General features: G+C 53.2%; 66 protein-coding genes and 1 tRNA gene (1 of these 67 running past the window's edge). 28 read left to right on the top strand and 39 right to left on the bottom strand.

Going from position 1 to position 55559, the window contains the following annotated elements; genetic code table 11:
- The 6 genes from N6P30_RS00330 to N6P30_RS00305 all read right to left on the bottom strand — a co-directional run.
- Positions 1-513: the 5' portion of a hypothetical protein gene (locus tag N6P30_RS00330; RefSeq protein WP_099721601.1), read on the bottom strand. 69 nt of this gene lie to the left of the window's left edge; the window shows 513 of its 582 coding nt (coding positions 1-513); its start codon is at positions 511-513; the stop codon falls past the left edge of the window.
- 253 nt (positions 514-766) lie between these two features.
- Positions 767-1405 carry a hypothetical protein gene (locus N6P30_RS00325; RefSeq protein ID WP_025713576.1) on the bottom strand — a complete coding sequence of 213 codons (639 nt, stop codon included), beginning with the start codon at positions 1403-1405 and terminating at the stop codon, positions 767-769.
- A 52-nt stretch (positions 1406-1457) separates the two neighbouring features.
- Entirely contained in the window at positions 1458-1976 is a 519-nt protein-coding gene (locus N6P30_RS00320) for a Rha family transcriptional regulator (protein ID WP_001064347.1), read from the bottom strand.
- Between the two features lie 191 nt (positions 1977-2167).
- On the bottom strand, positions 2168-2632 hold the full coding sequence (locus N6P30_RS00315) for a lysis protein (protein ID WP_260629922.1): 465 nt from the start codon (positions 2630-2632) through the stop codon (positions 2168-2170).
- Entirely contained in the window at positions 2629-3126 is a 498-nt protein-coding gene (locus N6P30_RS00310) for a lysozyme (protein ID WP_099501475.1), read from the bottom strand. The genes N6P30_RS00315 and N6P30_RS00310 overlap by 4 nt, the downstream gene beginning before the upstream one ends.
- On the bottom strand, positions 3104-3373 hold the full coding sequence (locus tag N6P30_RS00305; protein WP_012542609.1) for an HP1 family phage holin: 270 nt from the start codon (positions 3371-3373) through the stop codon (positions 3104-3106). Before N6P30_RS00305 ends, N6P30_RS00310 begins: the two co-directional genes overlap by 23 nt.
- A 710-nt stretch (positions 3374-4083) precedes the next feature.
- Here N6P30_RS00305 and N6P30_RS24605 point away from each other — a divergent pair.
- On the top strand, positions 4084-4203 hold the full coding sequence (locus tag N6P30_RS24605; protein WP_048334541.1) for a small membrane protein: 120 nt from the start codon (positions 4084-4086) through the stop codon (positions 4201-4203).
- A 37-nt stretch (positions 4204-4240) separates the two neighbouring features.
- Here N6P30_RS24605 and N6P30_RS00300 read toward each other — a convergent pair whose 3' ends face one another.
- The 3 genes from N6P30_RS00300 to N6P30_RS00290 all read right to left on the bottom strand — a co-directional run bounded on the left by N6P30_RS00300 (position 4241) and on the right by N6P30_RS00290 (position 6444).
- Positions 4241-4390, bottom strand: coding sequence for a hypothetical protein (locus N6P30_RS00300; RefSeq protein ID WP_032692691.1), 150 nt, complete (start codon positions 4388-4390; stop codon positions 4241-4243).
- Between the two features lie 2 nt (positions 4391-4392).
- Positions 4393-5238 carry a TAXI family TRAP transporter solute-binding subunit gene (locus tag N6P30_RS00295; RefSeq protein ID WP_170826749.1) on the bottom strand — a complete coding sequence of 282 codons (846 nt, stop codon included), beginning with the start codon at positions 5236-5238 and terminating at the stop codon, positions 4393-4395.
- 399 nt (positions 5239-5637) lie between these two features.
- A complete protein-coding gene (locus N6P30_RS00290; protein WP_309473501.1) occupies positions 5638-6444 on the bottom strand; it encodes a hypothetical protein in 807 nt (268 codons plus the stop codon).
- Between N6P30_RS00290 and N6P30_RS00285 the strand changes: the two genes are divergently transcribed.
- Positions 6385-7416, top strand: a complete 1032-nt coding sequence (locus tag N6P30_RS00285; protein ID WP_101999452.1) for an IS630-like element ISEc33 family transposase — start codon at positions 6385-6387, stop codon at positions 7414-7416. The two genes, N6P30_RS00290 and N6P30_RS00285, sit on opposite strands and share 60 nt — an antisense overlap.
- A 34-nt stretch (positions 7417-7450) precedes the next feature.
- Here N6P30_RS00285 and N6P30_RS00280 read toward each other — a convergent pair.
- The 7 genes from N6P30_RS00280 to N6P30_RS00250 form a co-directional block, all read right to left on the bottom strand.
- A tRNA-Ser gene (locus N6P30_RS00280) sits at positions 7451-7536 on the bottom strand.
- A 144-nt stretch (positions 7537-7680) separates the two neighbouring features.
- Complete coding sequence (locus tag N6P30_RS00275; RefSeq protein ID WP_064160176.1) at positions 7681-8463, bottom strand: antitermination protein; 783 nt, start codon at positions 8461-8463, stop codon at positions 7681-7683.
- Positions 8460-9422, bottom strand: a complete 963-nt coding sequence (locus tag N6P30_RS00270) for a toprim domain-containing protein (RefSeq protein ID WP_023317657.1) — start codon at positions 9420-9422, stop codon at positions 8460-8462. Before N6P30_RS00270 ends, N6P30_RS00275 begins: the two co-directional genes overlap by 4 nt.
- Position 9423: 1 nt before the next feature.
- On the bottom strand, positions 9424-11070 hold the full coding sequence (locus N6P30_RS00265; RefSeq protein WP_060656260.1) for a DEAD/DEAH box helicase: 1647 nt from the start codon (positions 11068-11070) through the stop codon (positions 9424-9426).
- Positions 11071-11111: 41 nt separating this feature from the next.
- A complete protein-coding gene (locus N6P30_RS00260) occupies positions 11112-11480 on the bottom strand; it encodes a hypothetical protein (protein ID WP_040182571.1) in 369 nt (122 codons plus the stop codon).
- A 261-nt stretch (positions 11481-11741) separates the two neighbouring features.
- The gene (locus tag N6P30_RS00255) at positions 11742-12035 is read right to left on the bottom strand and encodes a hypothetical protein (protein ID WP_060656259.1); all 294 of its coding nucleotides are present in this window, start codon (positions 12033-12035) and stop codon (positions 11742-11744) included.
- Positions 12010-12231: a helix-turn-helix transcriptional regulator gene (locus N6P30_RS00250; RefSeq protein WP_004152162.1), complete on the bottom strand. Its 222-nt coding sequence runs from the start codon at positions 12229-12231 to the stop codon at positions 12010-12012. The genes N6P30_RS00255 and N6P30_RS00250 overlap by 26 nt, the downstream gene beginning before the upstream one ends.
- A gap of 97 nt (positions 12232-12328) precedes the next feature.
- Here N6P30_RS00250 and N6P30_RS00245 point away from each other — a divergent pair, with 97 nt between their 5' ends.
- From N6P30_RS00245 to N6P30_RS00190, 12 genes are all read left to right on the top strand, one after another.
- The gene (locus N6P30_RS00245; RefSeq protein ID WP_060656258.1) at positions 12329-12997 is read left to right on the top strand and encodes a LexA family protein; all 669 of its coding nucleotides are present in this window, start codon (positions 12329-12331) and stop codon (positions 12995-12997) included.
- A 169-nt stretch (positions 12998-13166) separates the two neighbouring features.
- The gene (locus tag N6P30_RS00240; protein WP_099501354.1) at positions 13167-13481 is read left to right on the top strand and encodes a hypothetical protein; all 315 of its coding nucleotides are present in this window, start codon (positions 13167-13169) and stop codon (positions 13479-13481) included.
- On the top strand, positions 13474-13662 hold the full coding sequence (locus tag N6P30_RS00235) for a hypothetical protein (protein WP_099721539.1): 189 nt from the start codon (positions 13474-13476) through the stop codon (positions 13660-13662). Before N6P30_RS00240 ends, N6P30_RS00235 begins: the two co-directional genes overlap by 8 nt.
- A 169-nt stretch (positions 13663-13831) precedes the next feature.
- Positions 13832-14197 (top strand): hypothetical protein, encoded by a 366-nt coding sequence (locus tag N6P30_RS00230; RefSeq protein WP_004152158.1) that lies wholly within the window; start codon positions 13832-13834, stop codon positions 14195-14197.
- Entirely contained in the window at positions 14190-14444 is a 255-nt protein-coding gene (locus tag N6P30_RS00225; RefSeq protein ID WP_004177206.1) for a hypothetical protein, read from the top strand. Before N6P30_RS00230 ends, N6P30_RS00225 begins: the two co-directional genes overlap by 8 nt.
- Entirely contained in the window at positions 14416-14634 is a 219-nt protein-coding gene (locus tag N6P30_RS00220) for a hypothetical protein (protein WP_004177208.1), read from the top strand. Before N6P30_RS00225 ends, N6P30_RS00220 begins: the two co-directional genes overlap by 29 nt.
- Positions 14631-15071: a hypothetical protein gene (locus N6P30_RS00215; protein ID WP_023317661.1), complete on the top strand. Its 441-nt coding sequence runs from the start codon at positions 14631-14633 to the stop codon at positions 15069-15071. Before N6P30_RS00220 ends, N6P30_RS00215 begins: the two co-directional genes overlap by 4 nt.
- Positions 15072-15111: 40 nt before the next feature.
- Positions 15112-15630, top strand: coding sequence for a hypothetical protein (locus tag N6P30_RS00210; RefSeq protein ID WP_099721537.1), 519 nt, complete (start codon positions 15112-15114; stop codon positions 15628-15630).
- Between the two features lie 5 nt (positions 15631-15635).
- Positions 15636-16346 (top strand): Rha family transcriptional regulator, encoded by a 711-nt coding sequence (locus N6P30_RS00205; RefSeq protein WP_099721535.1) that lies wholly within the window; start codon positions 15636-15638, stop codon positions 16344-16346.
- On the top strand, positions 16336-16560 hold the full coding sequence (locus N6P30_RS00200; RefSeq protein ID WP_060656254.1) for a hypothetical protein: 225 nt from the start codon (positions 16336-16338) through the stop codon (positions 16558-16560). Before N6P30_RS00205 ends, N6P30_RS00200 begins: the two co-directional genes overlap by 11 nt.
- On the top strand, positions 16557-16958 hold the full coding sequence (locus N6P30_RS00195) for a hypothetical protein (protein WP_060656253.1): 402 nt from the start codon (positions 16557-16559) through the stop codon (positions 16956-16958). Before N6P30_RS00200 ends, N6P30_RS00195 begins: the two co-directional genes overlap by 4 nt.
- 136 nt (positions 16959-17094) lie before the next feature.
- Positions 17095-17286 (top strand): hypothetical protein, encoded by a 192-nt coding sequence (locus N6P30_RS00190; RefSeq protein ID WP_004198241.1) that lies wholly within the window; start codon positions 17095-17097, stop codon positions 17284-17286.
- Here the strand turns inward: N6P30_RS00190 and N6P30_RS00185 are convergent.
- Positions 17267-18448, bottom strand: a complete 1182-nt coding sequence (locus tag N6P30_RS00185; RefSeq protein WP_060656252.1) for a tyrosine-type recombinase/integrase — start codon at positions 18446-18448, stop codon at positions 17267-17269. The two genes, N6P30_RS00190 and N6P30_RS00185, sit on opposite strands and share 20 nt — an antisense overlap.
- A gap of 187 nt (positions 18449-18635) precedes the next feature.
- On the opposite strand from N6P30_RS00185, the gene N6P30_RS00180 reads away from it, so the two are divergent.
- Positions 18636-19190 carry a DJ-1/PfpI family protein gene (locus N6P30_RS00180; RefSeq protein ID WP_260629925.1) on the top strand — a complete coding sequence of 185 codons (555 nt, stop codon included), beginning with the start codon at positions 18636-18638 and terminating at the stop codon, positions 19188-19190.
- Positions 19191-19279: 89 nt separating this feature from the next.
- On the opposite strand, the gene N6P30_RS00175 is transcribed toward N6P30_RS00180, so the two are convergent.
- Positions 19280-20896 carry an ABC transporter substrate-binding protein gene (locus N6P30_RS00175; protein WP_023292271.1) on the bottom strand — a complete coding sequence of 539 codons (1617 nt, stop codon included), beginning with the start codon at positions 20894-20896 and terminating at the stop codon, positions 19280-19282.
- A gap of 185 nt (positions 20897-21081) precedes the next feature.
- Here N6P30_RS00175 and mpaA point away from each other — a divergent pair, with 185 nt between their 5' ends.
- Positions 21082-21795 (top strand): murein tripeptide amidase MpaA, encoded by a 714-nt coding sequence (gene mpaA / locus N6P30_RS00170; protein WP_023292270.1) that lies wholly within the window; start codon positions 21082-21084, stop codon positions 21793-21795.
- Here the strand turns inward: mpaA and ycjG are convergent.
- On the bottom strand, positions 21786-22751 hold the full coding sequence (gene ycjG / locus N6P30_RS00165) for an L-Ala-D/L-Glu epimerase (RefSeq protein WP_023292269.1): 966 nt from the start codon (positions 22749-22751) through the stop codon (positions 21786-21788). The genes mpaA and ycjG overlap by 10 nt on opposite strands.
- A gap of 107 nt (positions 22752-22858) precedes the next feature.
- On the opposite strand from ycjG, the gene tpx reads away from it, so the two are divergent.
- Both tpx and N6P30_RS00155 read left to right on the top strand, forming a co-directional pair.
- Positions 22859-23365 (top strand): thiol peroxidase, encoded by a 507-nt coding sequence (tpx, locus tag N6P30_RS00160; RefSeq protein ID WP_008501256.1) that lies wholly within the window; start codon positions 22859-22861, stop codon positions 23363-23365.
- 275 nt (positions 23366-23640) lie between these two features.
- On the top strand, positions 23641-24849 hold the full coding sequence (locus N6P30_RS00155) for an aldose 1-epimerase family protein (RefSeq protein WP_023292268.1): 1209 nt from the start codon (positions 23641-23643) through the stop codon (positions 24847-24849).
- Positions 24850-24893: 44 nt separating this feature from the next.
- Here N6P30_RS00155 and tyrR read toward each other — a convergent pair whose 3' ends face one another.
- The 3 genes from tyrR to N6P30_RS00140 all read right to left on the bottom strand — a co-directional run bounded on the left by tyrR (position 24894) and on the right by N6P30_RS00140 (position 28994).
- On the bottom strand, positions 24894-26435 hold the full coding sequence (gene tyrR, locus N6P30_RS00150) for a transcriptional regulator TyrR (RefSeq protein WP_008501254.1): 1542 nt from the start codon (positions 26433-26435) through the stop codon (positions 24894-24896).
- A 112-nt stretch (positions 26436-26547) separates the two neighbouring features.
- The gene (locus N6P30_RS00145; RefSeq protein ID WP_021240274.1) at positions 26548-27600 is read right to left on the bottom strand and encodes a YcjF family protein; all 1053 of its coding nucleotides are present in this window, start codon (positions 27598-27600) and stop codon (positions 26548-26550) included.
- Positions 27597-28994, bottom strand: coding sequence for a YcjX family protein (locus N6P30_RS00140; RefSeq protein ID WP_023292267.1), 1398 nt, complete (start codon positions 28992-28994; stop codon positions 27597-27599). The genes N6P30_RS00145 and N6P30_RS00140 overlap by 4 nt, the downstream gene beginning before the upstream one ends.
- Before the next feature lie 155 nt (positions 28995-29149).
- Between N6P30_RS00140 and N6P30_RS00135 the strand changes: the two genes are divergently transcribed.
- Positions 29150-30160, top strand: a complete 1011-nt coding sequence (locus N6P30_RS00135) for a LacI family DNA-binding transcriptional regulator (RefSeq protein ID WP_023292266.1) — start codon at positions 29150-29152, stop codon at positions 30158-30160.
- Positions 30161-30195: 35 nt separating this feature from the next.
- Here N6P30_RS00135 and N6P30_RS00130 read toward each other — a convergent pair whose 3' ends face one another.
- The 15 genes from N6P30_RS00130 to pspA form a co-directional block, all read right to left on the bottom strand.
- Positions 30196-31110, bottom strand: coding sequence for an OmpG family monomeric porin (locus N6P30_RS00130; RefSeq protein WP_008501250.1), 915 nt, complete (start codon positions 31108-31110; stop codon positions 30196-30198).
- 65 nt (positions 31111-31175) lie between these two features.
- Positions 31176-32258: an ABC transporter ATP-binding protein gene (locus N6P30_RS00125; RefSeq protein ID WP_021240476.1), complete on the bottom strand. Its 1083-nt coding sequence runs from the start codon at positions 32256-32258 to the stop codon at positions 31176-31178.
- A 13-nt stretch (positions 32259-32271) separates the two neighbouring features.
- Positions 32272-32937 carry a beta-phosphoglucomutase gene (gene pgmB / locus N6P30_RS00120; protein WP_023292265.1) on the bottom strand — a complete coding sequence of 222 codons (666 nt, stop codon included), beginning with the start codon at positions 32935-32937 and terminating at the stop codon, positions 32272-32274.
- Positions 32927-35206: a glycoside hydrolase family 65 protein gene (locus tag N6P30_RS00115; protein ID WP_023292264.1), complete on the bottom strand. Its 2280-nt coding sequence runs from the start codon at positions 35204-35206 to the stop codon at positions 32927-32929. The genes pgmB and N6P30_RS00115 overlap by 11 nt, the downstream gene beginning before the upstream one ends.
- Entirely contained in the window at positions 35200-36258 is a 1059-nt protein-coding gene (locus N6P30_RS00110) for a Gfo/Idh/MocA family protein (protein ID WP_031274909.1), read from the bottom strand. The genes N6P30_RS00115 and N6P30_RS00110 overlap by 7 nt, the downstream gene beginning before the upstream one ends.
- A gap of 11 nt (positions 36259-36269) precedes the next feature.
- Positions 36270-37058: a sugar phosphate isomerase/epimerase family protein gene (locus tag N6P30_RS00105; RefSeq protein WP_021240278.1), complete on the bottom strand. Its 789-nt coding sequence runs from the start codon at positions 37056-37058 to the stop codon at positions 36270-36272.
- Between the two features lie 17 nt (positions 37059-37075).
- Positions 37076-38128 carry a zinc-dependent alcohol dehydrogenase gene (locus N6P30_RS00100; RefSeq protein ID WP_023292263.1) on the bottom strand — a complete coding sequence of 351 codons (1053 nt, stop codon included), beginning with the start codon at positions 38126-38128 and terminating at the stop codon, positions 37076-37078.
- A 28-nt stretch (positions 38129-38156) separates the two neighbouring features.
- A complete protein-coding gene (locus N6P30_RS00095) occupies positions 38157-38999 on the bottom strand; it encodes a carbohydrate ABC transporter permease (protein ID WP_008501243.1) in 843 nt (280 codons plus the stop codon).
- On the bottom strand, positions 38986-39867 hold the full coding sequence (locus tag N6P30_RS00090) for a carbohydrate ABC transporter permease (RefSeq protein ID WP_008501242.1): 882 nt from the start codon (positions 39865-39867) through the stop codon (positions 38986-38988). Before N6P30_RS00090 ends, N6P30_RS00095 begins: the two co-directional genes overlap by 14 nt.
- Positions 39868-39889: 22 nt before the next feature.
- Complete coding sequence (locus N6P30_RS00085; protein ID WP_023292262.1) at positions 39890-41182, bottom strand: ABC transporter substrate-binding protein; 1293 nt, start codon at positions 41180-41182, stop codon at positions 39890-39892.
- 14 nt (positions 41183-41196) lie between these two features.
- Entirely contained in the window at positions 41197-42894 is a 1698-nt protein-coding gene (locus tag N6P30_RS00080) for a sugar phosphorylase (protein ID WP_023292261.1), read from the bottom strand.
- 196 nt (positions 42895-43090) lie between these two features.
- Positions 43091-43315: a phage shock protein PspD gene (gene pspD, locus N6P30_RS00075; protein ID WP_023292260.1), complete on the bottom strand. Its 225-nt coding sequence runs from the start codon at positions 43313-43315 to the stop codon at positions 43091-43093.
- Between the two features lie 12 nt (positions 43316-43327).
- Positions 43328-43687 carry an envelope stress response membrane protein PspC gene (gene pspC / locus N6P30_RS00070; RefSeq protein WP_008501237.1) on the bottom strand — a complete coding sequence of 120 codons (360 nt, stop codon included), beginning with the start codon at positions 43685-43687 and terminating at the stop codon, positions 43328-43330.
- Positions 43687-43911: an envelope stress response membrane protein PspB gene (gene pspB / locus N6P30_RS00065; protein WP_008501236.1), complete on the bottom strand. Its 225-nt coding sequence runs from the start codon at positions 43909-43911 to the stop codon at positions 43687-43689. Before pspB ends, pspC begins: the two co-directional genes overlap by 1 nt.
- A gap of 49 nt (positions 43912-43960) precedes the next feature.
- Positions 43961-44629, bottom strand: a complete 669-nt coding sequence (pspA, locus tag N6P30_RS00060) for a phage shock protein PspA (RefSeq protein WP_023292259.1) — start codon at positions 44627-44629, stop codon at positions 43961-43963.
- A gap of 166 nt (positions 44630-44795) precedes the next feature.
- Here pspA and pspF point away from each other — a divergent pair, with 166 nt between their 5' ends.
- From pspF to N6P30_RS00020, 8 genes are all read left to right on the top strand, one after another.
- Positions 44796-45773: a phage shock protein operon transcriptional activator gene (gene pspF, locus N6P30_RS00055; RefSeq protein WP_023292258.1), complete on the top strand. Its 978-nt coding sequence runs from the start codon at positions 44796-44798 to the stop codon at positions 45771-45773.
- Between the two features lie 339 nt (positions 45774-46112).
- On the top strand, positions 46113-46250 hold the full coding sequence (locus tag N6P30_RS00050) for a hypothetical protein (RefSeq protein WP_225828787.1): 138 nt from the start codon (positions 46113-46115) through the stop codon (positions 46248-46250).
- Between the two features lie 459 nt (positions 46251-46709).
- Positions 46710-48350: an ABC transporter substrate-binding protein SapA gene (gene sapA, locus N6P30_RS00045; protein ID WP_023292256.1), complete on the top strand. Its 1641-nt coding sequence runs from the start codon at positions 46710-46712 to the stop codon at positions 48348-48350.
- Entirely contained in the window at positions 48347-49312 is a 966-nt protein-coding gene (sapB, locus tag N6P30_RS00040) for a putrescine export ABC transporter permease SapB (protein ID WP_008501230.1), read from the top strand. Before sapA ends, sapB begins: the two co-directional genes overlap by 4 nt.
- On the top strand, positions 49299-50189 hold the full coding sequence (gene sapC / locus N6P30_RS00035) for a putrescine export ABC transporter permease SapC (protein WP_008501229.1): 891 nt from the start codon (positions 49299-49301) through the stop codon (positions 50187-50189). The genes sapB and sapC overlap by 14 nt, the downstream gene beginning before the upstream one ends.
- Positions 50189-51181: a putrescine export ABC transporter ATP-binding protein SapD gene (sapD, locus tag N6P30_RS00030; protein WP_008501228.1), complete on the top strand. Its 993-nt coding sequence runs from the start codon at positions 50189-50191 to the stop codon at positions 51179-51181. Before sapC ends, sapD begins: the two co-directional genes overlap by 1 nt.
- Position 51182: 1 nt before the next feature.
- The gene (sapF, locus tag N6P30_RS00025; protein WP_008501227.1) at positions 51183-51989 is read left to right on the top strand and encodes a putrescine export ABC transporter ATP-binding protein SapF; all 807 of its coding nucleotides are present in this window, start codon (positions 51183-51185) and stop codon (positions 51987-51989) included.
- A gap of 148 nt (positions 51990-52137) precedes the next feature.
- Entirely contained in the window at positions 52138-53079 is a 942-nt protein-coding gene (locus N6P30_RS00020) for an ATP-grasp fold amidoligase family protein (RefSeq protein ID WP_023292254.1), read from the top strand.
- On the opposite strand, the gene N6P30_RS00015 is transcribed toward N6P30_RS00020, so the two are convergent.
- Both N6P30_RS00015 and N6P30_RS00010 read right to left on the bottom strand, forming a co-directional pair.
- Entirely contained in the window at positions 53060-54124 is a 1065-nt protein-coding gene (locus N6P30_RS00015) for an ATP-binding protein (protein ID WP_023292253.1), read from the bottom strand. The two genes, N6P30_RS00020 and N6P30_RS00015, sit on opposite strands and share 20 nt — an antisense overlap.
- Positions 54121-54825: a response regulator gene (locus tag N6P30_RS00010; RefSeq protein ID WP_008501224.1), complete on the bottom strand. Its 705-nt coding sequence runs from the start codon at positions 54823-54825 to the stop codon at positions 54121-54123. Before N6P30_RS00010 ends, N6P30_RS00015 begins: the two co-directional genes overlap by 4 nt.
- A gap of 247 nt (positions 54826-55072) precedes the next feature.
- On the opposite strand from N6P30_RS00010, the gene N6P30_RS00005 reads away from it, so the two are divergent.
- The gene (locus tag N6P30_RS00005; RefSeq protein ID WP_084832557.1) at positions 55073-55483 is read left to right on the top strand and encodes a transporter; all 411 of its coding nucleotides are present in this window, start codon (positions 55073-55075) and stop codon (positions 55481-55483) included.
- The last annotated feature ends 76 nt before the right edge of the window (positions 55484-55559 follow it).

Raw genomic sequence — 55559 nt, 5'->3', positions numbered from 1 at the left:
CACCTCTGTCATCCTGTCCGCCGGCACGCCCAGATCAGCAGCCATTAATGGTGCCACTCTTGACGGCCAGTTAAGCCAGGCGTCACGCTGTTGGCGAAAGGCGTTGAAAAGAACCTCCTCGGCGGCAGCCATCTCAATGAGTTGGCCATCTTTTTGCTGAAACTCTAATTTTGTCAGTAACGCCAGGTAGTTTTCCTTTACCCGGCGCGCTTCATCCAGCGATAACTCAGCGCCGTTTTCAAGGAGGAAATCCCGCGCAAGCCCCTCCAGTGACGGGTCACTTTCTTCCGGCGGCTCGCGCGCAGGCAACACCTGGCCAGCTCTCTTTTTTTCTGGCACAGACGTTTTCTGTTTATCGGGCCGGTTAACGCTTTTCCTGTACTTTTCAAGCTGTGCATTTGAAGCGGCAACATCGATATCATCGCCGGACATGATCAGCCATCCCCGGCTTTTCCACATCGTAACGGTCTTGCGGCTAACACCATGTAACCGTGCAAAATCTGACTGGTTCATTGTTACCTCACCTGCAGCCGGATCTGTTACCTGACACTGTTACTCAACCAGACGAGGTAACATCAAGGGTAACAACCAGATGATGGAAATATTTTTGTAATCAAGAACAAAGCTTAACACGTAACAAAACGTAACTGTTACCTGTTACCTAAATTTGAAAACTTGTAGCTAGGAAAACACTGCGGCGCGCAATGCCCGTGACTTACAAAAGCCTCAGGAAGGACCCATTTTGATAATGGTTATCATTTGAGGGTTATTTTGCCGTTTTGATAGCATCTGCGATAGCACGACTCAATGCAGCAGGCATCAACGCCTCTGCCATAGCCTTCGAGCGGTCCATATACCCCAACACAGGGGTCACAGGAAGTGCATCGCCAAACCTCACCAGCAGCTTAGGGGCGCGCTGTTTCCGCTTTGGTCGGCGAGTACCATTCGCTGAGCGCCGGGCTCGTTTCTTTTTCGCCTTCTTCGGTTTACGCCGTTGCCAGACAGCATCAACACCGTTGACCTCACCAACAAACACATTCGGCTTCGCTTTCAACTGCGACAGCTTGTTGCGCGGCATGTTGCCGTATTTGTTCAGTTTGATGTTCTTTGGATTGAGCAGAGCCTGGCTGTTCAGCTTATGTTCACCGCCGAATTCAAAGGGTTCGAGATATTCAGCGGCGACATCACGCACAAAGACTTTTGCGCGGAGGTTGTTCTTTCTGGCACCAGCAGAGCCCACTGAGTTGACGGTGAACGGCGTCGGCGATTCCAGTTTTCGTCCCAGCGCCACTTTTTGCGCTGCGGCGATATCCCTTACTACCGATGTCATGGCTTGCGCCGTGGCGAAAGGGATTTGCTTCTGCAGCTGCTTTAGCTGCCGGGATAAATCCTTAAGCGTTGACATGGTTTCCTCCAACATTATCGAGCCACCTCTGGAAGTGGCTCTGTAATGTCGATCAGCCAATCAGCAGTTCTGGCTGCGTCACCTGCATGATGTGCTCATGCTCGAGCTCCAGAACGCGCTTCTCTTTCTTCCGCTCGTTCATCAACCGGCTGCCGATTGTGCCTTTCAGCTTTGAGCGCGTTTCTTTGATGGCGTAGCGATGCTGCAATTCTTCACCCATCGCCATGCGCCGGTTTAGCTGCTCGGCCATCCAGTTGAAGGCATTGATGTAACACTCCTTCACTGCGGCAGCTGTTTTGCCAGTGAATCCCATCACTAGCATCATGCATCCGTCGCGGGTGATGTTATACATAGGCTGAACATCGCCATTTTTATCAATGAAATCAATGGGCGCAAAATTGCGCTGGGTGAAGTCATCGGAGCATTTCAGGTTACGTATGGCACGCAAAACGTCTTTGTGTCGCTTGCCAAAGTAATCCGCCACCTTGAGTGATGTGGTGATTATCTTGTTGTCGAGGGTCGTGACCATTTCGCGGAAGTCGAAGGCCGGAATAACTGACGGATTATTCATAGCGTCTTTACCTTTTAGAAAGATGAGCCTGTTCGCACAGAAAAGCCGCCCCGAGATGGTCGCCACCATATACGGCAGTTCTCAGGCTCAGCTTTCTGAAAGACTCGGGATTGTTATGCGCTGCGATGCGCGGTTTACTGCGGGCATAAAAAAGCCCGACCGAAGTCAGGCTCTGTTATTTGGGTAACGAATCATTTAAGACACTGCTCTTTGATGTAGTCCTGCATGCCGCGAATCATCTTGTCAGCGGTTGCGATTCCGTCCCGGTGATCGAAATAATTCCGTCGAGCGTCTGGAGTAAGTTCGGGGGCTCCTGCATCATCCACGCCGGTGGAGGAGGTGGCTTTTGGCACTCCAGGGCAGGTTGCGGCGATGCGCAGCCGTTTAGCGCCAGAATCGACATCCCGACGCAAATCGTTAATGGTTTTTTTCGCATCGGACAATTCCTTCGTGTATTTGACATCGAGCGCAGCGACGTCTCTCTGGCGGGTCTGCATGTCAGCGATAGTGTCATTTGCCAGGCTGAGTTGCTCAGTCACTTTGTCCCGCTGCCTTTTGAACTCGGTGGCGTTGTCGTGGTAGTGGCTGGCCAGCCAGCCGAGGCTGACTATCAGGCAGATCACAATGGCGCTGATAATGGCTGCTAATCGGCTCATTTTTGACTCCAGAGACAAACTTCGTGCTCAATCTCGCGGCGAGTTACCAGGCCTTTCCACTGTTTGCCCTTGGCGTAGGTCCAGCGGCGAAGCTGATCACATGCACCTTTCTGGTCGCCCTGGTTGATTTTGCGCAGCATTGTGGAGGTCTGGAAGTTGCCAGCGCCGACGTTATACGCGAATGAGTAAAGCGCCCCGCGCATTGTCTCGGGGATCGGCTTTTGGATGTATGGGTCAATCTGGCGAGCAACGGTGTTCAGGTCTTTGCTGAGCAGCGCACGGCATTCAGCCTCGGTGTACTTCTTGCCGAGCATGATGTCTTTGCCAGTATGGCCATAGCAGACAGTCCAGACGCCTACCACATCCTGATAGGGAACATATCGCACACCTTCAAGACCATCGTTACCAGTCGGGCCTGTGATGAGCGCAGAAGCAATGGCTATGGCGCCACCGCCGATGGCAGCGATAACGCTATTCCTCAGTTTTGGTGTCATAGCCATTGAGCCGATCCTCGCGTTCTTTCCGCCTGTAGTACCAGTTCACCCCACAGGTGGTAATGGTGCAGGCGATACCGACAATAATTGCCCAGTCACTCAGGGTCATCCCCGCTATTTTGTCGGCCAAAATCCATACCTCTGCCTTAACTGCCCCGGCATACGCCTTTGCTGAGACACCGCAGCCCGTCAGTGCGGTCCCGGTGCCGTATGAAAGTCTGCTGTAAATGGTGCTCATTTTTGTCATAACCTCACCTCCGTTGATGACGGATGGCGCTGTGTGAAGTGGGGAATGGCCACCAGATGAATTTACGACAAAGCACAAAGTGAGTGACGTTCTGGCGACCAAAACAGAAAGAGCCGCCTGTTGGCAGCCCTGTGATTCGGATTTACTTCTTTAAAAGCAGTGATATTATCGCGCTACCTGAGCTGAACCATCAGGTGTCCAACTTTTGCATGTCACCTTAATGCGCCCGCTGATTTAACCATCTCTAAGCGGGCTTTTTTTCGCCCAAAGAAAAGGCCCACCGAGTGGGCCTTCCGGCTATCATCATTTTTATATTGGCTGTGGTGCCGGGTGCCTCCCGGTGAGTCTTTGGTTAAACACCTTAACTCGCATTAACCATGCTAATCAGAAAAGGGTGGAAGCTTATCTCCGGTAGCTGAGGTTACGCCCCTCCGCATAGGGGGATTCACCACGCGCATACATTAGCTATGCAACATTCACTTAGTCAACATGCTGCGATACCAGTGCGCTAACTTCTTCCTTAAGATTCAATAATCAGTCGGATTATGCATAATCAATGCATGAAATATAATTTCAATAACAACAATAAAAAATCATCTAAAATTATAAATTTACCAAAACTATTGATTAGGATTTTTCTTACCCTCACCATAGAATCCTCCCCACAAAAAACAAAAATGTCCACATACATTTCACGGGATTAAACCTGCATGGCAAATTTACTCATTTTAGCACTGGCGGTAGTTCTTTTTATAGTCGCTGTACTTTCTTTCGTTTCTTACACCAAGGACAGGAAAAAGCTTAAAAATACTTTTAAGAAGCGGTATTGATCATGCGCTGATCTTTATCTTAAAGAGGCTGAGCCCGTCAGCCTCTTTTTATTCTGATTGGCCAGCACACCGCCAGCGCCCCGACGATAACCACCAGCAGAACCAGATCCATCAGCATGCCAGCCACCCGCCAGGCTACGAACAGTAGAACGACAAACAGCGCCCAGAAACACAGCCTGCGCAGCATGATTACTTACCGTTGGTGCCGAGTACCCGGCTCAGGTTTTTCAGCAGGACAGTCGAGGCCGTTTCCAGCATGTCATCACCGGCATCGGTATTGGCGACCACCAGCGTCTTAGTGCAGGGAACCTTCACCTTCGAATCACTCAGCCAGCCGGATTCGGTAACCGCCTTTTTCATCTCGTACACCGGCTTCCCGTTCGGCAATTTATCGTCAACGTGCCAGCCGTTCATATCGATCATCGTCAGGCCGCTGCCTTCCTGATTAACCGCCTCCAGAAACTTATTCGACCGGTCCGGCGCAGATACCCAAAGGAAGGCGTCATACTCGCCAGTGGTGACTTTCGCCAGCGAGCGCACACCGCCTTTGGCATAGGTCTCTACTTTGGCGTAATCCTTTTCCAGCCCCTGCAGATATTGCCAGGATGCATACGATCCGCTGGAGGGCTCACCGACCGCGATTTTCACACCTGCCTTTAAATCACCTTCATCGCTGACCTTGCCGCCCTTCTTCACCGCGACAAAAACGCATTCATCAGCCAGCTCGCCGATGATGTCCACCTTCTGCGCTTCGTTGCTGTGGCGGCTGCGCCAGAACTGGAAAGCATCAGCCTGAGTGAAACCGATCTGGGCGGTACCGCTGGCGACCTTGTCGAGATTGTCCAGAGAGCCTTTACTGGGGATCACCGTCGAGCTGTAACCATACTCGCTGAGTGCGCTGGCGAGATTAACGCCGTACACCGCGTTATAGGTCAGGCCCTGTTGACCCGTAGTGATAACGACATCCGCAGCCGAAGCGGCGTTACTCAGGCACAGCGAAGCGACCGCAATAGCGGCCATGATGACTTTTTTCATGTGACTATCCTTTTGAGGTGAGCCTTCGCCCGGAGTGGTCGCCCTGCAGAACAGTCACACGACCATTCCAAAGGCTCACCCCGAAAAGCTCTGCAGGTTTTATGCGCCGGGCGTGGCGCGGATAAAAAAAGGCCACGCAAGTTCGCAGCCTGTGAATGGTTGCAGCCCTATAGCAGCATATCTCTACATTTGGTATGGTCAGATCGCCAGAAGTAACCACATCAAACATGGAGAATTACATGAGTGAGTCTAATAAACCAATCAGTGAAAATAAGCCTCAGCCAACAACCCAAAATAAGTCGGATACCAAAGCGCCTCCACCTCCACCAAGGGATTTTTCGATGGGACGGACAATAACTGGTGATTCTGCCCCGACAATTGGTGATTCTCTCCAGAATCTCACAAGAAAAAATACACCAGTGCCGAAACGGTAATGGATAAAGCCGGAGTAAGGATTGATGCCAGCCTTACTCTGGTTAGTCTGGTTCTGAGTTGTATATTTGCTTCCTGAAGTTCGCTTGCCGTCTGACAAAGATTTTTCAATCTATAGCGTCTCATCACCGATAAAGCACTATCTCCACCGATATAGCCATTGGCTCGCAGAGTCTCATAGTCACTCCCGGTTATGGTCTTGTACACCCTGGTATAGAGTACGTCAGGAGAGGTTGAAATTAATGCCCGCGTCTGAACGGATAACACCCTTAAAACCAAATAAACGGCGCATAACGTCCAGTACAGAGTAAAAATAGCCACGCCAGCATTTAAAAAATCAGGATGATCTTTTTGCGTCAGAAGGAGAAACGAGGAGCCAATGCCAACAATGAGGATGCTAAGCAGTTTATAGCCATTTTCTTTGTTCAGGGAATTCGACTGCGTGATCTCACGAATACAATCCTCTCCCTGCTTTTCCAGAAAATCCACGAGCTCATCATCAGCATCCAGAAAATAGTCATCGGGCAAATCTGACATTTCGACCTCACTCGCATCCTGAGATTTTTTTTTGATTTTACCTGAAGGCCCGCTAATGAGATACATCAGGCCCCTAAATAGCTGCGCGGAATAGTAGATCACTGAAAGGGAACTCAGCCCGGATTGTGCGATCTGATCAATCGCCAAACCAACCAAAACCACCAACCGGACTGAGCGATGCCGATCATAGCACCAATACCCCGTGGCGAACGACGCCTGATGCAGAAAGCTATTCATAAAACGCGCGATAAAAATCATGCCCGCAGACTCACGGCCATGCTGATGCTTCATCGGGGTGAACGGGTCAGCGATGTTGCCAGAACTCTCTGTTGTGCCCGTTCATCCGTTGGTCGCTGGATTAACTGGTTTACGCACTCAGGTATTGAAGGCCTGAAATCCTTACCCGCAGGGCGCTCCCGACGCTGGCCTTTTGAACATATCTGCCCCCTGTTACGTGAGCTGATAAAGCATTCTCCCGGCGATTTTGGTTATCAACGTTCACGCTGGAGCACCGAATTACTGGCAATAAAAATCAATGAGATAACCGGTTGCCAGTTACATGCAGGAACCGTTCGCCGCTGGTTGCCATCTGCGGGGCTTGTATGGCGCAGGGCCGCGCCAACTCTGCGTATCCGTGACCCACATAAAGATGAAAAGATGGCGGTAATCCACAAAGCGCTGGATGAATGCAGCGCAGAGCATCCGGTATTTTATGAAGATGAAGTGGATATCCACCTTAATCCTAAAATCGGTGCGGACTGGCAGTTACGCGGACAGCAGAAACGGGTAGTGACGCCGGGGCAGAACGAAAAATACTATCTGGCCGGCGCACTGCACAGTGGCACGGGTAAAGTCAGCTACGTGGGCGGCAACAGCAAAAGTTCAGCGCTGTTTATCGCTCTGCTGAAGCACCTGAAAGCCACTTACCGGCGGGCGAAAACAATCACGCTGATCGTTGATAACTACATTATCCATAAAAGCCGCGAAACACAGCGCTGGTTGAAAGCAAATCCCAAGTTCAGGGTAATTTACCAGCCGGTTTACTCGCCGTGGGTGAATCATGTGGAACGGCTATGGCAGGCACTTCATGACACGATAACCCGTAATCATCAGTGCCGCTCAATGTGGCAGTTACTGAAAAAGGTCCGCCATTTTATGGAAACCGCCAGCCCATTCCCCGGAGGAAAACATAGTCAGGCAAAAGTGTAGCGGTATTAGGCGCAGCTATTTAGATGGAGGGATATGGCGGAAGATGGAGGAGTCGAACCCCTACCGTTACCAGCACCACCGGGTTCAAACCGGTTCGCCCACCACTGAGCGGCATCTTCCAGAAACGAAAAAACCCCGCCGAAGCAGGGTTTTGATGATTGGTTTCGTTCAGGCGCTATATGCCACGATTGAAAGCATACAGGACAACTTTATGCAAAGTCAACACTAACGTTCAAAAAATTGCAGCCATCTGTTTCGATCACATTAATAACTGGTAGCCTTCTCAAATTCTGCTGCGGCTTGTCTCTCTCCTTTGTGAAGCATATCCACCAGCCCCTCATAGAACGGTTTCCAGTTGCGTGACCACGAAGACTGATGGAGATCCGGGAGACGCTTCAGAATGGCGCGGTGTACCGTCGCAGAGGGTACTACAGAGAAGCCATTACCAGAGCAGCGTTCACATGTTTTGAAAACCGGTGCGCCAAGTTCTTTGGTCGCTTTGCGATCTAACACCTCCCCTTTACCACCACACCTGCATCGCGCATGGATCACTTTCTTTCCTCCGCACACTCCACAGACCCTTTTCACCAGTTCATTTCTAATCTTTGGGGCCTTCACTTCGACACCGTCAGCATCGAAAATACCGGGGTGCTTAATTACATCTTCATGGCGGGAAATAAAGCCGGTACCGCTGCAGCTTTGACACGTTGCTCTGGTGGCCGCCGAACGTGAGTATTCCGCAAAGGCAAATTGCGCCAGCGTCAACATGCAGGCGCCGAGCTTGTCACCAGCGGCTTTGCGGACATTTTTAGGAGCGTTTTTGATGGCAAACTGCGCCAGCGCCTGAATTGCAAGCTGTTCGTCCGTTTTGCTGATACCAGCCTTTCCGAGGAAAGCGGCAAGGCCGAAGCGCGCACGACTGCTGGTGGTACCGATGGCCGCCATAACATCTGTTCCGGTCAGTCGATTTGGCGATGTGCTTTTCACGTCGTCGCTGATATGCATGCCCTGAGGGCTAAAATGCTTTAACGATGCTTCAAGTTTCATGCAGCCACCTTTTTGTAAAATACCTGCTCACGAACCTGATCACCATTCATGAGCATGTCGTTAAAATCACCGTTATCGGGCCAGCGGATGCTGACTTTTACCAGGTCGTTTTTCGCCAGCAGGTTTGCGTGGGCGCACTCGAACGCCGCGGCATGTCCAGTTGCAGAGTGCTTGTCCATGTCGGCAAAAATAATCAGATGCTTCACACCTGCCGGTACCCGGAATTTCTTCATAAACCCGCTGTTGATTACCGCCCAGGTATTGACGCCATAAACCTGATAACAGGAGAGTGCTGTTTCGATACCTTCGGCGATGCCGATCGTCGTTGATACCGGAAACATGCGAATGGCCACAGAGCGGGCGTGATCCAGATAGCTGTCCTCTTGAAGCGACTTAAGACGTTTGGCGCTATCAATATCTGCCTTCCTGTCGCCGTCCAGCAGCGTCTGGTGCAGGTAACAAAGCTCAGCTTTGTCATCGGTAGCCAGGGCATACAGCGCTTGATAAACGCGCCCCGCATGGCGTTGGCGGTCACAAAAACGGATGCCTTCTGCCGGCAGGCGGCTTATCCCACGTTGCAGAAGGTAACCAGCCGCGCTAGTACCCCGTAAATCGAGCAACTTTGAAAACTTACTAATGACTCGCTGGCGCTGCCGCGCCGCCGAACTGTTAGCAGGCACGTTGATGCGCTGATAGTTATTCCCGATGAGCTGGTCCACTTCTGCGCAGATGGCGGAAAAGCTTTTTGACTGGGTCAGGGTCAGCAGCTTCATGCCGTCGCCGCTACCACATACACAAATCCATGTACCCTGACCATCACGGTCATCTACGCGGTACTTCCCCCTCGCCTTACATACCGGACACTCGCCCTTGTAATGGTGCTTCCCGGTGATCGGCGGCAAGCCGTAATATTCAAAAATTTCAGACCATCGACCTTTTGCTGCTTCTGCCGTTTTCATATCACTGACTCGCGCTATTTATGTTTTTCTGGAATTTTCGTTTTGCTTCGATAATTAATTGCCCGTCGCTGCCCTCAGGAGGCTCATAGTTGATATTGGCGCTCGGAGGTGGAAATAGATCCTGGTCAGGTTTCTTCCCCATCTGCTGCAGACGTTCGCGGCGTTTAGCAAATTTGATAAGTTTGTGTTTGATGTGATTGCTGACCTCCGGTGTGATCTCCATTGGAAAGTCGCTTAAGCCGTTGGGCCATTCGCCGAATTTCTCCTGAAAGGTATGAGCACACCAGCCATCGCTGACAGGTTTCCCCTGCGCCGCACGATGACGCTGGTAAAACTTGATCTGACTCCACCAGGACTGTTTGTCGCTTTTGGTGTAAACCTTCTCGCCTTTACTCATTTTTTTGAGGTTGCGGGTGCTGTCGGTTTCTACGTCCTCACCGGCCAGCGGCTTAAAACCGCATTTCGGACAGATGTAGACGCCGGCGGGTTTCATGAAGTGGCATTCAGGGCATTCTTTCGGGAGTTTCTCTTCGCGTTCTTTGGCTGCCCGCGCTGCAGCCCCTTTCATGCCATCGTTTTTAGACGGTAGTTCGTCGTATTCAATGGCGTCAGGGAAGCCGAGGCGATGCACGGTACCACTGTGATCAAAAATCAGGCAGGCATCTTTCCCGGGGGCAGTTCGCAGTCCGCGGCCAATCGCCTGCAGCCAGCGGATTTCACTCTTTGTCGGCCGGGCGTAGATAATGCAGCGAACATCGCTATCAAAACCGGCTACCAAAACACCAACACTGACGATTATTTTTGTGGCGCCAGTCTCGAAGCGGTGAATCATCACCTGCCGTTCTTCGTGGGGGGTTTCTGCGACCATGACCTCAGCGTTAATACCCGCCTTGTTAAACTGCATGGTGACGAAATTGGCGTGATCCTTATCAACACAGAACGCTACCGTAGGAAGGTCTCGGCCATGTTTAAGCCAGTTTTCGACGATGTCGCCCACCAGGTCAGATCCGCACATAATCTCGGATAACTGCTTTTCGTTATAGTCGCTGCCATATTCTTCGGAGGTGGCTGACTTAACCCCTTTCAGGTCGGGCTTTGTCGGCGCATAGAACTCATACGGGCTGAGATCCCCGCGGAGGATCAGTTCACCGATGGTGGTGGGTTTTACAAGATTTTCGTAATACCTGCCGAGCCATGGGGAAAACGGTGTTCCCGAAAGACCTACCACTTTGATGCCGGAGTCCCGGATAACCTCCAGCAACGCGCGCTTCTTCATGTGGGCCTCATCGACAATAATCAGGTCGACGTTGTCCGGGAAGTCACGGCGGACCAGCGTATCGGCGCTGGCAATCTGAATAAGGCGCTGCGGATCGTAGTCGGGATGGTTGCGCCAGATAATGCCGATCTCATCTTCGGGTAATCCGTACTCCACAAAGCGGGCGGCGGTCTGACGCACGAGAATAGTGTATGGCGCGATGAATATTACCCGCTTTCCGCGGCTGATGTGTCCGGCAGTGATAAACGCCGCCAGTCCGGTCTTTCCGCTTCCGGTTGGCGCGTAGACCATGAATGTGCGGTTTTGCTTCCACCCACGGCGCAGTGAGTTAAGCGCACGCTCCTGAGCAAAATTCGGTTCGATATTCAGCATCACCATCACCTTTCGTATCACCTATCTAGTACAATACGGAATTACTTAAACCTGGTCGCCCTTACGACTTCGATACCGTCGTCGGCATAGCGAAGCGGATGCGCACCATCCCTGAGCAAGACAAACCCAGACATCCCCTCGGGTAGTTGGTGGAGCTTAATCAGGGAGCGTTTGCGGGGAGATTTATTGTCAACCTCAATAGCGCAGCGCTGCCCGTCAGGTGAGGTCACCAGGCAGTCAACGAACCCTCTGCGACCACCACTCAGGCTGATCGCGAAATTACGCTGCAGGTGGTAACCCATCGACTTGATTTTCTTTTGCATGACATAGTCGAAAGTGACCTTGTCATTCGACTGATGGAATTGCTCTTCCAGAAGGGCAATTAATTTTTGCTTCAGTTCTGCGCTCATAATTTCTCCATTATTTTTTTGTACTCATTGCCTAGTACGTCGGATTTTCTGGTTTCGTCCTATAGATCGAGATCTACCTAACCCTTGTACCCGTCTGTTGGAAGAGCCTGTTCCAGTGCTTCGCACTAACACACAGGCACTCCTCCCCCTCCCCTCCTCTCGTTTATTTTTGAAATCCGTACCAGTTATCTAGTACACAAATACAAACGAGAATCAGATTTCAACCGCTAGGCACCTTTAAGCCAGGCGGCCTTCAGATTGCTATCGTGATCCTGCCAAGGGTGGCTGGGTCGTATACCCCTGCAGCGCGCGTCCGTGTGCATCCACGAATCTGCGAAGCCTCACATTGGCTTCATGCCTTGCCCGGTTCTCCTTGCGGTATGGAACGGGCTCGGCTTCGAACGATTCCCGATACACAGCTGCATAACGCTGAATAGCTTTTTGTCGTGCTGCTGGCGCCAGGCTCAGTAACTGCTGCTTGATCCATTCTTCATCTGCAGATGCGTACACAGAAGGGAGCAAACCGTGGTCAGGCCTCATCCCGTGCAACATCATCTGAAAATACCTCGTCCAAACTTGTATTCAGGCCAAGCTGTTTAAACGCGCTGACGATCCGCTTTCCGACTGCAACATCAGGAATCCTTCTTCCTGTTTCGTAGTGGCTAACGGCCCCCTGGGAGCTATCAATCAGCGCGGCCAGCTCTCCCTGAGTTACCTTTGCTTTGCGTCTAAGGCTCTTGATTCCACTCATTCGATTAGTCTCGCATAAATAATACAAAACGTACTATACACGCTCACAAGAATAATACAAAATGGAAGTTGATCAGTAAATACGGAATGTAATAATCATGGCTATGAAACAGAGATGGCAGGACCTGGCCAAAACCAGGATGAAAGAAGTCGGCATGACTCAAGAACAGCTGGCAGAGGCGCTCGGCATAACGCAGGGCGGGCTGGGCCATTGGTTAAACGCCAGACGTGAACCGAACTTAGAGGTTATAGCTAAGATTTTTAACATATTGAAAATGCCCGGCTTCGTAGTAAATGCTGACGGCACTATCAGCGACTCAAGAGCCGATCACAATGTAAGATTTAATAGCATTAACGAATCCAAGGGAAGCTACCCTGTTATAAGCTGGGTTAGCGCTGGAGATTGGATGGAAGCTGTAGAACCGTATCACCGTAGAGCGATAGATCGATGGTATGACACCACCGTTGAATGCTCTGAGGATTCGTTCTGGTTAGACGTCAGAGGCGATTCCATGACATCACCAGCAGGGCTGAGCATACCGGAAGGGATGGCGATACTTGTCGATCCCCAAGTGGAAGCAATCAACGGAAAATTGGTTGTAGCGAAACTCGACGGTGACAATGAAGCCACATTCAAAAAGCTTGTTATCGATGCCGGTCAAAGATTTCTCAAACCCCTCAACCCCCAATACCCAATAATCCCTATCAATGGCAACTGCCGTATTATCGGGGTTGTAGTCGACGCAAAAATCACCAACCTCCCATAAATTGGCCGCGAAAGCGGCTTTTTTTTGCCTCCAATACCCCGCCAGAAACTAAAAAACCTTGAAAAACAAAACGATGTGAAATAATACACCAAAATACTCCGTTTTGTATTGATCTTATTTAATACGTTATGTATTGTTTATGCATTGGCGGATTAATGGAGTGCAAAAGATGAGTACAGAGAAATTTTATCAACTGGTAACTATACCTGATTACCGTTTCTCTTCCGATAAAGAGCAATGTCAAAACATTGATTTCGACAAAATTGCTACTGATTGCGATACAAAAACAATATCTATTTTGCAAGCCATCAATCATATAGGGGTTAGCATAATGAGTGAGGCAGAAGAAAAGAGATTAAATAAAGATAAAATAATGATGCTTTCTAGTGTTGTTGCAGACCTCGCTGAATTAGCAATAGCAACAAATAAAATAGCTAACTCAGCAACATATTCTTCCGGTTATAAGGATGCTAAAAATGTCTGATATCACTTTGCAAAAAGCAGCATCAAAGGCTTACCAGGCTGAGATTGTGGCGAGGATGCTTGAGAACTACCCTCATAAACTGACCGACTCAGACGTGGAATCTGTCGCCTCACTTTTGGCTGATCTGATTGGGCCAGTTGCAGCTTACCTTATTGAGAAAGAGTCTAAAAACCCGGCTTAAAAAATTAATTAGTAATTTTATTTACAGGAGTAATTCCTGGGATTTCTGCAATCAAATTAATGGTAACCATGATTAATAAACAAGCATTTAAAACAGCTCAGTTATTTGTCTCACTTGGTTATTGGTCTATAGCCATGCTTTATTTAAAAAAGGCTTACGGTAAATAAAAGTGAATAATTTAATTAGCACTTATAGACGCAGAATTTTAAAAGCGGCCTTGTTACGCCACCAGCGAAAGACTGGGAGTAGCTTACTTGTCATTAAGCTTAACAAGGGTGGGATTAGTACTATCGAATTAACTGAGATTCTTCTTGATGGATTGTTGCGGAAATTCGAGCGACTGGCGCTCGGTGAGTACGGAAATGTGGAAGGTGTGAAAGCTCTCAAGGGAATTTACAGCAACTCTGTTGATGTTAATGGCAGCGGCGAATTCCTCACAGAAAGCGGGAAAGAGTTAATCGACGAGCTTATTTCTGAACTGGTGGAGTTCGTCAAAAAGCAGAAACCAGTTACTGCGGAGTCCGGCAATGAATAACCAGCAAACAATGCTCTATCAGGGTGTGCTGATCCCCCGCCCCGTGTTGAACGTGGATCTGCATGTCCTCCCTGATTTTACCGGGCGGGTAGTCGTGCACATCGAGAACGGGAGGGTGATATGCGACCGCCAGCTGTTCGACGACGAGCACATTTGCACACTGGCCACGTTTATCGAAATGGCGCGCGAAATGGAACTGAGATTTGAGGAGGTAGCTGGTGGCACTGACAGCGATACGAATTCCTGAGAGGGTTCACCTGCAGGCGCTGCAGGTCCTGCTGCGGTATCGGCGACGGCGGATATTCCCGCGGCGAATGCGCCGCACCGGCTACCTCAGCCTGAAGGTTAACCCACGCTGGCGCCTGTTATCGAAAGACGATGGCCGGAACTGGGAAGTTATGAGTCATGAAACCTATAACCGGGAGAAAGACAAATGATTGACAACAGAACTGTCAGCGCCATTGATCTGGCGTTACAAAAGCACCCAACGCAGGTTGGTGATCTGTTCGCCGCGATCCGCCACGGACGCATGAAGCGGTGCTTCAGCCGGGATACCGCAATTCGTTACCTGGCGTTCTTCATGACCTCCCGAGCTTTTGGGCGTTCTGGTTTCAAGCAGCGTTATCCGGACGTGCAGGTAATTCATCCACTGAATCCAGAACTGAGTAGCTGGCAACGTGGCGCCGTGACCATTGAGTATTTCAACGCCCACCAGCGCACCGTTCGCCGGCTGCGTCGCATCCTCGCCCGCAAAAGAGAAATGCAAAAGTGGTGCAAAAAATGGGATGCCATGCACGACCGCTACGTGAAAGAGCGCGAAGAACTGCAGGCCTGTAAACCAGCAGAGGTGCGCAATGCTTCAGAACATGCTTAACCCGGAACCAACCTCAACAGGGATCCGGTCTGGAAACCGGGTGATTGGCTACTCCGCTGCTATTCGCCTGCTGGATAACGGTCGCTATGACAAACACCTTGCCGATGGAATGGAAATTCTGGCCTGCATCATGGAAACGGTAGAAAGCAACTGGATCACGCTCAATATCGAAAAAGAGTTGATCCTCTGGCGCTGGCTACTGGCTGCCGTGTTCATCACTGAGGAGCTGGAGAAAAACGGAACTGTCGATGTTCCGAATGATACTGGCAGTGTTGATACTGCTGTTATCTATTCCAGCAAGCATGGCGCCATTAGCGTCTATCCGGGACCTGAACGCTTTGCACTCGCCAACCATATTGAGCTGGGGGCAATCGAGAAATATGGGCCAGAGGTTGGCCAGCAGCTGGCGCTGCGGATGTATCAGGACATGGTTATTGCTGACGAAGAATTTGGGTTCAGGTTATCAGCACTTGGCCGGGAGGGGCTTAACCTCCTCCATGACAGCTTTATCGAACACATCCAGATCGAAGGTGTGCCAGAAGCACCGATTATGCATTGAGGGGAATGATGATGAATAACTTGATCACTAACAAACCATCCATGACCAGCCTTGAGATCGCCGAGCTGGTAGAAAAACGCCACGACAATGTGAAACGCACGATTGAGACCCTGATTATGCGTGGCGTTATTACTTCTCCTCAAATTGAGGTAAAGCCTACTGCCGGGCGCCCCACAACAATTTACGTTTTTGAAAGTGAAGAAGGGAAGCGTGACAGCATCATTGTGGTCGCGCAACTCAGCCCCGAGTTTACCGCCAGACTGGTAGATCGCTGGAAAGAGCTGGAAGAAGAACGCTCCCGGCCAAAATCGCAGGCAGAGCTGATCGCTGAAATGGCCCTGCTGAATGTTGAGCAGGAGCGACGCCTCTACCAGGTTGAAGAACAGGTTGAAACCGTAGTCGAAGCTGTCGAAAACATTAAGCGTGGAAATATGCGGGCCGGATATGTCGGTTATCGCCAGGTGGTCGCAAAAAGCGGTATGACCGATGCCAAGTGTCGAAACCTTGTTAACGCATACCGCATCCCAACCGATACGCACGAGTTCATGACGCCTGATGGCCTGCTGTCTCGACGGGCGATCGTAGAGTTCGAGCCTTTTATGAAAGCATTCCGCCAAATGATGGCAGAAGCCGAACCCCGTGGGGCCCGTTGGTATCACCCGAAAATGGGGCTGTTTCAGGCTATCGGATGGGAGGAAAGACATTGTGAAGGTTGAGTTTAATGATCAAGGGTCGGTATCAGTCATCACGGTCACCAGCACTGTATTTGAGTTCCGCCGACACAACCGGGCGATTGATGTGGCGTTGCTTCTCACGCCTGAAATGACCAGCCAGAGCAGCGTTTTTTTCATTATGAAAACGATTTTAAGTGGCAAGACAATGCACGCCCTCCGGGCTTACAAACATCTGATCAGGGAGGCTAAGCGATGAGCATCACACTCGAAAATGGACGTATTAACCTTGATTCCCTGGTAACAATTGAAGATCACTTGCGCGGACTCGCGCTGGCGAACAGGACGCTGGACAGTATTAAAGACCAAATATCTCAGCGTTCCGATAAAAAATCAGACTGGTACAGACGGGCTACAGTTGCGCACAAATCATGGTTCTGGGCTCGCTCACGAATCTGCGAACAACTGGCTATTTTGCGCCGTCAGGAAAAGGACGTTAACCGTCTTCGCTGGCAGTATGAAAATGAAGCCCTGATGGCGCAACTGAAAAGCCAGGTGAGCAAAGAGGTTTTCAGTGAGTGTTTGCGCCGGGCAAAAATTAAAGCTGAACAGCGACTGGAGCAAGACTTTCGTGCTGCGATGATTGAGGTGAAGTGATGGACTGGCCTACAGCATTCAGCATCGTCGGCTGTGCGTTCGCCATTGCCTGGCTGTTTCGGAGTTAGCGACATGAAAAGAGAATTTGAATTGTGGCGCCACTGTCGTGGCCTGATTGTGGTGTGAGGTGGGAAATATGGTAGACATTGAAATGATTGACGAGGAAGAGGCGATGCGGATGATCCGAGTATCTTCACGCGTGACCATCCGGAAATACACCGAGCGCTATAATTTCCCCAAACCGGTCCGGACCTACCCTAAACAGTATCTGCGCTCTGCTATTGTGGAGTGGATCTTAAACGGGGGTGTCAACCAGAAATCTTCCTGATATGCCAAAATATCTTTTCAGCATACAGATCATAGGCGTCTTTCTGTTCGGCAATCCAGTCATGCTTGTTATAGACAGAAAGCACGCCGCCCAGCTCATGCCCCAGCATTTTTTCGATGACGTGCGGGGCAACCCCCTCCTCGGATAGTCGGGTTGCCAAGGTGCGCCGGAAATCATGTGAAGTAAACTCACCAAAACCCAACGAGTCCTTGATTCTTCTGAGAAATTTATTTGCACCAGAAATAGTAATAGGGCTTTTCAGGTCCTCGCCAGGGAAAAGTATATCCCCATACGTCATTTCAGCTTTTTTCAGCAAATCATCTGCGGCGGAGAAAATGGGGCGCCTGATAATTTTGTTAGTTTTACTTTTCTCTGCCGGCACAACCCATAATCCCTCCTCTCGGTCAAACTCCCCCCTTATAGCCAGCCGAAGTTCGCTATTCCTGGCGCCGTACAGCATTAGCAGTTGATGAAGCAATCGGTTAGAAGTTGACCCACGACTTCTTTCTATAGCCATCCAGATTTTGGCAAGCTGGTTATAGCTTAGCGTGGTCTCCCCAATCACCGGTTTAACACCGATATCTTTCGGCTGCAAAAGCATGAGTTCGGTTGTGCTAATGAACTGTCGGCGCGTACACCAACCAATGGCAGACCTGAGCTGTATCAATAAATGCCGGGCTCGGCGAGGGTTGATTTTCTCCTCTTCGGTAAACCTCTCTACCCACAAGCGGACAGGAATATCCTCAACCGGAATACCGGGAAAAGCGTCGCGCATATGCTTTATAACCGTTGATTTATAAAGCGCTATCGTCTTAGCTCTTAGCGTTACGTCCACGTAATTTTCTTTCCAGTAATCCAGGCAATCCTTTACCGTTGGCTTACTCTTGGATTTGTTGCCACCAGCCAGCGTTCGGGGGTCAATGCCTTTGTCTGCCGACTCCCTCAGGTCTGCAACGATATTGCGGGCATCGCGCAGGGTCAGCGCTGGGTAGCGCCCGAGCCCCATTCGGTTCTGCTTCCCTTCCCATCGGAACCTAAACTGAAAGCTGATCACGCCTTTGGGGGTTATGCGAATTCCAAGCCCGTCTGAATCCGTAATTTCAGCAGGCCCGGAATATGGTTTACCATAGATAGAGCGGAGCTTTGTGTCACTGATTGCCATGTTAGTTTTCTGTACTCACCATTTTGGTATTTTATGTACTTATTCTGTACTCAATATCGCATGAACGAACATAAACAACAATATCAAATCATGTACAACCATGTTCATAACTTGACAGAAAAAAATAAATAATAGTTATAAATCATATGCATAAATAGCTAACCATGTTCATCTTTGGCCGTACAGTATCAACAATGTACAAAGCACACACCTTGCCGAAGATTACGAAACCATGGTGCCTTTTCAGGCGTTACAGATGGTTGGTCATCAGGTGGATGCCGTCTGCCCCGACAAACCGAAGGGCGACTACATCATAACGGCAATCCATGATTTCGACGGCGCCCAGACCTATAGCGAAAAACCCGGTCACCGCTTTACCCTCAACGCCGACTTTTCCGCCGTAAAGGAGCAGGACTACGACGCGCTGCTCATCCCCGGCGGGAGAGCGCCCGAGTATCTGCGGTTAAATGAGGACGTGTTAAAGCTGGTGCAGGCGTTTGACGCCGCGCGCAAACCGATTGCAGCGGTGTGCCACGGCCCTCAACTGCTCGCCGCCGCAGGCATCCTGAAAGGCCGTACCTGTAGCGCCTACCCGGCCTGTGCTCCTGAGGTCCGTCTCGCGGGGGGACACTATGCCACGATCGGCATCGATCAGGCACATGTCGACGGCAACCTGGTGACGGCTCCCGCGTGGCCCGCCCATCCGCAGTGGCTGGCGAAGTTTAATGCGTTGTTAGAATAATACGTCCCGGTCTCATCGCTGCCGGAAAGCACAGCGCGGTATCATCCATGGCAAAACTGGCGCTCACGTGCGCCAGTTCGCAATAACCATCAGTGCTTCTCAATATACATCGTCCGGCTATACGCCACGTCTTCCGGGTTATTAATCGGATACCCTTTCACCCACGGCTTAATCAGACGACCGTTGGTGTACTGGTAAATAGGCGCGATCGGCGCTTTCTCCATGAGGATTTTCTCCGCCATGTTGTAGTCCGTATTACGCGCTTTCGCCGTGGTTTCGAGCGTCGCCTGGTGGATAATTTTATCGTAAGCCGGGTCGTTGAAGCGCGAGATATTGCCGCTGTGGGTTGAGGTCAGCAGGGACAGGAAGGTCGAGGGCTCGTTGTAATCCCCCACCCATGACGCGCGGATCACATCAAAATTGCCGGTGTTGCGGCTGTCGATGTAGGTTTTCCACTCCTGATTTTGCAGCTTGACATCCACACCGAGATTTTTCTTCCACATGGACGCCACCGCAATGGCGATTTTCTGGTGGTTTTCCGACGTGTTGTACAGCAGGTTCAGCTTCAGCGGACGCTGAGGGCCGTAGCCTGCGGCCTGGAGCAAGGTTTTGGCCTGAGCGTTCAGCTCCTGCTGGGACATCTGCTCAAACGGCGAAGGTTCAGGCGTGAAGCCCGCCGTCACGTCAGGGGTAAAATGCCAGGCCGGTTTTTCGCCGGTACCCAGTACCTTTTCCGCCATAATGCGGCGATCGATAGTCATGCTCAGCGCAAGACGAACCCGGGCATCGGCCGTCGGCCCCTTTTGCGTGTTAAACGCGTAGTAATAGGTCCCGAGCTGAGGCGGCGTATACACCTGGCCAGGAATATCCTTCAGGAGCTTCTGATACATGTTTTTCGGGAACGATTCGGTAATATCGATATCCCCTGCCAGATAGCGTTTCGTGGCGGACGATTCCTGATTAATCGGAATAAAGGTCACTTTTTGCAGGACAGTTTTCGCATTGTCCCAGTAGTGGGTGTTCGGCACGACAACCAGTTTTTCATTCACCACGCGCGCGTTCAGGACGTAGGCCCCGTTACCGACCAGCGCTCCCGGACGCGTCCACTCTTTCCCGCTTTCAACATTGGCTTTTTGCACCGGATAGAAGGCGAAGTTTGCCGTCAGGTTGCTAAACCACGGTAGCGGTTTATCCAGCTGGACGCGCAACGTTCTGGCATCCACCGCCGTCACGCCCAGGGTATCTGGCGCCGCTTTACCATCAATAATGTCCTGCGCGTTGCTGATGCCCGCCAGCGCCGCAAACCAGGCAAACGGAGAGGTCGTTTTCGGATCAACCAGACGCTGCCAGCTGTAGACAAAATCCTGCGCGGTAACCGGCGTACCGTCAGACCATTTTGCGTTATCGCGCAGGGTGAACGTCCAGATTCGGTTATCGTTGCTCTGCCAGCGCGTCGCCACGCCCGGGGTCAGTTCCCCTCTCTCATTCTGATTTACCAGCCCTTCGAAAAGATCGCGAATCACCTGAATCTCTGGCAACCCCACCGCTTTTGCGGGATCGAGCGAAGCCGGTTCGTCTTTAATGTGTCTGACCAGCTCCTGTTTTTGCGCCAGCACCGTGCCCTGTGGCACATCGGCAGCGTATGAGAGTGAAGAGAGTCCGCACAGGCACAGTGCGGCAAAAAGACGCGAAACAGGATGCTTCATAAGATCCCCTTTAAAAAATTCTGGTAAAAAGCAGATGCGTAATTATTTGTTTCGACAGTAAGAAATGCAAACAACTTACGCCTGAATAGTGATTTAAGGCAATTCTCAGCCGTTAAGGAAACTATTTGATTAACAGCGGCTTTTGCACAACACTGCCTGTAGAGACTTCGTTATCAGGATATCGTATGGCAACCACCCGACCCCGCGCGGAACGCGGCGCCTTCCCTCCGGGCGCTGAACAATATGGCCGCTCATTTTTAGGCGCATCGCTGATCTGGTTCCCGGCCCCCGATGCCGATCGCGACAGCGGTTTGGTTATTGCCGGCACGCACGGAGATGAGAACTCGTCTGTCGTCACGCTCTCGTGCGCGCTGCGGACGCTGACCCCGGCATTGCGACGTCACCACGTGATTCTTGCCGTGAATCCGGACGGCTGTCAGCTTGGATTACGGGCGAATGCACGAGGAATCGACCTGAACCGTAATTTCCCTGCGGCAAACTGGCGCGCAGGGGAAACGGTATATCGCTGGAACAGCTCCGCCGAGGAGCGGGACGTGGTGCTGCTCACGGGCGATAAACCCGGATCGGAGCCGGAAACGCAGGCGCTGTGCCAGCTTATCCATAAGATCCACCCCGCCTGGGTTGTCTCCTTCCACGATCCGCTGGCCTGCATTGAAGATCCGCGCCACTCTGACCTGGGCGCATGGCTGGCCCAGGCGTTCGACCTGCCGCTCGTCACCTGCGTGGGCTATGAAACACCCGGTTCATTCGGCAGCTGGTGCGCCGACTTGAGCCTGCCCTGCATCACCGCTGAGTTCCCGGCGATCTCCTCCGACGAAGCCAGCGAAAAATACTTAAAGGCAATGATGGATCTGTTGCGCTGGCAGCCTCAGAGGTGAAGTACGCCGCTGGTAAAATTAAGCGCCGGTGAAACGTCAACGGCCAGCCACGTCGGGCCATCCAGATCGGCGAAACGGACCTGATTGACCAGCGGCAGCGCCGCACCGATCGCCCGCGAGGTGCAAAGCATGCATCCCAGCATCAGGGCGAACCCCTGCGCCCGGGCGTCCGCCGCCAGGGCCAGGGCTTCAGTCAGTCCGCCAGTCTTGTCGAGTTTGATATTGACCATGTCATAGCGGCCCTTAAGCGCGCTCAAATTCTCACGGGTATGACAGCTTTCATCCGCACAGACGGGCAACGGATGGATAAAATTCTTCAGCGCCGCATCCTCTTTTGCCGGCAGAGGCTGCTCCAGCATCGCCACGCCCAGATCGGCCAGCAGCTGGCATCGCGCGGCCAGCCCTTCGGGATGCCACGACTCGTTGGCGTCAACAATGAGCGTGGCTGACGGCACCGCCGAGCGAATGGCGACCATCCTCTCGCTGATCAGACGATCGTCGAGCTTCACTTTTAACAGCGTGGCCCCGGCGTCATAGAGCGCTTTCGCACTGGCGGCCATCTGCTCGGGCTCCCCAATCACGACCGTTTGCGCGGTCACGACGGACTCCGGCACGACCACGCCCAGCAATGACGTCAGCGATTTTTGCTGCTTAGCGGCTTCAAGGCTCCAGAGCGCACAGTCGATGGCGTTGCGCGCCGCCCCGGCGGATAAGCGCTGCTGTAACGCCTCGCGCGTGAGGCCTTTTTGCAGGTCAGGTACCAGGGTCATGATCTGCGCCATCACGGATGCCAGACTTTCCCCATAGCGCGGGTAAGGCGTACATTCCCCGACGCCTTTAAACCCCTCTTCTTCGATTTCGACCACGACCACGCTGGCTTCACTTCGGCTGCCGCGAGAGATCACAAACGGGGTATGCAATGGCCAGGCTTCTTCATAGACCTTAACGCTTCTCATCACTGACTCCTTGCGGCCCGGAAAGGCGAAAAATTTGGTTTGCCGTGTTATCTGCTGATGGCATACACTAGCCACGACGTTAACTATATGTAAACAGGAAGATATCTATGTCACAACTCGTTCATTTCCAGGGCAACCCGGTTGCTGTAGCAGGTTCCATTCCGCAGGCTGGCAGCAAAGCGCAGGCTTTTACTCTGGTGGCTAAAGATCTGTCTGACGTCACACTGGCTCAGTTTGCGGGCAAACGCAAAGTACTGAACATTTTCCCAAGCATTGATACCGGCGTTTGTGCCGCATCCGTGCGTAAATTCAACCAGCTGGCGACTGAAATGGACAACACCGTGGTGCTGTGCATTTCCGCTGACCTGCCGTTTGCCCAGTCCCGATTCTGCGGTGCCGAAGGCCTGAGCAACGTTATCACCCTTTCCACCCTGCGCAGCGCTGATTTCCTCGAGAACTACGGCGTCAGCATCGCGGAAGGCCCACTGAAAGGTCTGGCAGCACGTGCTGTACTGGTTCTGGACGAAAACGACACTGTCGTTTTCAGCGAACTGGTTAACGAAATCACCACCGAGCCGGACTACACTGCCGCGCTGGACGTGCTGAAAGCATAATAAGTCCTTAGCATTCTATACAACTTATTCTCAACCTCGCCACGGCGGGGTTTTTTATTAGAAAATAGCTGAATCGTTAAAGCCAAAATATTCATCGATCACAAAAATCATGCAATAAAGACAGCAAAATGTAACTTCTGCGTGATCATTAACGCATTCTAATTGTTAAAATCACCTAATTTTAACCTCAGTGAAGCCCATCACATTTCCCTTTTTGTCTAAACATTAGATTTGCTTACGAAAGTAAATAATCGTTTCAGCAAAAAGGATAAACTATGAAGATCAAATTCGCTTTTACGCTCCTGGCGGTCCTGGTTTCTGGCCATGCCGCGGCTAAAACCTGGGTGCTGACAAGTGCTGAAAGCAGCGTAGAGAAAGGAAACTGGAAGATTTCCAGTGATGAGCTGAAAGTTAAAGATCAGACGTTCAGCATTGAGCAAAAAGTCTTGCACGGCGGCAAGCAGGAAGGCAGTAAAGTCATCATTATTAGCAGTAAAGATGGCCTGACAATTACGCTGAGCCCGACCCGCGGCATGAACCTTCTGCACGTTGAAGGGTTTGGCACCCGACTGGGGTGGGATTCCCCCGTCAAAGAGGTCGTGAATCCGGCTTATATCAATCTTGAAAGCCGAAACGGTCTCGGCTGGCTGGATGGTTTCAACGAGATGATGGTGCGCTGTGGCTATGAGTGGACAGGTCATCCGGTCACGGCGGACGGGCAAATTTACACCCTGCATGGCAGGGCCGGGAATACCCCGGTATCACAGGTGGAAGTTGAGGTGGCGGATGCCGCCCCGCATGAGATCCGCGTTCGGGGTTTGATCAAAGAGAGCACGTTCAAAAAAGCGGATCTGCAGACCATGACCGAACTGCGCTACGTTCCCGGAACCAACCAGTTCAGCCTGCATGATGTTCTCACTAACCATGCCGATTACCCTCACGATTACCAAATCATCTATCACAGCAACTTCGGGACGCCGATCCTCGAAGAAGGCGCACGTTTCCTTGCGCCAGCGGCGAGCGTAAGCCCATTCAATGACTACGCCAAAGCGGGCGTTAACGACTGGCAAACCTATGCCGGGCCGACAAAAGGCTTTGATGAGATGGTCTTTAACATTCAGCCGCTCGCCGACAACAACCACGAAACGCTCGCGGCGGTGGTCAATAAAGCCGGAGATAAAGGCGCATCAATCCAGTTTGATACGCGCCAGCTGCCCGTGCTGACCTTATGGAAAAACACCGATACGCTGAAGCAGGGTTATGTCACAGGCATTGAACCGGGCACCAGCTACGCCTACCCCGTGACGATTGAACGCCAACAGAAGCGGGTTAAGCAGCTGCAGCCGGGTGCCAGCGCGCAGTTTGATCTGACCTATACCCTGCTCCACAGCTCGCAGCAGGTGAAAGAGGTCGAAAGCAGGATTGCGTCGATTCAGGGCGAGACAAAAACAGACATCGTTAACACGCCGTTGGCGAAGGAATAAATCTAAAGTGAAAAGTAAAAAGCCTCTTTGCAGAGGCTTTTTTGTTATTCGTCACCTTTCTTATGATTCAAACCATACTCACGTAGCTTATTGGCGATTGCGGTGTGCGAGACGCCCAGGCGTTTTGCCAGTTTGCGGGTGCTGGGATAGCTGCGGTACAGCTGCGTCAGCACAGAACGCTCGAAACGGCTGGTGATGTCATCAAGCGACCCTTCCATCGCCTCTTCCCCTACCGATACCGTTCCGGCGTCGTAATCCGGCAACAGGATATCTTGCGGGCGCAGTTCATACCCTTCAAGCTGGGTCAGCGCACGATATACGGCGTTTTTGAGCTGACGAATGTTCCCCGGCCAGCCGTAGCGCATAAGCACCGTGCCCAGATCGGCAGACAGCTTCGGACGAGGAACCCCCTGCTCATCGGCAAAGCGGGCGACGAACAGCTCCGTAAGCGGCATGATGTCCTGCGGGCAATCGCGCAGCGGCGGAATGTTCAGCGTCAGGACGTTGAGGCGGTAATAGAGATCTTCGCGGAAGATCCCCTTTTGCACCAGTTCCACCAGGTTCTTCTGGGTGGCGCAAATGACGCGCACGTCCACATGCACCTCGTGATCCTCACCGACGCGGCGGAACGTGCCGTCGTTCAGGAAACGCAGCAGCTTAGCCTGCATACGCGGCGACATTTCGCCGATCTCGTCCAGCAGTACGGAGCCGCCGTTAGCCTGCTCGAAGAACCCTTTCTTGCCCTCCGGCGCGTGACCAAACAGCTCGCTTTCAACGGCATCTTCCGGGATAGAGGCGCAGTTAAGTGCCAGATAAGGCTTAGCCGCACGCGGGCTCGCCAGATGCACGGCGTGAGCCAGCAGGTCTTTCCCGGTGCCGGTATCGCCGGTAATCAGCAGCGGCGCGGTCAGGCTTGCGAGCTTACGCGCCTGATCAACCACATGACGCATTTTCGGGCTGACGGCAATAATCTGGCTGAACGCGCCAACGTCCTGACTGGAGAGGTTTTGCAGCTGACGACCCATGCGTAGCGTCGAGCGCAGCATGATCACCGCCCCGGTCAACACGCGGGTATTCCCTTCCCCTTTCAGATAGACCGGCGTGATCTCCATCAGGAAATTCTGCCCGTTAATCACCACATGCTCGCTGTGCGTGTTCTGCGGGTTGCTGTCCAGCCAGCGCTGGAAGTTAAAACCGGGGATCAGCTGCGCGGCGTGATGATTGCTGAGCTTCTCCTGGCTCTGCGCGAAAAGCTGGCAGCTCGCGTGGTTAACGCGCTCAACTTTGCTTTTCAAATCCAGAGAGAGGAACGGTTCAGGCATGGCTTCCAGCAGCGCGCTCAGCGCCAGGTGCTCACGCTCGGACGGCATCCAGGGAATGGTGCGTACATCCGTAACGCCAGCGATACGGCGGATTTCCGCCATCAGGCTGCTGAAGGTATTAAATTCAATTTCGGCAAAATTGAGGTAAATTCGCCCGACAGGATCGATCTCAATGCCACGTAAATCAATGCTACGTAAAACAAGAAGATCGAGTAATTCGCGGGTCAGACCGAGACGGTCTTCACAGAAGACTTCAAGACGCATGGGAAATTCACCGTTTTAAGCCAATAACAGTAAAATGATATGTCAGAACACGGTGATCGGGAAGATGGCTGTCAACAAATATTGACAGCCAGCACGATTAGTGAACAAAACCTCACGGCGAAGGTTTTTTATTGAGCGTCTCTTTGAGCTGGCCGATCAGTTCACGCCTGAAATCCCCCAGACGGGGCTTATCGCCGTCAATCCAGGGCAGCGGACGGCAGACTTCCATCGCTTTAATCCCCAGGCGTGCGGTTAATAATCCCGCACCGATGCCCTGAGCCGCACGGGCAGAAAGACGCGCCGCCAGATCCTGCGACATCCAGTCCATGCCCACTTCGCGCACCAGCTCACTCGCCCCGGCAAACGCGATATTGAGCAGGACCAGCTTAAACAGTCTGATCCGACTGTAGTAACCCAGCTCTATGCCGTAAAGGTTCGCAATACGGTTGATCAGGCGCAGGTTACGCCAGGCGATAAAGGCCATATCGACCAGCGCCAGCGGGCTGACGGCAATCATCAATGTGGATTCCGCCGCAGAACGGCTGATTTCGCGCCGCGCCTGAGCATCCAGCACCGGCTGTACCATGTGGGAATAGAGCGTCACCACTTCCCGGTCATTCTGAGTTTCATGGATGGCGGCATACCAGCGCTGAAGCGCCGGATGCGACTGATCGATTCCGGCCTGGCTGGCCAGCTTTTCACAGAACGCGCGCCCTTTCCCGGTGCCGTGACTGTGGAGCAGATCCCGCGCTTCATCACGCTCGTGCGCGCGCTGTCGCAGACGCCAGAGTCGACGCCATTCGGTGGCAACCGACCCGACGCCAGCCCCCACAATCAGCGCGCCTGCGGCACATCCGCCCAGCGCCACCCAGTCCTGCGTGTGCCAGGCATTCATCGTCCACTGCACGCCCTGACCCACCACGCTTACGCCAAACAGCGCCAGACCGGCGGTGACCATCCTGCGCCACAGGCTGCGTTTTGGACGCAGCGCGGCGTCCACGACCGCCTCCGCCGGACCATCCTCAACAACCGGCTCGTCCTGCAGCGCCGGGGCAAAGTTATCGGCCTGGGTACCGCTGAACGTCTGCGCCGTTTTGAACGCCTCCTGAGGGTTCTGCTCAAGCGTTCCGGTAAAGTCAATGCGCGGTTTTAACGGTTCCGTCATCGCAATTTATCTCCAATCAAAAACTCCAGCGCCGCATCCAGACGGATGTGCGGTAAAGGCCTGTCGACGCTCATGGCCTGCGGGCGGAAGGCTTCAAACTGAAAGCCCTGTTTCTGCCAGAAGGCCTGGCCCGGCAGCCGCGCAGGCACTTCGCCTGGGTAGACAGTAAGCGGTTCACCGTCGCTGAGCCGGTTGCCGCGTAATGCCGGTATTTTCTCGCCGTTAAGGTCAATTAGCCCGCTTTGCGTCGCCTGCACTGACGCGAGCCCAAGGCAATCCATGCTGATCCCTTCGAAGGCGGCGTTTTGCCAGGCGTCCTGTACCAGCTGCTGTAGCAGCGACACCATATTGGCATGCTGGTCGACGGTGACGTGATCGGCTTTTGTGGCCGCAAAGAGCAGTTTGTCGATCACCGGTGAGAAAAGACGGCGGAACAGCGTACGCTGCCCGTAGTGAAAACTTTGCATCAGCTGCGTCAGGGCAAGGCGCATGTCGTTGAATGCCTGTGGCCCGCTGTTGAGCGGCTGCAGACAATCCACCAGCACAATCTGGCGGTCAAATCGTAAAAAGTGGTTCTTATAGAATCCCTTGACCACCTTCTCACAGTAGTAATGGTAACGCTCGCGCAGCATACCGGCGTTAGTATGCTTATCCGCCTGCGCCAGCGTCGACTCGCCCACCCCATCCACATCCGGCCAGGGGAAAAACTGAAGCGCAGGCGCGCCCGCTAAATCACCCGGCAGAACAAAGCGCCCCGGCTGAATGAAGTGTAACCCTTCCTGTTTACACTGGTGTAAATACGCCGTCCAGGCGTCGGCAATGGCCGCCAGACGGTTTTCATCTGCTGGCGCAAGCGGGTCCAGCCCTTCGCACAGCTGTCGCCATTTGGCCGACCACCCGGCGCGTTGCCCCTGCAGCAATCCCGTCATCTGGCGTGACCAGCTGAGGTAATCCTGCGCCAGCATCGGCAGGTCGAGCAGCCATTCGCCGGGGTAATCGACGATTTCAAGGTATAACGTTGAGGTATCCTTGAAATGGCGCATCAGGGATTCATTCGAGCGGAAACGCAGCGCAAGGCGAATTTCACTGACCCCTCGCGTCGGCGTCGGCCACGCGGGCGGGTCGCCATACAGCTGTGCCAGCCCTTCGTCATAGGTAAAACGGGGAATGCCAAAATCACGCTGTGGAACGCGCTTAACGCCCAGCAGACGCTCTTCCCGCACCGCGCCAAGCAACGGCAGACGCGCCCCGGCGTGCAGGTTCAGGAGCTGGTTCACCATCGCAGTGATAAACGCCGTCTTACCGCTTCGGCTCAACCCCGTCACCGCCAGTCGAAGATGACGGTCAACGCCGCGGTTTACCAGTGAATTGATTTCGTTTTTAAGTCGCTTCATCGCCGTCCTTCGTTGCCTGGAAGCCTTGAATGCATGGCTTCAGAATACAATAAATGGGGGCAGATCGTTGATTATCAATTCTTATTTATTGCTATTGCCGTTTTTTCTCCAGTAAGATGAACGCCATTGCTGTCAGTCCTGAGTGAGTAAGGTGTATGTCACCCACCATTTATGATATCGCACGGGTTGCGGGCGTATCGAAATCAACCGTTTCCCGCGTTCTGAATAAACAAACGAATATTTCTCCTGAAGCGCGTGACAAAGTGCTGAAGGCGATTGACGAATTAAATTATCAGCCCAACAAACTGGCCCGTGCCCTGACCTCTTCAGGATTCGATGCCATTATGGTTATTTCGACCCGTTCAACCAAAACCACTGCCGGCAATCCTTTTTTCTCCGATGTTCTTCATGCCATTACGGCAAAAGCGGAAGAAGAAGGATTCGATGTTATTTTACAAACCTCAAATAGCAGTGAAGACGATCTCCTGAAATGCGTGAGTAAAATAAAACAGAAGATGATCAAAGGGATCATCATGCTGAGTTCGCCCGCAAATGAATCCTTTTTCACCACGCTGGACGCGTATGGCGTACCGGTAGTGGTTATCGGCAAAGTGGAAGGTGAGTATCAGAATATTTATTCCGTCGACACGGATAATTTTCATGACAGCGCCACGCTGACGGAAACCTTTATCAAAAACGGCCGCCGGAAAATTGCCTGCCTGCATGCGCCGCTTGAATATCATGTTTCGATCGATCGCCTGGCGGGTTATAAAGCCAGTCTGGAAAAGCACCATATTGCGATTAACCCGGACTGGATCATGGATGGTGGTTATACCCATGAGAGTGCGCTTAAGGCGGCTCTGGAACTGCTCTCTTCACCCACGCCGCCTGATGCCGTATTTGCTACCGACAGCATGAAGTTACTCGGCCTTTATCGCGCGGCGGACGAGTTAAATCTGATGATACCGGAACAGGTAGTGATAGCCGGATACAGTGACCCGATGCTGTCTCTCATTTTAACGCCCGCACCAGGCGGCTTTGATATCCCCACCCGCAAACTGGGGGAAGAGAGCTGCGATCTTCTCTTCAGGCGTATTGCGGGTCACCCCGCCCCGCAAAAAGTGCTGGTTGATACCCATTTTTTACTGGCGGCCTCGTTGCGCTAAAACCAGGGGCGGTAAGCCCCTGGAGGACCCACGGGTCAGAATGCGTAATTTACCCCAACGCCCGCATAGTGGAAGCGGTCGTTTTTACCCTCGTCATGGTTTTCCCATTCGTAGGCGTATTCAAGCGTCATGGATAAACCGTTGTTGAAGTCATAGGCGTACTGCATACCCAGACGGTTGAAATCATGTCCTTCACGCTCAGGATCGTCCTGCCAGTCCCAGTTCGACCAGCGATCGAGCCCCAGTCGGGTGTAAGGCGTTAAGGTCGTCTGACCCAATGAAATAGGCAGGTAGGCGCGAATTTCCTGAGTGGAGAACTCGCCGTTATTACGTGAACCGTCCATATTGAAACCGCGCTCTAAATAGTAATTCACTTTAGCGGCAAAGGTGTCGTTAATGGTCCAGGTAAAGCCCGTTTCGGTTTCGACGCGGCTGTCTGAATAGCCGGTTTTTTCCAGATCGTTGGCAAACTGATACATGGCAAACCAGCCGCCGAAACGCCAGTCGTCGGTTAATTTAATATCCCAGTCCGGCTGAATTTTGTAGCGCTGCATATTTGCGCTGCCGTCTCTGGCGCCGTGTTCATCCTTAAAGTGATAGCCATAATTACGGAAACCACCGGTCAGACCGAACGTGAAATCATCGGTACCAATAAAACGATAGCGTAACTCAAATTCCGGGCGATCGAAATAGGTCCCACGGGTCATGCTGCTATAATCAACCGGCCCTTCCTGATACATCGCCAGCGAAATAGTCCAGGCATCCCAGGTCGCATTAAACCACACGGAGGGTTCATATAATCCGTCTTTATCTTCTCCCTGGCCTTCGACGTTTTCAATTTCATACATCGCGCCAATATTAAATTCCCATTGCTTAGCCGTTTCTGTAGCATGTGCGCAGCTCACCCCTGCGCACAGCACGAGCGCAGCACTTTTTAGTAGAGTACTCATAAAATATTCCCTTTATAATTAACAAACAAAAAACCGGAAATTTGCATTTCCGGCAAACACCTTTCTTATCTAATAGCCGCTTCGGTATCGGCGTCGAAGAAATGGCACTTATTCATATCGAACTGGATGCCGATATTATCCCCTGCGGCATAATCATTCGCTGCTCCCGCGCGAACCACCAGCTCATGGCCGCCAACGGTGGCGTAGAGCATGAACTCCGCACCGGTCAGTTCGGCTACGCTGACTTTCGCCGCGATATTTTCACCGCTACTCTGCTGGGTGAGAATATCTTCCGGGCGGATCCCAAAGACCACAGCTTTACGCTGATATCCAGCGGCTTGCAGTGCAGCGAGCTTGTCTTCCGGGATCGCCAGGCGCAGCGTTTCCGTGACGAAATAGCGGTCGTCGATGGCACCACGAACAAAGTTCATGGCTGGCGAGCCAATGAACCCCGCGACAAACATGTTTGCCGGCTCGTTGTATACCTGCTTCGGTGCACCGACCTGCTGAATAATGCCGTCTTTTAAGATCACAATGCGGGTCGCCATCGTCATGGCTTCCGTCTGATCGTGGGTCACGTAAATCATCGTGGTATTGAGCTTCTGGTGAAGCTTGCTGATTTCAGCCCGCATCTGCACGCGGAGCTTGGCATCGAGGTTGGAGAGCGGTTCATCCATCAGGAACACGCCCGCTTCCCGCACTATCGCCCTGCCCAACGCCACACGCTGACGCTGGCCGCCGGACAGCGCGCCGGGTTTACGCTTGAGGTACTCCCGTAAGCCGAGGATTTGTGCGGCCCAGTTGACGCGCTCTTCGATAACCGCCGGAGCGATTTTCTGCATCTTCAGGCCAAACGCCATGTTGTCGTAGACCGTCATATGCGGGTAAAGCGCATAGTTCTGGAACACCATGGCGATGTCACGCGATTTGGCGGGCACATCGTTCATACAAACACCGTCGATCACCAGTTCACCGGCGGAGATCTCCTCCAGCCCGGCAATCATGCGCAGCGTCGTCGATTTACCGCAGCCAGACGGGCCGACAAAAACGATAAACTCCTTGTCCTCGATTTCGAGGTTAAAATCCTTCACCACGTGGACCTGGTTATCGTAAATTTTCTGAATATGTTTCAGTGACAGTTGTGCCATTTTTAATTCCTTATCAATACGCCCGGGAGGCCCAGAAATCGGTCAGGCATTTCCAGGTCAGTTCCTGCGTCGAATGAAGCTGTAGTCCCGCATGGGCCAGGCCTGAGCCAATCCCGACCGACAGCATGCCCGCCGCGTTGATCGCCGCCACGCCCGCGGGCGCATCTTCGACCCCAATGGCCGCCTCGGGGCGGACGTCCAGGCCTGCACACGCGGCGAGGAAGATCTCCGGGTCCGGTTTTGAACAGACGATACGGGAAGCATCGGCGCAAAAATCAAAGGCGCGATGAATACCCAGGGCATGCAGTATTCCAGGAGCGTTGAGGGAAACGGAGGCGAGCCCAATTTTGACCTTCGCCGCCCGAATGTCCGCCAGCACCTCCCGGATGCCCGGCAGCAGTGACGCCTCGGTCAACGACGACAGCGATGCGACGTAGAGCGCATTTTTCTTCCCCGCCAGCGCCAGGCATTGTTTGTCGTCAAACGCCCCCTCTTTCCCACCGTGTCGCAGGATCCGCTGCAGGGATTCCATGCGGCTAATTCCCTTCAGCTCCTCGTTAAACACCTCATCAATAATGATGCCGATCTCCTGTGCGACCGAACGCCAGGCGAGAAAATGGAGATGCGCCGTATCGGTGATGACCCCATCAAGATCGAATACAACAGCTTCAGGCTTCATGGCTGGTCTCCGTGGTAGCGGTCCCATTAAAAGACGTAAGAAATTCCCTACGGGACAGTGCCTGCCGCTCCGATACGCATACCGTTTTTCCCCACAGGGTTAACGTGACGGGCGCGGTGGTCTCGATGGTTAAAACGTCATTTTCAAACGTGAAGCGCAGGCGAGCGTTCTGCCAGCGCAGCGGGAAGGCAAGTTTTCGCCAGCGAGCGGGTAGCTTCGGCGCAAGGTGCAGCTCGCCCTCAACAATCTGCATGCCGGCAAACCCCTGAATAACGCCGGACCAGATAGCCCCCGTGGCAGCGGCATGAATGCCGTCATCGCTGCTGTGCGGATCGTCGCCCAGATCGATAGCCACGCCAGCGCGCCAGAAGGCGTAGGCCCCTTCCGTATCGCCACAGCGGGCGGCCACAATGCCGTGAATAGCCTTGCTCAGCGAAGAGTCATGGATCGTACGTGGCTCGTAAAACGCCAGGTTGGCCGCGCACTGGGCGGGGGTAAATTTCTCCGGCAACAGGTAGTTAAGCATCACCACGTCAGCCTGCTTGAGGATCTGCATCTCGTTAACTTCCGCGCGAGAGTAATCCAGCAGGATGGTCTGCTTACCCGCTTTGGCTTTATAGCGGCTTAAATCGATCGCCGGTTTCGCCATGAACGAATCGTCCTGCGGGATAACGCCCCCGGCGTCGGCTTCCGGCAGCCACAAGCGGGCCAGGAAGGTGGTCGCCTTCTCCATGAAGCAGGCATCTTCACGCTCAAACAACGACATAAACCGACATGCGCTGGCCACGTTGTACCAGGCCAGATAGTTGGTGTAGGCGTTGTTATCCACATGTTCGGTGTATTCGTCCGGCCCAATCACATCATGAATTTCCAGGCGCCCGTTAATCTCCGTAGCGCGGCCCATCCAGAACGTTGCCGTCTCCACCAGCAGGGTCAGCCCTTCATTGCGCATAAATGCGTCATCACGCGTGGCCTGCCAGTAGGCCACAACGGCCCAGGCAATGTCCGCCACGATGTGGTGTTCGGCCAGGGCGGAGGCCACTTTCTGCCGCATGCCCGTACGGATGTTGATGGCTGCAAACTCCGGCGTCTCCTCTTTGCCGCTTGCGGCGCTCTCCCACGGGAACAGCGCGCCCGGCCAGCCGTTGCGACGGGCTTTTTCCCGGGCCCCGGCCAGGTTCAGCCAGCGATAGCGCAGCAGACTGCGGGCCACCTGCGGACGGGTGAAAAGATGGAAAGGCAGCATGAATATTTCGGTGTCCCAGAAGACGTGGCCTTTATACCCCTCGCCGGTCAATCCCTTAGCGGCAATACTGCTCCGCTCATCATGGGCTGGCGTCATGGTGGTCAGATGCCAGACGGCATAGTCCAGCGCCATCTGATCGTCAGGAGATGCAGAAGCCACTTCCACCCTGGCGTCACGCCATACGTCTTCCCATGCGCAGGCTGAACTCTCCAGCAGAGAGGCATAACCCCTTGCTGCACAAACCTTGAGATCCGCCAGCGCGCCGCGCGCGAAAGATTCCTGCGACAGGGCTTTATCGCTGCGATGGGCCACCCAGACCAACTTATCCAGCGTGACAGTGTCACCCTGCGGTATCGTCAGGGAATAGTGAGCAGAGAGCCGACGATTTTTAGCGGTAAAGCAGCTTTCGCTGTCTGCTGATAGCTGACAAAAAGCCGAGATAACAACGTCAGAGGCCCGGTCCTGTGTTTCATACACACCCTGCATATAGTGCTGGTCGAATACCCTGACAGAAATTTCATCCAGATGCTGACGGCCGGTATTGGTTTGTGTGGCATCAATACCGGTTTTCATCACCACCTGCGAGGCTGCATCAAGCGGGGTGATCGCAAGCTGCATGGCCACAAGCGGCAGCTGATCGAGAGAGACAAAACGACGACTCTCCAGGCGATAGCGCTTTCCGTTGGGCGAGCGCCAGACAACGCGGCGATGCAGCTCGCCGTTGGCAAACGCCAGCTCGCGCTGCCACTCAAGAATGTCCCCGGACAGAAGGGTAAAATTCACCCCGTCCAGCTCAACCTCGATACCGGTGATATCGGGCAAATTGATCAGCTCAGTGGTCTCGTTACGTCCCGCCTGGTGATACAAGCCCGCAAGATACATCCCTCGGGTTTGCTGGGTGTAATCTTCTTCATGCGCAGCGCGAATGCCCATGTAGCCGTTACCGCATGCCATAATGGACGCGTACTTATTCAGACTGTGCGGACAAAAGCCCGGATCGGTTAATACAGACACGCTTAGCATAATGTTACGCTTTCTCCTGTTTCTGCCGACTGATAAAGCGCCGCGACAAGCTGCTGAATCACCAGCCCCTGTTCAGCATCTGCAATCATTACGGGCTCTCCCTGCACGTGGCGGACAAAGGCCTCCATGCTGCGTAAATGGCGCTGATCGTCAGCCTCTTCACGCTGAATCAGGGTCTGTAACGCCCCGGCGTCATCCTGATAAATATGTGCCGGGAAAAGCGTCGCCCCCGCTTTTTCACCGCAAAACGCGACATTCATGATCGACTGCTCGCGGATATTCAGCGCAAACGAGGTATCCAGACGCAAAATGCCGCCGTTGCAGAATTCGATGGTGCCAAACAGGGCATCTTCCACCGTAAACTGAGCAGGATCCCACTCGCCAAACTGGCCGCTGCTTTTCCGGGTTCCCAGCCTCTGGAAACCGTGCGCCGTGACCCTTTTGACCGCCGGGAAACCCAGCACGTACATCGCGGCATCCAGCATGTGAATACCAATGTCAATCAGCGGCCCACCGCCCTGCAGCGCTTTATTGGTGAAGACGCCCCAGCCCGGCACGCCGCAGCGCCGCAGCGCCTGCGCCGAGGTGAAGTAGATTTCGCCCAGCGTTCCGTTCATCACGGCCTCGCGCAGCAGCTGCGTATCGAGCGCAAAGCGGTGATGGAAGTCATATGCCAGCACTTTGCCCGCCTTGCGGGCAGCGATCCGCATCTCGTCGGCCTCTTGCGGCGTCATGGCAGGCGGTTTTTCGCACATCACATGACAGCCGGCCTCCAGCGCTGCCATCACATGCTCAAAATGGAATCGGTTTGGCGAACAAACGCTCACCACGTCCGGCTTAACCGCCTCCAGCATGGCGCACGCGTCCTGCCACGCCGACGGTATGGCATGGCGCTCCGCAAAAGCCTGTGCCTGTTCGAGGCGGCTGTCCATGACAGCCACCATCTGAACATCACTGCGCGTGGCGTAATACGAGGCATGCACTTTGTCCGCAACCTGCCCGGCGCCAATGATGGCGACGCGCAGTGGCGACGTTGTTGAAGCACTCATCACGCTCGTCATCCTTAGCATTCGCGTAAATAAGTGAGTGAATCCCGGTAAGCCTGAGCGGGATCCTCAGCGCGTACGCGGCACTCGTATACCACATAGCCCTGGTAATTATCCGCACGCAGCTGATTGAACAGGCTGGCAAAATCGAGGCTACCGCTTCCCGGCTGATAACGGTGATTATCGGCGATGTGCACATGGCCCAGCAGATCGCGGTGCTGATGCAGCGCCTCCGTCAGCGAATCTTCTTCAATGTTCATATGATAGAAATCGCCGATGATCTGCACGTGCTTGAGGCCGTTCTCTTCGATATAGCGTCGTGCGTCAGCCAGGGTGTTGATCATGTGATCCTGATAGCGGTTCAGCGGCTCCAGGTAGACGGTGGTTCCGGTGCGCGCGGCCACCTCATCCAGCCAGCGCAGCGACGCACTCACCGCTTTGCGGTCGCCTTCCAGGCTGCGTGGAGAGGTCATCGGCGGCAAACGGAAGGTAAACATTCCCCAGGCTGCAGGCACGATAATGCCCTTGCCGCCCACTTCGGCCAGGGCTTCCAGAATGCGTTCAATCTGCGCTAAACCATTCAGACGACGCTCTTCGATAAAGTCACCAATCCAGCCATCGTATCCGCCGCAGGCGGTCGTGACCGGCAGGCCGGTGGCCTTAATCGCCGCTTTCACCTCGGCGAGATTTTCCACCAGTAGCTTGCCGTCAATCTCATAGCCATCAAAACCCATCGCCTTGATGTACTCGAATTTTTCCAGGATGTTGGACGGGAAAAAGGCCTGATTTTGTGTTGCGATTTTCATGAGTTGCTTTCCTTAGCTTAAAAAGTGACGCCCATTTTGATGCTCAGTTCCGGATGTTGATCCACATATTTCATGTAGCTTTCAGCGCTGGTGGTGAAGGTCACAACCGGGTCGATCAGATCTTCACAATTCAGATAACCGTTCATCAGCAGTTCCCAGCAGGTCTCTTCAATACGCTTGCGGCTCCAGCGCGGGTAATCCGGGTTTGGCTCACTGCAGGCGCGGGAGAAGACAATCTTCGCGTTGTTGAAATGCGCTTCACGCCCCAGGTTAAAGCCTGCTGAGAACGGTTTAGCGAACGCAACGTAGGAGATGGTGCCGCCGTAGGCGAGGCCGCGCAGCGCGGACTGCAGCGCATCGGCAAAGCCGCTGGTCTCGATGATCACGTCTGCGCCCTGCTTTCCGGTCAGCTTTTTAATTTCCAGACCAGCGTCTGTGCCGATTGGGTTCAGGCAGTGGTCCGCACCGTGACGACGGGCGATCTCGCAGCGGTGTTCGATCGGATCCACGCCGATAACAACTGACGCGCCAGCTTTTTTCGCCAGCTGAATCGCAATCTGTCCGATGGCTCCCAGGCCGACCACGACAACAAAGTCGCCCACGCGGACGTTGGCATCACGCACGCCGCTCATGGCAAACTGTGCCGGATCGTAGCAGACGGCGTTCTTCCACGAGGCGCCCTGCGGCATTTTGCGCAGCTTGTAGTTGTTGACGGCATTCACGATAACCGTCTCCTGCAGCGGACCGTAGCAGCAAACGCGATCGCCAGTCTGGTATTCCGTGACGTCCGCACCGCATTCGATGATGTCGCCAACAATCATGTTGCCCAGCTGGAACTTACCGAACTCGATACCGCGCGCTGCGCCCTCTTCACGCGGCGTGAACATCTGCCACTCCGCGTTAAACTCTTCATCGATAAACGGGCTTGCGGCGCGGAAATCGACCACTTCAGTGCCGTGCTTCGGGGCACCAAAGCGGGCACGAATTTTCACTTCATGTGCTTCCACAGCACGATCTTCATATTCCACCAGCGCCGCCACGCGTGGCGCTGTCGCAACTAATTTTTTCATGATTGACTCCTTGTTAAAATTGGCCGCCTCAGCCCTTCACGCCACCGGCGGTCAAACCACTTTTAATAAAACGTTCAGACAGGGCGTACATAATGACCACCGGAAGTGCCGTCACCAGCGATGCCGCCATCATGCGACCCCAGATATAATCGGGTGTGCTAAAGAGCGTGTTCAGCCCGACCGGCAAGGTGAAGTTGCTGGCGCTGGACAGGAAAATGGACGCAAACAGATAGTCGTTCCACGCCACCATGAAGCAGTAGACAAACACCGATACGAGCCCGGATATCGCCAGCGGTACGGTAATACGGAAGATGATTTGCAGGCGGTTAAGGCCGTCCATCATCGCGGCCTCTTCTATTTCGTCCGGAATGGTGTCGAAGTAGCTGCGCAGCATGAACACCGCCGTCGGTAACGTCTGCGTCACCATGGTGATAATCAGCGCCAGCTCGGTGTCGTAGATCCCCAGCGCGGTGATGATTTTGAACAACGGCACCACCAGCAAGATGCCGGAGAACATGTAGACGGTGTAAAAACTCGCGTTGATCGTCGTGCGGCCCTTAAAGCGCAGCTTGGACAAGGCGTAAGCGCCCAGCGTACCGAGAAACACGGCAATCACCGATGAGGTCAGCGACACCACCATGCTGTTTCTGAAGTAATCCACAAACGGGAAGATCAGCGGGTTAAAGATGTCGATGTAATGCTGCAGCGTCCACGCCTGCGGCAGAATGGTTGGGTGGAGCGAGATCGCCTCTTTGGCGCTCTTGAATGACGTCATCAGCATCACGAAGAACGGGAAGAGCGTGATGATCAGAAATACCGCCAGCCCGAGATAAAAACCAATACGGCTCAGTACGCGTTTATTTGTTGCCATTGAGGTTCACCCTTTTTCTGGTCAGCAGAATCACAGCGAAGATGATCACGAACAGCACCACAGAAATGGCCGCTGCTTTACCCAAGTCATTGAAAGCGAAAGCGGTTTTGTAAAGATAGACGCCCAGAATATCGACCTTCGTGGTCAGCAGGTAGACGTCAGCAAACATGTAGAACATCCAGATGGTGCGAAGCGTGACCACCGTGGCCAGCACCGGCATAATCGCGGGCAGCGTGACGATCCGAAAACGTTGCCAGGCATTCGCGCCGTCCATTTCCGCCGCTTCATACAGGGATTTATCAATGGTCTGTAAAATCGCCAGGAACGAGATAAACGCGTACGGGAAGTAACGCCAGATCGCGAACAGCACCACCAGTACGAAGCTGCTGTTCGGGTTGTCGAACCACAGCGGCGCCTGGTCATACAGGTGCAACAGGTCTACGCCCAGATAGTTCACAATGCCGTAGCCGTTGTTGAACATGTATTTCCAGGCAAACACCAGCGAAATAGACGGCGTGACGTAGGATAAAATCACCAGAGAACGTGCCGTCTTACGCAGGCGAAACTCGCGATTAAAGAAGATGGCCACGGCCAGCCCCAGCACCGTGCTGCCAATCACCACCAGCGCGGTGTACCAGAAGGTCATCCACAGCGAGTGCCAGAAAGCGGCATCGCCGAGGATGCGAATGTAATTGTCCAGGCCGACAAACACGGCGCTAATGCGCGGATTGAGCGGCAAGCGTAAAAAGCTGATTTCAATATTGGAAATCATTGGCCAGGCCACCAGGCCCCCCAGCAGAATCAGGCTGGGGGCCAACAGCAGCATGGCGAAAGGCATATCTGAACGACCAGAAAACAACGTCTTCATAATTTCCTTCCGCAGAGCGCTCCTATCGTTGTGTAATGAGATCAGTCAGTCGCTTCTGGCTGCTGCTTAACGTTGTGTTAAGGTCCTTCTGCCCCACCGTGACGTTATGCACCATGGAGCTGATAATGCCGGAGCCCGTCACGTCGCCCATGCGGGTGAAGTTTTTATCCCCAACCGCGCCAAACACCTGCACGTTCGGGAACTGTGCAATCAGCTCATAAGGCAACTGCCCAAACGCTTTAATCACGTCGTTGTTTTTCCAGGTATCCGTGCCCACCACCCCTTTGTTTACCGGCAGCGCCGCGCCCGGCGACATCATGACCCAGTCCGTCGCGTTTTGAGCCTGTTCCATCCAGGTAACAAACTTCTCGGCCGCTTTGGTCTCCTCTTCGGTTTGTCCGGTGGTGATCGTCAGCGAGGTGATCATGCCGTACACCGCCGAAGAGTTTTCAGTCGGGACAACGAAGCCCAGGTTGGCAGGGTTTCCGTCCTTGTAGACGGCGGGCAGGATGTAGGTGGAGTAAACCGCCATCGGCGCAGAACCGTTCATGAAGGCGTCTTTGATCTCCATAACATCGTTCGAACCCGGCATGGTGGTCGCAGCCAGCGCTTTATAAAACGCCAGCGCTTTGGCCATTTCCGGGGTATCGATGTCGACATTCCCTTTTGCATCAAACACGTTCGCGCCACCGGAAAGGGCAAACTGAGAGAACGACTGTTCGGTCATCACGCTTTCCGCAGTCGGTAACGCGATGCCGTAATGTTTTTTAGCCGGGTCGTTCAGGCGCTGGCTGGCTTGCAGAAGCTGTTCCCAGTTATGCGGCTCCTCAATGCCCGCCGCGGCCAGCACATCTTTGTGGTACCACACGCCGGAGAGCCAGGCGCTGATCGGCACGCCCGTCCAGGCTGCGCCGTCTTCCGTGCGGACAACGCGCAAGATGCCGTCATAGAAGGTGTTTTCCCCCACCGCCTTAATTGCTTCAGCGATTGCGTCACGATCCAGAAGCTGTTCTTTATCCATCACTTTTGCATAGTCATGGCTGACCTCAATCACTTCAGGCAGCGCGCCGGTTCGCGCCAGCGTAATCACCTTGGTGTTGTAGGCATCCTCTTCTACCGGTACCTGTTTTATCGTGATGCCCGGGTTCTCTTTCTCGAATTTTTCGATCAGTTTCGTAATAACGGCCTGACGCTCCTGCTCGACCGACGAGTGCATAAACTCAATGGTGACAGAGGACGCTTTGTCATCCTTACAGCCTGATAACAGGGCGCACGAAACCAGTGCTGATATCAGCACAATTCTGGGTATTTTCATGTTTAAGGTCCTTTTTAGTTTTCTTTAATCCACAATACCTGCCATGGATTTAGGATCAGAGTCGTGTCGGTAATATCTTTTCCGCTAATCAATTCCCTTCCCGAGTGAATATCGGACTCAACCGTTTGAGAATTATCACTGAAATTAAACAACGCTGTTATTTTCTCACCACAATCCGCCACGCGGACAATTTTTAAAACATGCTTCCCTGACGTACTAAAATAAGCCTCACTGTCAGGATGAAATGCTTTTTCCGCCCGGCGCAATACGATTAACTGACTTAACGCACTGTAAACCTGATAACGGAGACTATTTTTATCTTCAAGCGCGCAATCAATTTGACCCGCGGCATATTTCTCACGATTTATCGCACGGTTATATCCAAGACGCTCTACGCCATCATAATCATTACGGGAGCCGAGAATACTTTGAATATAAACCGCAGGCACACCGGGGAAGCTTAACAGGACAGCATGGGCCAGAATAAACCGGGCAATGCGTTCGCTATCATGACTTTCTCGCGTACTTAAGGCATCAAGATAGGTCACGTTAATTTCATACGGGCTTCGTGTGCCATCCGGGTTATTTTTCCAGTTAACCAACGCACCTTCGGTCTGGAGCTTTTCTACAAGCGAGAGGATCTCCGACTCCGGTAAAATTCCGCGCAATGGGTTAAGACCAATGCCGTCATGCGAGGCCAGGAAGTTGAACCAGGTGGTTTTTGTGGAAGGCAACGCCAGCGACGCAGCCCACTGGCTCAGCGTGCTGACATCCTGGCTGTGCACGGCATGCAGCACCAGCGGAGGCAACGAGAACTGATAAACCATCTGCGCTTCATTTTCGCCGTCACCGAAGTAAGAGACGTTATCTTTATGCGGAACGTTCGTCTCGGTGATAATTACCGTGCCGGGGGCAACCGCCTCGGTAATGGCGCGGAAAAGCTGGATGAGCTGGTGGGTTTGCTCAAGGTGAATGCAGCTCGTTCCCGGTATTTTCCACATGAACCCTACGGCATCCAGTCGAATATACCGCGCCCCTTCAATAAGGTAATGCAGCAGCACGTCGACCATCGCAATCAGTACCTGCGGAGAGGCGAAGTTGAGATCGATCTGGTCTTCACTGAAGGTGGTCCACAGGTGTCGTACACTGCCATCATGAAGTGTGAAAGGCGTGAGAAGCGGTAAGGCGCGCGGACGCGTCACCGCGGATAAATCTGTCTCGGGATCGACAGAAATGAAGAAATCATCATATCCCGGCATTTGCTTCAGATAATTAGCAAACCAGGCACTTTTGGCCGACATATGATTGCAGACGAAATCAAACATCAAACTGGTTGTCTGTTTTAATTCAGCAACGTCTCGCCATGTTCCCGTTTCAGGCGCAACTTCATGATAATCAATTACAGAAAAGCCATCGTCCGAAGACCACGGATAAAAAGGCAAAAGATGGACATGAGAAAAAGAATGCGAAAGCCATTTGTTATAAAAACGTGTAAAAACAGGGAGTGCTTTCTCCCCTTTCGCGGAAAACTGATCGGCATAGGTTATCAGAACGATATCTTTTTCATCCCAGCCCATTTTACGCCTTTCCGTAATAACAGAGGCGGCCTTTTCAATATTTTCCAGCAGCATATGGAGATGTGCTTCAGAAAACGTTTTTCCATAAACAAGATTAATGAGTGCTTTAATTTTTTCGTTCACTTGATTTTCCATGGTAGCGGTCCCACGGAATGGCAATCTACTCCCATGAAAAATATCTGTCAACGGACCGGGCAGGAGAAAAATGCGATTGCAAAGCAGCTCAGCGCAATATTGTGAGCTGCCGCAAAGAAAGCAGGTGAAATGAGGAAGTGCGGGTCATCATCGCCAGCCCCTCTCCTGGAAGAGAAAGGGCTGCTGCGAGCGGAAACTACTGGGATAAATAGCGGCGTGACAGCCGTTTCGCCACCTTTTGCAACAGCGGTTCGAGCGCCACGGCCAGTACCATTCTGACCGGCTTGCGGGCAACCGATTTAATCGCCCACCCCGCTACCCCAGCCGGACCGTAACGTAACGCGGTCATCAGGACCAGCTTACCTGCGATTTTCAGGCCGGGTTTTACCTTCTGACCGGCCTGTTGCCAGTGTTGTTTCATCTCTTTTCTCTCTTAAAGCTGACGGAAACGACTTCTCAGCGTAAAGGTATCCGACGTGACGTAGCGTTCCATTTCCCGTAACCGCTTCTCACCGGCGGCGAGTTGCGCATCCACAGCATTGAGGAGATCGCTGCTGGTGGGAGCGCCTTCCGCCGCCAGTTCTCCCTCCGGCATCGGGTCAAGCACAAACGACAACACGATGTACGCAACCAGGGTAATAAATGCCAGACCGAAGAAGATCGACAGCACCGTCACCACGCGTACCAGCTTAACCGGGACGTCAAGATAGTGAGCCAGCCCGGCGCAGACGCCGCGCACCATGCCCTGCTGTGGAATTCGCCACAGCTTTTTGTTCAGATTCAGTCCAGACATTAACGGTCCCTCCAGTTTGGATGTTCAGCATCCAGGATGGCTTCCAGCGCCTGAATGCGTTCACGCATTTTGTTCGCCTCATCGGAGAGCTGTATCAGACGCTGTTGTTCACTCTGGGAAAGTTCGCCCCGTGAGGAACGGTTGCTGTAGTGCAGCCATAACCAAATCGGCAAAACGAACAGCACGAAAATCGTCAGGGGAATAGCCAGAAAAAGCGCGCTCATGTGTACTCCTTGTCTTACGATGCGGCACGTTCAGGTGCCGCAGGCATTATTATTGGTTGTCTTGCTTCATTTTGGCTTTCAGTGCCGCCAGCTGCTCGCTGATTTCATCATCGGCCTTGAGATCAGCGAACTGTTGATCCAGTGACTTCTGCTTACCGATGCCGTGGCTTTCGGCTTCCGCTTCCATCTGGTCGATACGACGCTCAAACGATTCAAAACGGGCCATCGCTTCATCCAGCTTACCGCTGTCAAGCTGGCGACGCACGTCGCGGGAGGAGCTTGCCGCCTGGTGACGCAGGGTCAGCGCCTGCTGACGCGCGCGGGTTTCGCTCAGCTTGTTTTCCAGCTCGCCAATCTCTTTCTTCATGCGGGTGAGCGTGTCATCCACCAGCGTCACTTCATGCTCGAGCGTCGCGACCATGTCTGCCAGCTTCTGTTTTTCGATCAGCGCCGCACGGGCCAGATCCTCTTTGTCTTTGCGCAGCGCGAGTTCTGCTTTTTCCTGCCATTCGTTCAGTTGAACGGTGGCCTGTTCAATACGACGCGTAAGCTGTTTTTTCTCCGCCAGCGCGCGGGCGGAGGTAGAGCGGACTTCAACCAGCGTGTCTTCCATTTCCTGAATCATCAGACGCACCAGCTTCTGCGGATCTTCCGCTTTCTCCAGCAGTGAGTTGATGTTGGCGTTCACGATGTCGGCAAAACGAGAAAAAATACCCATAATTGACTCCTCTTAGTTCTGTTATCGGGCAATGCCCTGCTGTATGGATAATACAATTCCCGTGCCAATTTTTTATCTTATTGATTTAACGAGAACTGATTGATTTTTATGCAGCAAAGAACTATTCTTACCTGGTGAATATCGCTAAGGAGTGGTTAATTTCATCATGCCCGGATACAAAGACAATTTACTCGGCGAAGCAAACAGCTTTCTGGAGGTGCTGGAACAGGTGTCTCGCCTGGCGCCGCTCAACAAACCGGTGCTGATTATCGGCGAGCGGGGTACGGGTAAGGAACTCATCGCCAACCGTCTGCACTACTTATCCGGGCGCTGGGACGGCCCCTTCATTTCCCTTAACTGCGCGGCGCTGAATGAAAACCTGCTCGACACCGAGCTCTTCGGCCATGAAGCGGGTGCGTTTACCGGTGCCCAGAAACGCCATCCCGGACGCTTTGAGCGCGCCGACGGCGGTACGCTGTTTCTTGATGAGCTGGCCACCGCGCCCATGCTGGTGCAGGAGAAACTGCTGCGCGTGATTGAATACGGCGAGCTGGAGCGCGTCGGCGGTAGCCAGCCGCTGCAAGTCAACGTGCGCCTGGTGTGCGCCACTAACGCCAACCTGCCGGAGAGGGTGGCAGAGGAAACATTCCGTGCCGACCTGCTTGACCGACTGGCCTTTGACGTCGTGCAGCTTCCTCCGCTGCGCGAGCGAAGAAGCGACATTATGCTGCTGGCAGACCAGTTTGCGATTCAGATGTGCCGCGAGCTCGGACTGCCGCTGTTCCCCGGCTTCAGCGATTATGCACGGGAGACGCTGCTCGCGTACCACTGGCCGGGCAATATCCGCGAGCTGAAAAACGTCGTGGAGCGCTCCGTCTATCGCCACGGCAGCAGCGAGACGGAGCTGGACAACATCATTATCGATCCTTTTCAGCGCAGCGCCCCGCCCTTGCCCGCACCAGCATCTCCAGGCGACGCCCCTGCTCTTCCCCTTGATTTGCGCCAGTTCCAGCACGACCAGGAGAAACAGCTGCTGGAGCAAAGCCTGAAGATGGCGAAATACAACCAGAAACGGGCGGCTGAACTGCTGGGTTTGACCTACCATCAGTTAAGGGCATTGCTTAAAAAGCATCAAATGCGCTGACAATATCAGCATTTAACAGCAGACATTTTCAAAACCAAGCCTGGATAACTGCTCCACTCCTTAGGACAACATACAATGCCATTCAATAATAAAAACATACTTATTACTTTCCTATCCCTCTGCTCATAACATAAGGCCGTGATGACGACGAAATATGAATACTGGAACTGACCATTCAACCCGCCAAATAGGGTAGCCAAAATGGTATTGGAATCGAAATTGATGTTCGTGGTGTACCTGACTTCAGTAAATGTGGTGTGAGATGAAAATCATAATATTCGTTGTTTTACTTATTGCCAGTTTACCCTCGTCCCGGACAGCTGGATTAATGATGTTTTCATGCAACATATCCAGATATCAGGCGATGGTGAAGAAGCCATGAATAACTATGATTTCACAGCAATTCTGATCAATTTTGGTCTGTCTGCAATGATAGCGTTTGTACTGATGATGCTTATGAAAGTGCTGAAAAAATGAACCAGGGTGGCAGGTACGCACGTAACAACAAAGTGAGCATTTTTACTCTATGCTATTTAGACTGTTCGTATGCCATTGCCTTACCCGTACTTGATCTGCTCTCAGATCTGGTGATAAACGGCCGCATTTTACCGGCTATTTTTCTTCAGAAAGTATGATCCCAGATCTGATAGCGACAACATGTCTTCCTGTCATTCACGGCATACATTCACAAGCTTGATGCTATCCGCCGGAGCGAATCCTTCGTTTATAGCGAGTCAGATACGCCACGAAAATGCTAAGATAGTCCATGAGGTATATTCAAAGTGGATTGCAGGTATGAAAGTGCATCGGGTTGTGACGCTGAGTGACCGACTGCAAACGTTACTGCCCCCATTATGCCCTCAGGCTTAAACGATACTGGATAATGTCGTTTAAAATTAGTAGGATAGCCACTTCATATTTAATACCTTAAAAATTATGCGTCTGGTTTTATCGTCCTTTTTTGCACTTGGTCTGTTTAGCAGCCTGGCCTTTGCTGCGCCCGGGCAAACGCCGCAGCCTGACATTCGTGACAGCGGCTTCGTCTATTGCGTAAGCGGCCAGGTGGATACTTTCAACCCGCAAAAAGCGGGCAGCGGCCTGATTGTGGATACCCTTGCCGCGCAGCTTTACGATCGTCTGCTTGATGTAGACCCGTACACTTACCGTCTCGTGCCCGAGCTTGCGGAAAGCTGGGAAGTGCTGGATAACGGCGCAACCTACCGTTTTCACCTGCGCGATGATGTCGCGTTTCAGCGTACGCCGTGGTTTACCCCCTCGCGCAAGCTGAATGCGGATGACGTGGTCTTCACCTTCCAGCGTATCTTCAACCGCAATCACCCGTGGCATAACGTTAACGGCAGCAATTTCCCCTATTTCGACAGCCTGCAGTTTGCCGACACCGTGAAAAGCGTGCGCAAGCTGGATAACCGCACGGTTGAATTTACGCTGACGCGCCCGGATGCCTCATTCCTGTGGCATCTGGCAACCCACTATGCGTCCGTCATGTCGGCCGAATACGCGGCGAAGCTGACGAAAAAAGATCGTCAGGAACTGCTCGATCGTCAGCCGGTCGGCACCGGTCCGTTCCAGCTGGCCGAATACCGCGCCGGGCAATATATTCGTCTGCAGCGCCACGAACACTTCTGGCGCGGTACGCCGCTGATGCCGCAGGTGGTGGTCGATCTCGGCTCTGGCGGAACGGGACGTCTGTCAAAACTGCTCACCGGGGAATGTGACGTGCTTGCCTGGCCCGCGGCCAGCCAGCTCACGATTTTGCGCGACGATCCGCGCCTGCGTCTGACGCTACGCCCGGGGATGAACATCGCGTATCTGGCCTTTAACACCGATAAGCCGCCGTTGAATAACCCTGCCGTTCGTCACGCCCTTGCGCTGGCCATTAACAACCAGCGCCTGATGCAGTCGATTTATTACGGTACGGCGGAAACCGCCGCCTCAATTTTACCGCGCGCCTCGTGGGCCTACGACGGTGAGGCTAAAATTACGGAATACAATCCGGCAAAAGCACGTGAACAGCTGAAAGCGCTGGGCGCAGAAAACCTCACGCTGCAGCTTTGGGTGCCGACCAGTTCCCAGGCGTGGAACCCGAGCCCGCTCAAGACCGCCGAACTGCTGCAGGCGGATATGGCGCAGGTGGGCGTGAAAGTGATCATCGTACCGGTAGAGGGCCGTTTCCAGGAGGCGCGCCTGATGGACATGAATCATGATTTAACCCTGACCGGCTGGGCCACCGACAGTAACGATCCGGACAGCTTCTTCCGGCCGCTGCTGAGCTGTGCGGCGATAAACTCGCAGACCAACTATGCGCACTGGTGTAACCGGGAGTTTGACGCCGTGCTGCAAAAAGCGCTGGCTTCCCAACAGCTGGCCTCGCGCATCGACGCCTATGATGAAGCGCAGAAGATCTTAGCCCAGGAACTCCCGGTACTGCCGCTGGCCTCTTCCCTGCGCCTTCAGGCGTATCGCTATGATATTAAAGGCCTGGTGCTGAGCCCGTTTGGCAACGCCTCGTTCGCCGGCGTGTCGCGTGAAAAAGAACAAGAGGTGAAAAAACCATGATTATTTTTACCTTGCGCCGGCTCCTGTTGCTGCTGGTGACGCTCTTTTTCCTGAACTTTGTCGGCTTTAGCCTGAGCTATTTCACGCCCCACGCCCCGCTCCAGGGATCGTCGCTGTGGGATGCCTGGCTCTTCTGGTTTAACGGGCTGCTGCACTGGGATTTCGGCGTGTCCAGCATTAACGGGCAGCTGATTTCCGAGCAGTTGAAAGAGGTTTTCCCGGCCACGATGGAGCTGTGCATTCTGGCCTTCGGGTTTGCCCTGATGGTCGGGATCCCCGTGGGCATGCTGGCCGGGATATATCGCAACAAATGGCAGGATAAGTTTATTAGCGCCCTCGCCCTGCTCGGCTTCTCCATTCCGGTCTTCTGGCTGGCGCTGCTGCTGACGCTTTTCTTTTCGCTGACGATGGGCTGGCTCCCGGTTTCTGGCCGTTTTGACCTGCTCTATACGGTTAAATCGGTGACGGGCTTTGCCATTATCGACGCGTGGCTGTCCGATTCCGTGTGGCGGCATGAGATGATCGTCAGCGCCCTGCGCCATATGGTGCTGCCGGTACTGACGCTGGCGGTTGCGCCAACAACCGAAGTGATCCGCCTGATGCGCCTGAGCACCATCGAGGTCTTTGACCAGAACTATGTCAAAGCCGCCGCCACGCGCGGACTGTCGCGCCTGACCATCCTGCGCCGCAACGTCCTGCACAACGCCCTGCCGCCGGTTATTCCGCGTCTGGGATTACAGTTTTCCACCATGCTGACGCTGGCCATGATCACCGAGATGGTCTTTAGCTGGCCGGGCCTCGGACGGTGGTTGATTAACGCTATCCGCCAGCAGGACTATGCCGCGATTTCCGCAGGGGTGATGGTGATTGGTTCGCTGGTGATTATTGTTAACGTGTTGTCCGATATTCTGGGTGCCATGGCTAACCCGTTGAAGCATAAGGAATGGTATGCCCTACGATAACGTATACAGTGAAAAGCGCACGCCCGGTGTGCTGCGTACCGTGTGGCGTAAATTCTATGGTGATACCACGGCGATGATCGGCCTTTATGGCTGCGCCGGTCTGGTGTTGCTGTGCGTCTTTGGCTCCTGGTTTGCGCCGTACGGCATTGACCAGCAGTTCCTTGGCTATCAGCTGCTGCCGCCGTCCTGGTCCCGCTACGGGGAAGTCTCCTTCTTCCTGGGAACGGACGACCTCGGACGTGACGTGTTGAGCCGCCTGCTGAGCGGTGCGGCCCCGACGGTGGGCGGCGCGTTTGTGGTGACGTTCGCGGCCACGATCTGCGGGCTGGCGCTGGGTATTTTTGCGGGATCCACGCATGGCCTGCGCTCGGCGGTGCTTAACCACATTCTGGATACACTGCTGTCGATTCCGTCTCTGCTGCTGGCGATCGTTGTGGTTGCCTTTGCCGGTCCGCACCTGTCGCATGCCATGTTCGCCGTCTGGCTGGCTATCCTGCCCCGCATCGTACGCTCGGTTTACAGCATGGTGCATGACGAGCTGGAAAAAGAGTATGTCGTCGCTGCGCGCCTGGACGGCGCGACCACCTTCAACATCCTGTGGTTTGCCGTGCTGCCTAACATCGCGTCCGGGCTGGTCACCGAGATCACCCGCGCCCTGTCGATGGCGATTCTGGACATCGCGGCGCTCGGCTTCCTCGACCTCGGCGCGCAGCTGCCGTCGCCTGAATGGGGCGCGATGCTCGGTGACGCGCTGGAGTTAATTTACGTGGCGCCGTGGACGGTTATGCTGCCGGGTGCGGCCATCATGGTGAGCGTGCTGCTGATCAACCTGCTGGGCGACGGTATTCGCCGTGCAATTAACGCGGGGGTGCAATAATGCCGCTTCTTGATATTCGCAACCTCACCATTGAATTCAAAACCGGTGAAGGCTGGGTTAAAGCCGTCGATCGCATCAGCATCACCCTCGCGGAGGGTGAAATTCGCGGGCTGGTGGGGGAATCCGGCTCAGGCAAAAGCCTGATCGCCAAAGCCATCTGCGGCGTGGCGAAAGATAACTGGCGCGTCACCGCAGACCGTATGCGGTTTGATGATATCGACCTGCTGCGCCTCTCTCCCCGCGAGCGGCGTAAGCTGGTCGGGCACAACGTCTCCATGATTTTCCAGGAGCCGCAGTCCTGTCTCGACCCGTCCGAGCGCGTGGGCAAACAGCTGATGCAGAACATCCCCGGCTGGACCTATAAAGGCCGCTGGTGGCAACGCGTGGGCTGGCGCAAGCGTCGCGCCATTGAGCTTTTACACCGCGTCGGGATTAAAGATCACAAAGATGCGATGCGCAGCTTCCCGTATGAGCTGACCGACGGTGAATGTCAGAAAGTGATGATTGCCATCGCGCTGGCCAATCAGCCGCGTTTGCTGATTGCGGATGAACCGACGAACGCGATGGAACCCACCACGCAGGCGCAAATCTTCCGCCTGCTGTCGCGTCTTAACCAGAACAACAACACCACCATTTTGCTGATCAGCCATGACCTGCAAATGCTCAGCAAATGGGCGGATAAAATTGATGTGATGTACTGCGGACAAACGGTCGAAACCGCGCCGAGTGAAGACCTGATCACCGCGCCGCACCACCCGTATACGCAGGCGCTAATCCGCGCTATTCCCGATTTTGGCAGCGCCATGCCGCATAAGAGCCGCCTGAATACCCTGCCCGGAGCGATTCCACTGCTGGAATCGTTGCCGATAGGCTGTCGTCTGGGGCCGCGTTGCCCGTATGCGCAGCGTAAATGTATCGAGACGCCACGCCTGACCGGGGCCAAAAATCATCTTTACGCCTGTCATTTCCCGCTGAACATGGAGAGAGAGTGAAATGGTCGAAACCTTGCTGGAAGTCCGCAACCTGAGTAAGACCTTTCGCTACCGCACGGGGCTGTTTCATCGTCAAACTGTCGACGCGGTAAAACCGCTCAGCTTTACCCTGCGTGAAAAACAGACCCTGGCAATCATCGGCGAGAACGGTTCCGGGAAATCCACCCTTGCGAAAATGCTCGCCGGTATGGTTGAACCGACTGCAGGCGAAGTATTGATTGACGATCACCCTCTCACGTTCGGGGATTACTCTTTCCGCAGCCAGCGCATCCGCATGATCTTCCAGGATCCGTCGACCTCGCTCAACCCGCGCCAGCGCATTTCGCAGATCCTCGATTTTCCGCTGCGTCTGAACACCGACCTGGAGCCTGAGGCGCGCCGTAAGCGTATCTTCGAAACACTGCGCATGGTTGGGCTATTACCGGACCACGAAAGCTACTACCCGCACATGCTGGCTCCCGGCCAGAAACAGCGTCTGGGTCTGGCGCGTGCGTTGATTTTGCGCCCGAAAGTAATCATTGCTGACGAAGCGCTTGCCTCGCTGGATATGTCGATGCGTTCACAGCTGATTAACCTGATGCTGGAATTACAGGAAAAACAGGGCATCTCGTATATCTACGTCACCCAGCATCTGGGGATGATGAAGCACATCAGCGATCAGGTGATGGTTATGCACCAGGGTGAAGTGGTCGAACGCGGCAGCACGGCGGATGTGATGGCCTCCCCGCTTCACGAGCTGACAAAGCGGCTGATAGCCGGGCATTTCGGTGAAGCACTGACGGCCGATGCGTGGCGCAAAGATCGGTAAACAAACGTTGCACCGCTTAATAAGGATTAAATAGCCTTAACACGCTGTTTAATCCTTAACTTTTTCATCTCCATAGCTGCTCCATATTCTCAGCAAAATACATCAACAGTTCTTCTCCAGAATATCCGGACATTACGAAGGAGAAGAAATGAACAACGCCACTTACGTTCTCAAATATACCGAGTACCTCATCAGAAAATGTCGTTCATTTTTAATGACGGACCTGTACTTTCATACTGTGAGGCTCAAGAAAAAATCGGAGAAGCACCCTGACATTAAATCACCCACGACGTTGAGTGAAAAAATATGTCATCGTCTGGTCTATGACCACAATAACGTCTATACCCTGCTTGCCGATAAACTCGCCGTTCGGGAATACGTAATCTCCAGAACAACGCGTGCGAAAACGGTGCCATTACTTGGCGTCTACAGTAAGGTGTCCCAGATTGATTTTTCGACGCTCCCTGAAAAATTTGTCCTTAAGTGCAACCATGACAGTGGCAGCACAATAATATGTACGAACAAAGCGCAATTTAACGTCAGGGAGGCGTGTAAAAAACTCAGTCTCGCGTTAAAGAAAAATATGTACTACACCACGCGCGAATGGCAGTACAAAAACATTACGCCAAAAATACTTTGCGAACCGTATGTCGATCTCTTCGATGATGCAGACAGGAACACAGCGCCCGAAATGCTGAGGATCCATTGCTTTCATGGCGTTGCCCACTATGTTGAAGCGGATTTTACGGATGACAGCGGCAAAGGTTTCATCAACGTTTACGACAGGTACTGGAACTTACAACCCTTTCAGATGGAATATCCTAATACACCGTTGGCGCCAGGCGAACCGGCCTTGTTCCGACAAGCGTTGCTGGCATCCCAGGAACTGGCGGATGGCATTGACTACTGCCGCGTTGACCTCATGCTAAAAAAAGATGAAATCTATTTCAGTGAAATAACCTTAAGCCCGAGACGCGGTAAACTGTCGATTACCCCGCAGGAATGGGATGCTAAGCTAGGAAAAATATGGCATTTACCGCCGGCAGGCACATTTGACCTGCCGCTGACGCTCACGAGTCGGGCCAGGTGAGTTTAAATATCGAGTGGTTTTGCGTTGATAAGGTATAGGTAACATCGCCACCATGCGCCAGCATGATGGCTTTTACCACCGACAAGCCCAAACCACAGCCTTCCGGGTTCAACTGTCTGGCGCCGTTATCGCGCTGAAAGGGCTGAAACAGGAAGTCATGAAACTCCCTGGGGATACCCGGTCCCCCATCCTGAATCAGGATAAAATTGCCTTTATCCGAAACACCATTTTTAACCGTGAGCTTGCGCGAAGTTGAATAGTGTAAGGCATTGTCAAATAAAACGGTCAGACACTGATTGATGCGTAAGGGATCGAATACGCACTGCTGCTCCCTCAGTTCAGTATGGACGGTAAATGCCTTACGGTTGAACTCGGGCATGAAGGTATCGAGCGCGTCCTGTAGTGTCCCTTTCAGATCCGTTCTGGCCTGGTATAACGTGTATCCTGCCCCGCCATCCGAACTGATAACCCGGAGATCTTCAATCAGACGGGTTAATCCTTCCGTCTGTTTAAGGAGGTTAGTAAACAGCACCGGATCCGGGGTAAACACCCCGTCAACTAGCCCCTGAAGCCTTCCGCGTAAAATGGTGACCGGGGTTCTCAGTTCATGCGCAATCGCAGCATTCCAGGATTTCCGCTGGATATCCAGCGTTTGCAGCTTTTCTGCCATTTCATTGAAATCCTTAACCAGGTGATTGATCTCTCCCAGCCGGGAACTGGCACAGAATGCCCTGGCGTCCAGATCGCCCTGAGAAATTTTTTTCAGGCTGGACGCGACCGCGTTTAGCGGGGTGAGTATTCGCGATGAAAGTTTGACCGTAAAGAATACGGCAATGATCAGGCTGATCGTTGTCGCGGTCCCAATCCATACCCAGTCCCACATCGTCATCTGCTCGTCATCGCCCGCAGCAGGGCCGCCGGGAAGATGATCCAGAATAAAGGAGTAAAAAAACCAGGAGCCCAGTATGGCGATGGCAATTATCGTAAACGTCAGCAACAGCATATACGTTAAGATCTGACGACTCAGGACAGACTCTTTATTCATTTCTTTTCCCCAAGCCGGTAACCCATGCCCCTGATGCTCTCGGGAACGCCATAAAGACCGGCCAGCTCCAGTTTTTTTCGCAGCTTGCTCATATGGCTGTCGACGGTTCTGTCGAGCGTATCGCCTTCCGGCAAACACGCGTTGAGCAACTCTTCACGGGAACAGACCTTGCGCGGATACCGCACTAGGTAAGAAAGCAACTTAAATTCGGTCGTCGTTAAGACCGGGGAGATAACCTCGGGCCCCGCAGTAACCTCCACGTAGAAATCATCCGGATAGACCGTAATGAATGGCGTTCTGAGCGGCAGGGCCCCCGCCTGCTGAAGCGCAGGCTTTGTTCTACGCAGCACCGCCTCAACCCGCGCGACAACTTCCGAAGGGTTGAAGGGTTTGATTACGTAATCATCCGCGCCGAGCCTCAGACCCATAAGTTTATCGACGTCCTGATCGAGAGCTGAAACCATAATGACGGGGACAGCGCTTTCATGGCGAAGCGTGGTAAGCACGCTCCAGCCGTCACATACGGGCAGGTGAATGTCCAGCAAGATGAGATCCGGTTTATGGAGGCGATTGAGCGTTATCGCCTGCTCGCCCTGCCTGGCCCTGAGCGTTTTCATTCCCGAACGCTCTAAGTAGCTCATCAGTATATCGGCGATTTCGTCTTCATCTTCAACAACAAGGATAAGCGTATTTTTGTTCATATTATCTCCGCGGGTGAAATCCCTTTAAGCACGCTATCAGATATCTTGAGCACAATAAGACACAGCCTCCGGGAAAAAGTGCCGTAGTCACGAAAATTTCCCGGTTGATTTAAATGCCCGGTTATTTCTCCACACAGCCTACACATTCAGTCAATAAAGACTCGACAATGTCCGTTCAAAATCGCTAATGAGGCATAACGCGTTGTGCATTGCGCGCTGCAAATTACCACTGTTTCTTAAAGATTTTATGAAGTTGGCTGAAATAATGAACATGGAATTTTCTAAATATTTTTCCCCTAAAAAACTGGGCATATATTCTCTGTTTCTGCTGCTGTCGTGGGGATTACTTTATACCTGGCTGGTGCTGGTACACAGAATGGATGAGAAAGTCGCCTCGACGCTGCTCTCTTCACCCCTTATCTATGGCTGCATCGCATTGTCAGTGGTTTCTCTGGTCATACAAAATAAAGCCGGCGCGTTCATTGAGCTACTTATCATCGCCTTCTGGCTGATGGTGATTTTTGTTTATCTCATTATTACGTTCACCGTGCTGTTAAACGCGATGCCCGATATTGAGGATCTGATCTTTTACTATGAATGTTATTTGATCATTTTTTTTGCTGGAGCACCGCTGTACCTCATTCTGAGAATGATCTGAGCCCTTGCTCCACACATCCTCCATAAACCGCCCACTTCCGCTAAACAGGTGCGCGGTAGACTTTCTACCTCACTCT

It is taken from the genome of Enterobacter sp. PL1, assembly GCF_945957325.1.
Taxonomy (GTDB): domain Bacteria; phylum Pseudomonadota; class Gammaproteobacteria; order Enterobacterales; family Enterobacteriaceae; genus Enterobacter; species Enterobacter roggenkampii.
The sequence above is the reverse complement of the archived record's forward strand: the minus strand, read 5'-3'. Positions and strand labels throughout refer to the sequence as shown.

Coding starts and splice junctions, on each gene's coding strand:
- N6P30_RS00140 (WP_023292267.1), bottom strand. CDS start 28,994: ATGAAGCGACTTAAAAACGAAATCAATTCACTGGTAAACCGCGGCGTT.
- N6P30_RS00105 (WP_021240278.1), bottom strand. CDS start 37,058: ATGAAAATCGCAACACAAAATCAGGCCTTTTTCCCGTCCAACATCCTG.
- N6P30_RS00285 (WP_101999452.1), top strand. CDS start 6,385: ATGCCGATCATAGCACCAATACCCCGTGGCGAACGACGCCTGATGCAG.
- N6P30_RS00185 (WP_060656252.1), bottom strand. CDS start 18,448: ATGGCAATCAGTGACACAAAGCTCCGCTCTATCTATGGTAAACCATAT.
- N6P30_RS00100 (WP_023292263.1), bottom strand. CDS start 38,128: ATGAAAAAATTAGTTGCGACAGCGCCACGCGTGGCGGCGCTGGTGGAA.
- N6P30_RS00300 (WP_032692691.1), bottom strand. CDS start 4,390: ATGCTGCGCAGGCTGTGTTTCTGGGCGCTGTTTGTCGTTCTACTGTTC.
- N6P30_RS00205 (WP_099721535.1), top strand. CDS start 15,636: ATGATGATGAATAACTTGATCACTAACAAACCATCCATGACCAGCCTT.
- N6P30_RS00310 (WP_099501475.1), bottom strand. CDS start 3,126: ATGACACCAAAACTGAGGAATAGCGTTATCGCTGCCATCGGCGGTGGC.
- pspD (WP_023292260.1), bottom strand. CDS start 43,315: ATGAAACAACACTGGCAACAGGCCGGTCAGAAGGTAAAACCCGGCCTG.
- N6P30_RS00315 (WP_260629922.1), bottom strand. CDS start 2,632: ATGAGCCGATTAGCAGCCATTATCAGCGCCATTGTGATCTGCCTGATA.
- N6P30_RS00235 (WP_099721539.1), top strand. CDS start 13,474: ATGTCTGATATCACTTTGCAAAAAGCAGCATCAAAGGCTTACCAGGCT.
- sapB (WP_008501230.1), top strand. CDS start 48,347: ATGATTATTTTTACCTTGCGCCGGCTCCTGTTGCTGCTGGTGACGCTC.
- ycjG (WP_023292269.1), bottom strand. CDS start 22,751: ATGAGAAGCGTTAAGGTCTATGAAGAAGCCTGGCCATTGCATACCCCG.
- sapA (WP_023292256.1), top strand. CDS start 46,710: ATGCGTCTGGTTTTATCGTCCTTTTTTGCACTTGGTCTGTTTAGCAGC.
- N6P30_RS00255 (WP_060656259.1), bottom strand. CDS start 12,035: ATGATGTTGCACGGGATGAGGCCTGACCACGGTTTGCTCCCTTCTGTG.
- pgmB (WP_023292265.1), bottom strand. CDS start 32,937: ATGAAGCCTGAAGCTGTTGTATTCGATCTTGATGGGGTCATCACCGAT.
- N6P30_RS00240 (WP_099501354.1), top strand. CDS start 13,167: ATGAGTACAGAGAAATTTTATCAACTGGTAACTATACCTGATTACCGT.
- N6P30_RS00090 (WP_008501242.1), bottom strand. CDS start 39,867: ATGAAGACGTTGTTTTCTGGTCGTTCAGATATGCCTTTCGCCATGCTG.
- N6P30_RS00050 (WP_225828787.1), top strand. CDS start 46,113: ATGCAACATATCCAGATATCAGGCGATGGTGAAGAAGCCATGAATAAC.
- N6P30_RS00010 (WP_008501224.1), bottom strand. CDS start 54,825: ATGAACAAAAATACGCTTATCCTTGTTGTTGAAGATGAAGACGAAATC.
- N6P30_RS00195 (WP_060656253.1), top strand. CDS start 16,557: ATGAGCATCACACTCGAAAATGGACGTATTAACCTTGATTCCCTGGTA.
- N6P30_RS00265 (WP_060656260.1), bottom strand. CDS start 11,070: ATGCTGAATATCGAACCGAATTTTGCTCAGGAGCGTGCGCTTAACTCA.
- N6P30_RS00155 (WP_023292268.1), top strand. CDS start 23,641: ATGAAGATCAAATTCGCTTTTACGCTCCTGGCGGTCCTGGTTTCTGGC.
- N6P30_RS00085 (WP_023292262.1), bottom strand. CDS start 41,182: ATGAAAATACCCAGAATTGTGCTGATATCAGCACTGGTTTCGTGCGCC.
- N6P30_RS00145 (WP_021240274.1), bottom strand. CDS start 27,600: ATGACGGAACCGTTAAAACCGCGCATTGACTTTACCGGAACGCTTGAG.
- N6P30_RS24605 (WP_048334541.1), top strand. CDS start 4,084: ATGGCAAATTTACTCATTTTAGCACTGGCGGTAGTTCTTTTTATAGTC.
- pspC (WP_008501237.1), bottom strand. CDS start 43,687: ATGTCTGGACTGAATCTGAACAAAAAGCTGTGGCGAATTCCACAGCAG.
- N6P30_RS00020 (WP_023292254.1), top strand. CDS start 52,138: ATGAACAACGCCACTTACGTTCTCAAATATACCGAGTACCTCATCAGA.
- N6P30_RS00015 (WP_023292253.1), bottom strand. CDS start 54,124: ATGAATAAAGAGTCTGTCCTGAGTCGTCAGATCTTAACGTATATGCTG.
- N6P30_RS00125 (WP_021240476.1), bottom strand. CDS start 32,258: ATGGCACAACTGTCACTGAAACATATTCAGAAAATTTACGATAACCAG.
- N6P30_RS00130 (WP_008501250.1), bottom strand. CDS start 31,110: ATGAGTACTCTACTAAAAAGTGCTGCGCTCGTGCTGTGCGCAGGGGTG.
- pspA (WP_023292259.1), bottom strand. CDS start 44,629: ATGGGTATTTTTTCTCGTTTTGCCGACATCGTGAACGCCAACATCAAC.
- N6P30_RS00225 (WP_004177206.1), top strand. CDS start 14,190: ATGAATAACCAGCAAACAATGCTCTATCAGGGTGTGCTGATCCCCCGC.
- N6P30_RS00305 (WP_012542609.1), bottom strand. CDS start 3,373: ATGACAAAAATGAGCACCATTTACAGCAGACTTTCATACGGCACCGGG.
- N6P30_RS00260 (WP_040182571.1), bottom strand. CDS start 11,480: ATGAGCGCAGAACTGAAGCAAAAATTAATTGCCCTTCTGGAAGAGCAA.
- sapF (WP_008501227.1), top strand. CDS start 51,183: ATGGTCGAAACCTTGCTGGAAGTCCGCAACCTGAGTAAGACCTTTCGC.
- N6P30_RS00245 (WP_060656258.1), top strand. CDS start 12,329: ATGGCTATGAAACAGAGATGGCAGGACCTGGCCAAAACCAGGATGAAA.
- N6P30_RS00270 (WP_023317657.1), bottom strand. CDS start 9,422: ATGAAAACGGCAGAAGCAGCAAAAGGTCGATGGTCTGAAATTTTTGAA.
- N6P30_RS00135 (WP_023292266.1), top strand. CDS start 29,150: ATGTCACCCACCATTTATGATATCGCACGGGTTGCGGGCGTATCGAAA.
- N6P30_RS00290 (WP_309473501.1), bottom strand. CDS start 6,444: ATGAATAGCTTTCTGCATCAGGCGTCGTTCGCCACGGGGTATTGGTGC.
- N6P30_RS00275 (WP_064160176.1), bottom strand. CDS start 8,463: ATGAAACTTGAAGCATCGTTAAAGCATTTTAGCCCTCAGGGCATGCAT.
- N6P30_RS00095 (WP_008501243.1), bottom strand. CDS start 38,999: ATGGCAACAAATAAACGCGTACTGAGCCGTATTGGTTTTTATCTCGGG.
- sapC (WP_008501229.1), top strand. CDS start 49,299: ATGCCCTACGATAACGTATACAGTGAAAAGCGCACGCCCGGTGTGCTG.
- N6P30_RS00320 (WP_001064347.1), bottom strand. CDS start 1,976: ATGAATAATCCGTCAGTTATTCCGGCCTTCGACTTCCGCGAAATGGTC.
- N6P30_RS00250 (WP_004152162.1), bottom strand. CDS start 12,231: ATGAGTGGAATCAAGAGCCTTAGACGCAAAGCAAAGGTAACTCAGGGA.
- N6P30_RS00115 (WP_023292264.1), bottom strand. CDS start 35,206: ATGCTAAGCGTGTCTGTATTAACCGATCCGGGCTTTTGTCCGCACAGT.
- pspF (WP_023292258.1), top strand. CDS start 44,796: ATGCCCGGATACAAAGACAATTTACTCGGCGAAGCAAACAGCTTTCTG.
- tpx (WP_008501256.1), top strand. CDS start 22,859: ATGTCACAACTCGTTCATTTCCAGGGCAACCCGGTTGCTGTAGCAGGT.
- pspB (WP_008501236.1), bottom strand. CDS start 43,911: ATGAGCGCGCTTTTTCTGGCTATTCCCCTGACGATTTTCGTGCTGTTC.
- mpaA (WP_023292270.1), top strand. CDS start 21,082: ATGGCAACCACCCGACCCCGCGCGGAACGCGGCGCCTTCCCTCCGGGC.
- N6P30_RS00295 (WP_170826749.1), bottom strand. CDS start 5,238: ATGAAAAAAGTCATCATGGCCGCTATTGCGGTCGCTTCGCTGTGCCTG.
- tyrR (WP_008501254.1), bottom strand. CDS start 26,435: ATGCGTCTTGAAGTCTTCTGTGAAGACCGTCTCGGTCTGACCCGCGAA.
- N6P30_RS00325 (WP_025713576.1), bottom strand. CDS start 1,405: ATGTCAACGCTTAAGGATTTATCCCGGCAGCTAAAGCAGCTGCAGAAG.
- N6P30_RS00190 (WP_004198241.1), top strand. CDS start 17,095: ATGGTAGACATTGAAATGATTGACGAGGAAGAGGCGATGCGGATGATC.
- N6P30_RS00215 (WP_023317661.1), top strand. CDS start 14,631: ATGATTGACAACAGAACTGTCAGCGCCATTGATCTGGCGTTACAAAAG.
- sapD (WP_008501228.1), top strand. CDS start 50,189: ATGCCGCTTCTTGATATTCGCAACCTCACCATTGAATTCAAAACCGGT.
- N6P30_RS00005 (WP_084832557.1), top strand. CDS start 55,073: ATGAAGTTGGCTGAAATAATGAACATGGAATTTTCTAAATATTTTTCC.
- N6P30_RS00080 (WP_023292261.1), bottom strand. CDS start 42,894: ATGGAAAATCAAGTGAACGAAAAAATTAAAGCACTCATTAATCTTGTT.
- N6P30_RS00175 (WP_023292271.1), bottom strand. CDS start 20,896: ATGAAGCATCCTGTTTCGCGTCTTTTTGCCGCACTGTGCCTGTGCGGA.